A 46,526-nucleotide genomic window follows, 5' to 3' on the forward strand; every position below is an offset into this window, starting at 1 on the left:
ATATCTCAGTGGTATCATTCGACGGATCATGTATTGCAGTTACACCGAGTGAAAGGTTGGAGTACAGTTCCCAGTTTTGCTGAGGAATGATTTCATTCTCACCTTGAGCACCATGGGCATGAGCATCGAATAAGCCCGGCATCAGCGTCTTGCCTGTTATGTCGATAACTTTTGCATCGCTAGGGATATCGATTACAGAAGATGAGCCAACGCTAACAATATGATTATCTTTTACGATAACCGTGCCATTATTGATGACATGATCATTCTCCATAGTAATGATTTTTCCGCCAACAAAAGCAATTGTTCCACGTGGAACATCGGCTTTTTTAGTAAAGCCTAGATCAGTAATCGTTGGCTCTGCTTTCTCGTCTTCAGCTTGTTCAGTGTATTGAGTATCTACTTTCACTTGATATAGTTCTGGGCCAAGCGTCCAGTAGAGCTGGTTGTTATCATTGCTCCAGCTGATGCTTTCACCAGCACGAACACTCAGCTGGGTAACCGGTAAGTTACTCGCCTTTGGACCTATCTGAACTGTTTCACCATGCTTGGCAAAAGGAGTCACAAAGACTTTAAAGCGCTCAGCAAAGGCTAGTTGCTTGCCATCAGGTGATACTCTAAATTCTGTTGCATGCTTACTGGTGTAGTGCACGCGTTTTTCAAAACCATTCAAACCTATAGAAGATAGCTGCGGTGTTTCGCCACTTTCCATAAAGTAAACGCGACTATTGTCAGCGCCAAACTGTGGTTGGTAGCCTGAGGCGGTGATTTTGGTATTGTTATCACCGTCAGTGTCTACTTGGTATAAGCCAGTCTCTTGCGACCAAGTACGTGGAGTAATGTAGCCACCTTTAGCCTTGCGATAGACAATGGTTTCGCCATCTGGAGAAAAGGTGGGTTCGACATATTTACCAGGTTCGTTAGTCAGCACCTTTACTCGTTTATTACGCACCGTTGCAAGACTCACTGTGCCTTGTTGTTGATCATCCCAAGTGGTGAACACTATCTTTTTACCGTCGCGAGACCATTGAGGAAACAGCTCTCTAAGTTCACTATCAAGCTTAGTTAGGCGAGACATTTTTCCATCTGGTAGACTCTTAACCCAGATTTTACCCAGTGCTTCAAATGCTACTTTTTTGCCGTCTGGCGAGACCTGCGCCATGCGTAGCATTTTTACATCAAATACATCTTTATCGAGATCTTGTTGGAAGCGAACTGCAGGCTGTACCGCACGTTCTGTTTTAACACTGAAAGGGATCTGTGCAACTGATTTAGATTTAACGTCCAGCTTGTTAATCTTACCATTGGCCCAGAATACAATTTCATCGTTATCAGCTGTCCAGCTCATGGTCGGGTAAACACCGTGAATCGCCCACGTTTCCTGCATATCGCGGTCAAGCTCACCGTACAGTTTCTCGGTTTTACCCGATTTTAGATCTAATAGGTAAAGTGAAGATTGGAAACCATCTCGTTTTATATAAGCCAGTTTCTTTCCATCAGGGCTTGGTGTTGGTCTAATTGCACCGCCAGTACCTTGAATAAGCACTTCGATATCACCAGTCTGGGTATCGTAACGCTTGATCTTGTAAATACCTTTTACTGAATCTTTTGAGTAGTGGAAGGTTTTACCTGGTGTAGCATCTTGGCTGAAGTAGATGTAACGGCCATCTGGCGAGTAGGCTGGTTCACCTAAGTCTTTTTGTTCATTTGGTCGTTCGGTTAGCTTAACTCCTTCACCGCCAGCAACGTGATACATCCAAACTTCACCAGCACCTAAACTGCGGCTGCCAGTATAATGCTTGCGAGCCACAAGGTATTGTCCGTCTGGGCTCCATGCTGGGCTGTTAAGTAAGCGAAAAGTTTCAGTGGTTACTGGTCGTGGGTTGCTGCCATCAGCTTCCATTATCCAAATGTTATCGCCGCCATCTTCATCTGAGGTAAAAGCAATGTATTTTCCATCTGGACTATAGACCGGCTGCATCTGCCAAGCGATGCCTTTAGCAAGCGGCTTTGCTTCGCCGCCATCTGTTGAGATCTGATAGATATCTCCAAGTAAATCGAACACTATATGTTTGCCGTTAGGGCTAACACTGACATTCATCCATGTGCCTTCTGTGACGTCAATTTTAACTTGTTGCAGTGGTGCGTTTGCGGGTGCATTCACCTGCCAAGACTTCTTGTCTTCTTCGGCTAAGGTGGGAATGCTGAAACTTAGCGCCATAGCCGCATATAGAGGGGTGAGCTTATTTTTTAACATGCTATTCCTATGTTTTTGTTGTAGTTGTTCAGGAGTGACAGTATTGCTGTAGTACAGGTGTCAATTTCGGTAACAGTTATCGCATAAATCTGTTAACAGTAAAACATAAATTCTGTTTCAATTAGTTAAAGGCGAACGTAGAGAGTTTAATGGAATAGGGCGTTGGTGAGATGGTGGTGTTAATTGACTTACTGTTGTATTTATCTATTGGGGAGTATGAGGCCGCACCTGTGATGCGGCCTTAGTTTTATTCGGCTGATGCTCTTAGGTAAACGAGGTCATTTATCGCAATGCTAGCATCATTTAAGACGCGGCAGGTGACTCCGCCTCGCCAGTCTGGCAACAGCGCTTTTTCTAGACCAGGGTAAGCCATTTCCATTTTCTTACAAGGATCTGTTTCACCGGTTATCTCGAGAATAAGTTCGCCGATGACAATCTGTGTACCTTGGTCTTGGGCTGAAAAGCTTATGCCATCAACTAACAGGTTTGCTCTACGGGTAAACCAAGGTAGGTTTTTGTCTACCTCGTTACAAGCCTGTTGCCATTGCTGTATCGACATAACGGTTACTTGACGTTTACCTGGACGGCCAAAAATATCATTTTCGACTCCGGTTTTCTGAGTGACACTAGCGGCCTCTGTAGTGATCATCGCGCCGCGTTTTTCAGTTTTATATGCAATACCAATAAGTTTTGTCATCGGATAAATCCCTATGTCCGGTTGAAGAGTTTTAAAGGCCTTTCTTTATCAAATACTGATAAGGAGTCGCTTCTGTTTGGCTGGCGATCAGCGTGTGATCCATGAATTCACAAAAGCTTGGAATATCACGTGTGGTTGCTGGATCATCGGCAATAATCAATAGAGTCTCGCCATCGTTCATACGTCTTACTGACTTGCGCACCATCATTACTGGCTCCGGACATCTAAGCCCTAATGCATCAAGTTGGTGTTGTGCGCTACTAAATTGCTCGTTCATATTACCTCGGAAGAACGATTAAACAGAAGAGGCTAATATTACTCCAGAGACCTGCTTTATCCAAGCTGATTACTGAGTTTTGTGAGATTGACTCTGTTTACTATAAGCTGGATGTTCCACGTGGAACATTATGAAGTTAAGCTATAAGTGGGGCGTAAGTTGCCTTTAGAAGTTGCTTTAAATCTGTCGGCGATAATGCGATGTCTAAACCTCTGCGCCCGCCGCTAACATAGATGGTTTCTAGCTTGCTGCTAGAGTCATCAATATAGGTTGGCAGTAGTCGTTTTTGTGCAATTGGACTGACGCCACCTAACACATAACCAGAGCTTCGCTGAACTTCAGTCGCTTGTGCCATTACAGCCTTCTTAGCTTTAGCTGCCTTAGCTATTGATTTCATGCTCAGCTTATCTGCTACAGGAATAATGGCTACAGCCAACTGCTTAGCATCGAGTTTTACCACTAAGGTTTTAAAGACTTGTTCTACCGGTACTCCAATTTTTTCCGCCGCTTCTAAGCCATATGCTTGGCAGGCGGGGTCGTGTTGGTACTCATGCAGTTGGTGAGGTATTTGTTGTTTAATCAGTAAGTCTATTGCTGGAGTCATAATTTAACCTTGTCCAATTCAAATCGATTTTTCCATAACTAAGACATTTATACCGTGATAGGTAACTTGTTCTACAGCTTGCCAACCGAGCTTTTTATACAGGCCGCCGCTGATATCTTCGGTTTGAAGGTTGATACTCTCTACTCCGAGTAGTCTTGCCTTGTCGATAATAGCTTCAATCAATCTTTCAGCAACGCCTTGTCCTCTAGAGGAAGCTTCGACATATACACCTCCTAGCCAATGTTCTCTGTCTGGGTAGATGTCCATTTCATGAAAACGTAGCTGGGCAGCACCAATTAGCTTCTGTTTTTCCTGTGCGATAATGATCAGTGGCAACTTGTCGCTGTTAAGATAATCAGTGAGCTTTTGTTCAAGCTCCACTGTACTACGACCTTCGCCAATATAGCCCCATTCATCGCTATACCACTGTGCTATTTGCGCTATAGCTTCTGGTATTTCAGAGAGTAAAAGTAGTTGCATTTGCTCGTGTTCTCCAAAGAGTTGTTGAGTACAATAATTTAACAGTTGCTAATGTTTCCCTTAATAGAATGCTGTTAATTATAGTGGTTTTTTATCTTGCCAATTAATCAATATACATAGTTGATGACGGGATAAAAGCCACAATATGAAAGTATTAGCTGTTTTTTTTAAATTTAGACTTTTTACTTAACTTAATCTAAGTTGTTGTGATACATTGGATTTATTGTTAAGAGGGGGATTCCTCTTATGTGTAGATTCAAGGATGATTAAATCGACATGGATAATGTTGAGAAACCTACCAAGGTTAGTTTCTGGAGTAAGCTGCAAAGTGTAGCGCTGACAGTTGTTGCGATAATGTTGTCGTTAGGGCAATGGAATGACACTAAAGATGCTGTTAGTAGTGCCTATGAATCATTTGTCGCGAATTGGACAAATGACATAGAGTACAAGCATCTTTCTACTCTGCACGTCGGGCAAACTCAAGCTTACATTACCAGTATTTTTGGTAACCCACATGTGTCCAAAATATCTAAATCTGACTCCGAAATTGTCTACTTTTACTATGGAAATAAAAAATACCAACTCACTTTAGCCATAAAAGATAAGCGTTTATCAGGCTACGCAGTTGTCGGTTTAAATCCCGATTTTCAAGTATCGGTACCTTATACAACGCAAACATTACTATCGACTCCGCTAGAACACTATTTTTCTCAAACAGATCGTTACTTCTCTGATGCAAACAATATCGAGTATTACGCTGAGTCCCACGATTTAGGTAAAAAAGCGATGTTCTACAACCTCATTCTCGGGGCTGTAAATTATGGCAATTTTAGCACTAGTGATCGTAGCTCTGTAAAGCAGTTAAATGCTGACTTAGATCGTGGCATTGAAGATGTAAGCACTGTATTAGCCACAAGTAGAAAGCTTACTCCAAACTATTTTGCTGTTACTGAGCTTGCGCCCAAAGTTATGGTTGAAGGGCTATTAACTCACTTTGAATATAAGACACTTTTAAAAATAGATTAACATCAAGGATGAAGAATGAATCTAAAACTAAGCGCTATATTTTTAGGGCTAACCTTAGTTGCTGCCTGCCAATCAACAAGCAAGGCACCTAATTGGTATTTGAATCCTGTAACGACAAATAGTGGATCACTCGTTGCTGTTGGTGAGGCTGCATCACTTGATAAAGCTAAACAAAAGGCAATGAGTGCCCTTAACCAGCAGCTTTGGACCGAAGTAAAATCGAAAGGTCTAAGTCGTAATATTGCAAACGACATTAATGGTCAGGAGCATTACCAGCAGCTAAATGACTTTAGCGTGAATACCAAGACATCAGCAGTTGTCCTCAATGGCGTTGTTTTCTCAAAGGCTCAACAAGTGGGCAGCACGTTTTATGTTGAGGCAGTGGTTGATAAGGCAAAAATTAGCAGCCAACTGCTTGCTGACATTGAAAGCTATAATCAACAAGCGCAGTTTGAACTCGATAGCTTGCCACAGATGGATCCTCTCGTGTGGTGGTTGAAAAATGTCGATGTGAGTTCGCTTGAGCGCAGCATGGCAAGCCGCTTATCTATGTTGGCAGCCTTATCAGCTGTAGAAAATACCCCTCAAAACCTCATTCCGCAGTTAAAAACAAAAGTGGCACAAGTACATTCGGGTATCAAGGTAGCGATTGCGGCTAAGCCAAATGATCAACGGATGAAAAAATCTGTTACGGCTCATTTTACTGAATTTAATATCCAGGTTGTAGACGGCTCATCAAGCAACTTTAGTCATCAACTTATTCTAGATACCGATTGGCGCAAGAACTACATTTCAGATATGTATATTTCAACCGTCCAAGTTAACTTAATACTTAAAAATCAGAGTGGTAGCACTTTGGCTAGTAATGAAATTATAGCCAATGCTAATTCTGTAACCAGTTATGAGCGTGCCAATGAAGGTGCCTCTCGCCGTTTTTCTGCCGAGTTAAAAGAGCAGGACTTTTGGAAAGCTTTAGGGCTTTAGTAAAATTTATATAATTGAATAGGGATATCAATATGTTTAAAAAAGCTTTTGTTGCATTAGCCGTGTTAACCGCAGTAACTGGTTGTAAGTCAACTGGCCCTAATGTTTGTTCTGCATCAACTCGAGTAGAGCTACCCGTAAGTGATCATGTGGTTAAAGGTACTGCGAGTACCAAGGTCATTATCTTTGAGCCAGATCTAAAAGTTGATACGACGACAGCAAAAAATATTACTGCATCTTTTCATCAATCTCTCACTAAGCAGATAGATAAGACGGGATCAAAAATCGTTGATCGGAGTTTAGCTAAGAAATTGAAATCGGAACTACAAATAGCTGAAGCGAGCGGTAAATATAGCTCTGAGGGTGTTCCGGTAGCGGATTTTGCTATCTTTACTGATATTGGCGTTGCTAACTTTTCTCGGGAATTTAAAGCTGCTCATGAAGCCTATGATCCAATTAAGGATAAACGCGTTAGAGTTGCAGCCTCGTGCAATTTCAAAGCAACAATTGAGGCGAGTACCAGAGCCGTCTCATTGCCTGATATGTTGACGTTAGATCAAATCCAATTCGAGGGAGACAGTGATTTCTCATTTGATACAAGTAATTCACGCTGTCCAATTTCTAAAGATCAAATGAGCAGTATGATCGCCGAAGCAGCTAAATATGCGGTTACTCGTAATGATGATTTGAAGAATTTATTGGCGCCAAGAGCAGGAGTTGTAGAGATGCGCCAATGTGATGCGGGTACTATGGTGCGTATCGATATGGGTAGTCGCCATGGGGTAGAGCCTGAGTGGGAAGTTGATTTTATCACTCATGAGAAAGTCACTAACTATGCTGGTGAAATCGAAATTGAAACCAGCGGCTATGGCGAAGGAGAGGTCATTAACAATGCTGAGCATGGTATTAAACCGAACCATTCTTGGGTTATTATCGATAACGATATGGCTGGAAAAGTAAAGCGTGGCGACACTGTTAAAGTGAAGTTCGAAGATGCATGTAACGATATGTCTATTTTCGCTAGTTTATGCCATAAAACATCAGAGACAATGTCAAAAACATTCAGTTTTTAAAGGATTAAAATGAAAAAAGTATTAATTTCAGCAGCCGTTTTGGCAATGCTAGGCGGTTGTTCAAGTAACGATACTGTACAGAACGTGCAGCAGGTCGACTGCTTTTACCCAGATGCTCCAACTGTTAGCGCGCCTCGTTGGGTGTGTGATGTTATGCCTGAAGGTATAGAAATGGGAGCGGTTGGATACGCCAAGAAGAGTGTGGCTGGATTGAGCATTATGCGAGATGTTGCTACCAATGATGCCCGAGCTAGATTGGCGCAGCAGTTTGAATCAAACGTTAATACCCTGTTCAAGCAAGCAACTAAAGCTAATGTAATCTCGACCACTGAAAGTGTGTCTGAAGAGGTTAATGAGTATTTTGAATCAGTCACTAAAAACGTAACGAGCCGTACTTTGTCTAATAGTCGAGTGATCGTTACTCAACGTAGCCCTGGTGGTGGACTATATACGTTAGTGGGCATGGATAAAGTCACCTACGACGAAAACCTAGCAAAAGTGGTTGCCGCAGCGGGTAAGAAAGATCCTGAATTGTGGAATAAGTTTAACAACAAGAAAGCCGCTGAAGAGCTAGATGCGGTGCTTTCTACGTTACAAAAACTTTAATCTGACCGAGTTATAAGAAGGAGGCACATTGCTTCCTTCTTGCTTTATGTAGGTCTTAATACGTTTCAGGCTGTGATGAAAGGATTCAAGAATGAAAACTCGTTTAACAGGTTTAATGACTTGCTTAATGCTGAGTGTGCCGTCGGTTTTTGCTGCCGATCGCTTTGCAGAGATTGATGCTGAAATAGATAAAGCTGGTTTCACTCAAGAACAAAAGGATAAGGAATATCAGGATTTTGTTTTTGCTTATATGGCTGAATATGAGAACTGGCGAGTTGAATACCTTAGGGAGTTCGATCAGTACAGAGCGGAAATCATCAAGAAGTGGGGCGTTGGTGATGTATCTGAGCGGCATAAGAGTGTTGAGTACTCCGCGGATCAAACTGTAAAGTCGATCATCGATTATGATAACAATGAAGTCTCCGTTTCTATTTTAGTTGATAGTAATACTAGCGATGAAGAGGCGAAAGCTGAGCTTAAGAAACAAGTGCAAGTATTAGCTGCAACTCCAGACTCCAATGTATCTAAAGTCATTATAGCGCTTGAACCAAAAGCTGTTGCTGCTGTTGAAGTTATTCCTGTCGCATTCTCTGCTGAAAATGAGAAGCAGGCTAAACAAGTCATCATAGAGCAAACAAAAGCACAATTAGTCGAGATAGATAAAGAGTCGGATAAGGTACAGTTAACTAAAGCTGATAGTTTATCTATAGACATGATTGAGCAAGTCACTATTCAGAAAAAGAAAAAGTTACTTGCTGTAGCCAAAGAGCGATTAATTGCCATTGCTGACGATTACGATAAACAGCGTGCAGAAAAGACCGCGACATTAACGGCAAAGAAGATTGTCGAATACAAAGTTAAACTCCCTAAGAATGGCCTTAGCTCAAGAGCTAATGCTGTTGTCGATTTTGCTCAAGAAGAGGGGCAAAGGTGGCAAATTTCATCAGCACTAATTATGGCGGTTATTCATTCTGAATCGAGCTTTGATCCTAAAGCAACCTCGCCAATCCCTGCATACGGTTTGATGCAAATTGTGCCAACCACAGCGGGCTATGATGTTAATCAAATCGTTAGAAAGATCAGTGAGCCAATGTCTTCTGGTGATTTGTACGTTCCTGATGTGAATGTAGAAACTGGCGCCGCTTACCTTAATATTTTGAATAAGCGCTACCTTAAATCAATTGAAAATGACGAGAGTCGTTTGTACTGCATGATTGCTGCGTACAACACTGGTGCGGGTAACGTTGCTAAAGCGTTTAATGCTGATGGTGCGAGAAATATTAGAAAGGCAGCTAAAGTGATTAATAAGATGGCGCCAGATGAAGTTTATCAGCACCTACTACATCATCTTCCTTACGATGAAACCAAGCATTACCTTAAGAAGGTCAGTAGCCGTATCGAACTTTATCAAAACAAGATTTGATTTTAGAGTAATAAAAAAGCCAGCAGATGCTGGCTTTTTTTATAAGCGATTAACTAGGGGCTGTTGATCTTTCACGGTTGTTTTTGCCGCAGTTTATTGGCTATTTTGACAAGGCGGAGGCTATGCCGTTTAGTTATTCTCCACAAATAGTCTACAACACAGTAAAAATAGCCAAGAAACGCGGCCCTTTGGGTTCGATTCAATGCTTCTATTACGGTGTTATGAGCTTTTCACTTAGCCAGCTAAGCTTTATCGCTCAAGCCTTGTACTAGAAGCATTATTCCTTACGGTAAAGAATCGAACAAAAACTAAGCTCGAAAGATCAACAGCCCCTAATCGTTAAGGGCGCTCAAAGATCGTTGCGATACCTTGGCCTAAACCAATACACATGGTCGCTAGACCATATTTAGCATCTTTTGCTTCCATCAGGTTAATCAAGGTAGTCGAGATACGAGTACCTGAACAGCCTAGTGGATGACCCAGTGCAATCGCACCGCCATTGAGGTTAATCTTTTCGTCAACCACATCCATTAAGCCTAAGTCTTTAACACAAGGTAGAGACTGAGCGGCAAACGCTTCGTTTAGCTCAATAACATCTAAATCATCAACAGTGAGGCCTGCGCGTTTAAGTGCTTTTTGAGTTGCTGGTACTGGACCATAACCCATGATCGCCGCGTCGCAACCGGCAATCGCCATTGAGCGAATACGTGCACGAATTGGTAGACCAAGCGCTTTAGCTTTCTCCTCTTCCATCACTAACATGGCTGAAGCACCATCAGACAGCGCTGAAGATGTACCGGCTGTCACAGTACCATTGGCTGGGTCAAATGCAGGGCGTAGACCTGATAGCGACTCCATTGAGGTTTCTGGGCGGATAACTTCATCATGTTCGACTTTGATCAGTGCACCATCTGCGTCATGACCTTCAATTGCAACGATTTCGTTCGCAAAGCGACCTTCAACCGTCGCAGCTTGAGCGCGTTGATGAGAACGCACAGCAAAGGCGTCTTGCTGCTCACGGGTAATACCGTGCATCTTACCGAGCATCTCAGCGGTAAGGCCCATCATGCCTGATGCTTTAGCAACATTATTAGCAAGACCTGGGTGGAAATCGACACCATGGTTCATCGGCACGTGTCCCATATGCTCAACACCACCGACGATGAATGTATCGCCTTGGCCTGTCATGATGGCACGTGCTGCTTGATGCAGTGCATCCATAGAAGAACCACATAAGCGGTTAACGGTTACTGCACCAACTTGCTTAGGAATACCTGCTAGCAATGCGGCATTTCGGGCAATATTGAAGCCTTGTTCTAGAGTTTGTTGTACACAACCCCACATCACATCTTCAATCGTGTTTGGGTCAAGCTTTGGGTTGCGCTCAAGTAGCGATTTCATCAATTCTGCAGAAAGAGTTTCTGCACGTACATTTCTAAATACACCAGCCTTAGAACGGCCCATTGGAGTACGAATACAATCTACGATAACGGCGTTTTTCATTGTTCTAATCCTTGCTGCTTAAGCCTGCTGGTAATAGCTGCCATTGTTGGCGGCGAGTTCACGCATAGCGTCGGTGACTTGGTATAGTCCACCTAAGTGAGCATATTTGTCGGCTAATGCAACAAAGTTAGCCACACCCATGGTATCTAGGTAGCGGAATACACCGCCTCTAAATGGTGGGAAACCAAGGCCATAAACTAAGCCCATATCCGCTTCAGCAGGCGAAGCGATAATTCCTTCCTCAAGACAGCGCACTGTCTCGATGATCATTGGGATCATAGTGCGAGCGATGATCTCATCTGACTCAAATGCTTTTTTCTCACCAAACTCAGCCTGTAGAAGCTCATAGCTTGTTGGGTCGAGATCTTTCTTTGGCTTGCCGCGACGGTCGACAGAGTATTGGTAAAAGCCTTTATTGTTCTTCTGGCCGAAGCGCTGTGCTTCGAACATCACATCAATGGCATCTTTACCTGTTTTGCCCATACGCTCAGGGAAACCTTCGGCCATAACGGCTTGAGCATGGTGACCAGTATCAAGACCGACAACGTCCAGTAGATAAGCTGGGCCCATTGGCCAGCCAAACTGTTTTTCCATCACTTTATCGATAGCAGCAAAGTCTGCACCATCAGCAAGCAAGCCACTAAAGCCTGCAAAGTAAGGGAATAGAACACGGTTAACGAAGAAGCCTGGGCAGTCATTTACTACGATAGGTGTTTTACCCATCTTGCTGGCATAAGCCACAACAGAAGCTACTGTTTCATCTGAACTATTCTCGCCGCGGATTACTTCTACTAATGGCATTTTGTGCACCGGGTTGAAGAAGTGCATACCACAGAAGCGTTCTGGCTTTTTAAGGCTCTTAGCGAGTAGGTTGATTGAAATTGTTGAAGTGTTCGAGGTGATGATTGCATCTTCACTAACATGCTCTTCGACTTCTGCTAGCACCATAGATTTAACTTTTGGGTGCTCTACGACAGCTTCAACCACGACATCAGCAGCTTTAACTGGGGCGTAATCGAGTGCTGGGGTAATGTTGTTGAGTACTGCTGCCATTTTCGCTGGGTTAGAGCGGCCGCGCTTAACTTGTGCCGCTAGCAGTTTAGATGCTTCGCCCAAACCTAAGTCGAGTGCTGGCTGAGCAATATCTTTCATTACAATCGGAGTGCCTTTACTCGCGCTTTGGTAAGCGATGCCGCCACCCATAATCCCTGCACCTAATACTGCTGCAGAATTTACTTTCTTAGCCAGTTTGCCAGCTTTTTTAGCTTTACCTTTAACTAATTGGTCGTTAAGGAAAATGCCAATCAGTGCTTGAGCAACTTCGGTTTTAGCCAGCTTTAAGAATGCTTGATGTTCAACTTTTAACGCGCCTGCGCGGTCAAGCTGCGCAGCTTGCTCAATAACACTAATCACAGCCATTGGCGCTGGGTAATGCTTACCGGCAACTTTAAATACCATGCCTTTTGCTGTTGCAAATGACATCATCGCTTCTAGCTTAGGAAGTGTTAGTGGTGCCAGCTTTTTAGCGCGGCGGGTCTGCCAATCTAGCTTCTCTGCGATAGCATCTTTAAGCATTTTTAGCGCTGCACTTTGCAACTGCTCTGGTGCTACAACAGCATCGATAGCGCCAACCTTTAATGCAGCTTCTGGACGCTGGTCCTTACCTGAAGTAATCCACTCAAGTGCGTTATCTGTGCCCACTACGCGTGGCAGGCGAACTGTGCCACCAAAGCCTGGGATAATACCTAGCTTGGTTTCAGGTAAACCGATGCGAGCTGTTGTATCAGCGACTCGAAGATCTGTTGCTAAAATAGTTTCACACCCTGCACCAAGGGCAAAGCCGTTGATTGCTGAGATAGTTGGGAAGGGCAGATCTTCCAATTTGTTGAAAACGACGTTTGCCTCTTCCAACCAAGACATAAGTACTGAATCTTCTTCAGCAAATAGGCCTAAAAATTCGGTGATATCAGCACCAACGATAAATGCTGGCTTAGCAGAGGTCAGCATTAAACCTTTAATGCTGCTGTTTTGCTTGATGCTGTCGAGTGCAGCATTTAAAGAGTCGATGGTTTCTCTATCGAACTTGTTGACCGAACCTTGTGCGTTAAAACACAAATGAGCGATGTTGTCCTCAAGTAACTCAACCTCAATTGTAGGGCTTTGGTAGATCATTGCTTGCTTCCTTATAGCGTAAGTTAAATATTCACTCTTTTTTAGAATCAATATAACTCTCTTTGTTTCCGGCAGCTTCGGCCATCATTTGACCAGTTGTTGCTCAGTGTGCGACTAATCACATAAAATTACAACACCCAATTTAAACGCCTGTTCGATTTTTGGTTGCTGTTTTTTTAAAGTTCATATTTAACAGTGGCCTACGCTTTGGTTGGTCATAACGGTTTGCTGTTTGCTGATACCGAATTATAGTGCATATTTCTTCTTCTACTGTTTGAAGAGCGGAATAGAACGGATTAACGACTGACAATGAAGTTTTCTAACTTGCAAAGCATGCTTGTTAAGGTAGCTTGATGGATGTGAGTCTTTTTAACTCACATCTATCAAGCTAATATTGCAACGTTATTCGCTGAAGTATGAGGGGATTTTGAAAGCACGAGTTTGGATTCGACATGGAGTGTTAATCACCTACGGTGCAGCACTTGATACCGCATTACATCGTCATCATGCTATACAATTAGTGTGGGCGAGAGGGGCATCCTCTTGTCAGTGGGTGGGTGGCAGTATAACGGGCAACCTGATCATCGACTCTCAAGTTGAGCATAAGCTGCAACTTGATGAAGGGTGGATATTGTTAATTGAGCCTCAATGTGAACTTGGGCTCAGATTACAGCAGATGATTGCAGGCAAAGAGGTTGTTCAATTTAATCATTTACTCGCCCCATATATCAACGAGCACCCTAAAAGTAACCCAAATACACAACTCACCCCTTTGTTTAGCGCACTAAACCTTTCTTTAAGTGTTGATCCTCAATCAACGTCAACACTTGATAGTCGAATTCAGACTCTATTGGCTAAACTCGATAGGTGCTTACAAGGCGGCTGTCAGAAACCAGCCCGCTTGCGTGCTAGTGATATTGCCAATGAATTAGCTATGTCAGAGAGTCGCTTTAGGCACTTGTTTCGCAATGAAATGGGCATTGCTTGGCGTCCTTATCTTAGGTGGCGCCGTTTATCCTGTGCTATCACCGCAATGATGTCAGGTTATAGCGCAACGGAGTCCGCACATTTAACAGGGTTTGCTGATAGCGCTCATTTAAGCCGGACTTTTAGAGCGATGTTCGGCATATCCATCCAACAAGCTAGAACTCTCTTTTCGTCAAAAGAACTTTAGAATCTCTATTGTTGATCATTAGTTTTGGTCATCAATACCTCTAAAAGTTAGCCAGTTTGTTCAAGTTTCAAATTCTCTACAGCCATATACTTAGTAACAATAGTTTTACAATTGTTTGTGTCGTTATTTCAGGTTTTATTGACCTAAAACGGCCTCTACAACTGTAGGTGTTGGGGTCATTCCTCCCTTGTTTGGCCGCAACACCCTTTTTATTGAGCTTCGATTAAATTCTTACATATAAAACGCGTAAAGCTTAGCAAACTCTTGATATGAATTTGCTAGGTTTTTCGCATTAAGTCTCTACTAAATAAGGCGATTACAACTAAATGGAATTATATAAAACACTCGAGCAGGCAGGGCTTGATCCGGTAAAGGTCGCGCTATCTTCAGTTGGGCAGCTGTATGCAATGAGTGAAGATAATTTGCTGTCGTTCAAGCATTCATTAGTCGTTGAATCATTTAAATTTCATTATCAGCATAATGAGTTTTTCCGCCATGCTTGCGACTCTAGAGGCGTCTTGCCATCGCAGATTTTAACTGGCGATGACTTAATTAAAATTCCTTTAATACCTATTCATCTTTTTAAAGCCAATGATAGTTATAAGCTTTTATCAAAAGGTTTAAACGCTATTGAACTAGAGATGCGCAGCACAGGAACGTCAGGCATTCCGAGTGTTTCTCGACGCTGTAGCGATACGGTGGACAATGCGATTTTAGGTATCTACGCCATGTATCGTGAGTTTTTAAAACTGTCGAAAGGGGCGGGTTTATATTTATGCCCATCGACAGAAGAGATCCCTGAAATGGGCATGATTAAAGCGCTTAACTTGCTCGCAGGTTTGTTAGATACCCATAAGTTTATGGTTAAAAACGAAACCTTCACTCCTGAAGATGCTCTTGAACAGTTAAAGAGTTGGGGCGGTACATTTGATCGACATATCATTGGACCTCCATTCCTGATCAATCGCTTCATTCGCTACTTAAAGGCGACTAACACCCGACTTAAATTAGATAAAAATACCTTTGTTATTACTTTAGGTGGTTGGAAACGTTTTAGTGGTGAGATGCTTTCAAGAGCTGAATTTAATCAAGAGTGTATTGAGTATCTCGGTGTGAGAGAGGAGCAGATCCGCGACGTCTATGCGCTTGTTGAGTCCAATGTGGTTGCTATTGATGATGAGAATGGCGTGAAACATGTATCGCCTTTTGTTCACTTTTCTGTGCGTGATCCTAAAAATCTAGATAAGGAAGTTGAGCTGGGTAAAATTGGTCAGCTAGCCATTTTGGATCCGCTAGCGAGATCAACTCCAGGGTTTATTTTAACGGAAGATCTTATTCGATTGTTACCTAAAAAAGATGACGCTGACCGCAGTGGACAGCGGATGCAATATGTAATGCGATTACCAGAATCTAAAGAATTTGGATGTTGTGCGGTCAATCTTGATAAACGTTTAGACGACCTTGAATTAGAGCAACAAACAGCTTGCCCGATAGTGTCTTAACTGCCTGTATAAACCTAGAGAGATTGAGTTATGTATAACGATATTATCATTGATAATTTTAGTAACCCTAAGTTTGTTGGTGATTTAGAGTCGGCAGATTACAAGTTTGAAATTGGCAACCCAGTATGCGGTGACCGTATACACATGCAGGTTAGTTTTGATGGGGATTACATCCGCGAGAGCCGCTTTAGGGCGTGGGGATGCGCGACGTCTGTAGCGACAGCAAATATTTTTTGTAGTTCTATTATAGGCAAATCTGTCAATGAGATTTCGGCGCGGAAAAACTCTGAGATTTCAGATATGTTAGGTGAATTAGAGCCCTCGCAGCAGCATTGCATCAATATTCTTAGTGAGTTACATCGAGAGCTAAGTCTTGCTGTGTCGCTGGAAGAGGGTTAGTCAGTGAACTTACAGCACCTTAAGGGCTATTTCGATTATAACGCCACTACCCCTATTTCTGAGGGCGTGGCGTTATCAATGCAGCCTGCAATTAATCTATTTGCTAACCCTTCTAGCCCTAACCGCTACTCGGTAAATAGTCGTGCGACTATCTCTCAAGCTAGAGATAATATTGCTGACTTATTAAGTACCGATGCGAAAAAGATCTTTTTTACTTCTGGAGGTTCAGAGGCAAATAACTGGGCGCTTAAAGGGGTGCTGTTTAAGCACCTAAGCAACCCTGGGCATATTATTACCTCTTCAATGGAGCATCCTTCGGTGCTTGATACTGTGCGCTATTGCGTTGAGGAGCTTGGCTTTCGTGCTACTTATCTGCAGCCTGATGCAGCTGGGCATATTAAGATAAGCGATTTTGAGTCAGCGCTAACCTCAGATACACAACTCATTAGTGTCATGTACGCCAACAATGAAACTGGTGCCATTCAGCCAATAGAGCAGCTTTGTAGTATTGCTGCAGAGCATAAGATCCCGGTTCATGTTGATGCGGTGCAGTTTGTTGGTAAGCGCTTGATTGATGTAGAGCTGCTTGGTGTTGATTATCTGTCGCTATCAGCGCACAAGTTTTATGGCCCAAAGGGAGTCGGCTGCCTCTATATTAAAGATAAAGACGCAATAGGGCCTTTGATCCATGGTGGTGGACAAGAACTTTCGATGCGCTCTGGTACAGAGAACCTTGTTGCTATGTCGGGGATTTCGGTTGCTGCAGAAGAGGCTAATCGACAACTAGTATATTGGGATAGTCACTGCTTTAGGCTTAAAAAACAGATGATGGATCTGCTTGAAGCTGCCCCTATAGCTCTCGCCTTCAATGGCGCGACAGATTATGAGTCTGCACTATCTAATACATTAAATATATCTATCGACGGCATACGTGGAGAGGCTCTGGCTTTGAGGTTGGAGATGTTGCATGGTTTTATTATCTCTGTGGGGTCAGCATGCAGTAATAACAAAACCAAGCATTTATCCCATGTTTTGATGGCGATGGGGCTGACAGAAGAGCGAGTGTTAGGGGCGATTAGGATCAGCTTTGGCTGTTTCACTGATGCACAACAAGTGAGTAAGTTTGTTGATGCCTTGGTTATTGAAGTGCAACAGTTGCTGCATATTAGTGGCTGTGAAACGTTATGAGTCAATCTCAACTGTTGATGGATGTCATTCGCGAACATGCGCTGCGAGAGCCTGAAACGATTGCCTGCTCCTTTCAGCCAAGGGGTCCTGAAACGGCCATTCACCTGACTTACCAACAGCTCGTGGACAGGGTTGAGTCGAGAGCGAAGTTGCTTGTACGACTCGGCTATAGACAGAAATATATCGCACTACTATTTCCTACCGGGCTCGAATTTATTGTTGATTTTTTGGCTTGCTTACGCGCTGGAGTTATCGCGGTTCCTCTTAATGTAACCCGCAATGCCAAACAGTTTGAGCGGACTCTGACGATTTTAGATGATGCCAAAGTACAGGCGATCCTTACCACTGCGGATACTCAAAAAACGTTATCTAAACAGTTGAATGAGGTCAATGGTGGTCATGAATCGGATTTTATTTGGATTGATGAGCATTATCGCACGCTAGAAGATATTGATATTCCCGCTATCTCTCCAGAACTAGTGGCTTTTATTCAATATACCTCTGGCTCTACAAGCAGCCCTAAAGGGGTCGTGGTTACCCAAGCTAATGTGCTGCATAACATGCAGGTGATGCAGGCGTCTTGTCTGCACCCTAAGGGCGCTGTTGTTGGAGGTTGGCTACCGCAATTCCATGATATGGGCTTAGTTGGGCATATGCTGTTACCGCTTTACTTAGCTGGCAGGTATGTTTTTATGCCACCAATGAGTTTTATTCAGCGACCAAGTCGCTGGTTAAAACTCATATCGCAATATCGAATTTTTTGCTCAGCAGCGCCTAATTTTGGTTATGAGCACTGCGTCAACTTAATCCGTGAGTCTGAAGATCTGTCTGATCTAGATTTAAGTTGTTGGAAGATTGCTTTGAATGGTTCAGAACCCGTTAGTGCTGTCACCATGCAGCAGTTTTCAGATCGATTTTACCATCTCGGGTTTGATCAAAATGCTTTCTTTCCTAGTTATGGCATGGCAGAGACAACACTGTTTGTCTCTGGTGGTCCTCAAGGTACTGGAGTGCAATCGCTCTCGCTAGATAAGGCAGCATTTGAGTTAGGTAGAGTTGAGGTTAAGCCAGATGGTGTGAAAGTGGTGTGTTGTGGGGCGATTAATAAGGATTTTACCGTCCGCGTTGTTAATCCTCAGACATTTGAAATATGTCGCTCTAATGAGACGGGGGAAATTTGGATTGCAGGAGAGTCTGTTGCAGCAGGCTATTTAAATCAAACTGCAAAAACAGTAACCGACTTCCACGCCAAACTTTCTAATGGCGATGCGACACCTTACATGCGTACGGGCGATATGGGCTTCATTTTAGATGGTCAGCTGTATATTACTGGGCGTATCAAAGAACTGCTTATAGTGCGAGGTCGTAATCTGTACCCCTATGATATTGAGCGCACATGTCGTTCATATCGCTATGCGGCTAAAGGGAACGGTGCTGCGGTATTTACTTTTACTCGAGATTCTAAAACAAAGCTCGCCGCAGTTGTAGAGGTGAGTAGGCAGGCATTATCAGATAAGCCGTCGCATCAATTGATAGACGATCTTAAAGCTTTAGTGACGGAGGAGCATGAAATTGCTCTAGACCGTATTTTAGTTGTCCCTCCTGGAACTATCCCAAAAACTACCAGCGGAAAAGTGAAGCGAACCGCTTGTAGTGCACTTTTGTAAGCTCAGAATTTGTTAAAGGAAATAACAGTGAAATTTTGTAGACAGACCCTAACCGAAGATATAACCCAATACCTCTGCGAAGCCATCGAAGAGTTTAGCACTGAACAGCATCTAGACACTTCGTTCTCTCGTTTGGGGCTGGACTCTACTGGGCATGTGCAGTTATCGACCATTATTGAAGATCATACTCAAACTGAAATTGAGCCAACTATCGCTTTCGACTACCCAACGATTAACTCCTTATTGCAGTTTTTGGAAGGTAAATATCAGCAAGTAAAAGAGATTACTTAGTATGTCGTTTATTGATGTTGTGGTTATAGGTGCTGGCCAGAACGGATTGTATATGGCTAAAAGGTTGCAGGAACTGGGGCTTAATTACCTTGTTTTGGAGCGAAATGCTGTTGGTCAAGTGTGGGACAATCGCCTTGAAGGAATGAAATTATTTACCTCACGTCAATTCTGTCAGTTGCCTGGCTTAGCTTTTCCTGGAGATAAATGGGGCTTCCCTTCGATTATCGAAATGGCTGACTATTTACGTCGTTATGCCACAGCATTTGAGCTTAATATTCGACCAAAAACCAGTGTTGTCTCAATGGAAAAAGCGGGCGGAATTTTTCATATAAGAACCGATGATGGATTGTTGTTATCTACTAAAGCCGTGATTAATGCGACTGGAGCTAACCAATCCCCCCTTATTCCTAAGCTTGCAGATGGACTATCAAACAGTGTGTTGCAGTATTCTTCGAGCTTAAAATCATTAGCTGAAATTAAGGGCAACGCCAAAGTTTTAGTGGTAGGTGATGGTGCTACTGGGCGGCAAATTGCTGGTGGACTTGCCCGTCGTTGCAAGGTCACTTTATCTCAAGGCTGTAGGCGTACATTCCCCCCTAATAAAGTACTGGGTCGGGATATTTTTTGGTGGTTAAAGTTGCTGGGTGTTCTGTTTGCTGATCGCAGCAGTAAGGTTGCTCGCATTATACAAAAGCGTAACCCTGTGCCTTGTGGTGAATTTAATAATGCGGGTTTGCGTGCTTTAGGAGTGTCGCTGAAAGGACGCTTGGTTCGCGCTAATGATCGCCGCGTGTACTTTAATGATGGTCGATTAGATGGCGTTGATGTTGTTATCTGGGCTGTGGGTTATCGAGATAAAACTGACTGGCTAACTATCCCTGGTTGTGTTGATGGACAAGGATTTGTGCAAGAGCAAGGCTGCACTCCTGAACCTGGTCTATTTGTTATAGGTCGTAAATGGTTAAGTTGTCGCGCATCAGAGCTGATCCTTGGGGTCGAAAAGGACGTTAACTCAGTAGTGAATTTAGTTGAAGCTTTTATTAAGCAAAGGAACTCGCTATGAGTACGGATACTCTGTGGCAGAAAATGCTGACCTCGAAGTCAGCCTTAGTGGTGTTATTCATTTGTTTATCGCTGACAAGCATTTGTATTGTTGGCCTGAAGGATATGGGACTCGCCAGTGACTATAAAATATTTTTTGATGACAACGATACAGATCTGCAGACGTTAGAGCTGATGGACGCGACTTATACTGCGACCGACAATGTTTTTATTATGATTAAACCTAAGCAGGGGCAGATCTATAATATTGAAACTCTATCGTTGGTTTATCAGCTTACAGATCGTCTATGGCACACGCCTTTTTCTACCCGCGTGGATTCGCTAACTAACTATCCCTTTAGCTGGGCTGAAGGCGATAATATTGAAATTGATGAGCTGTTATATGAACAGGAACAGTTGGACTTAGCTAGGCTCAATTTTATTAAGCGAGCAGCTGAAGGTGAAATAGACCTTATTGACAGCTTAGTGACAAGTGATGGGTTATATACCGCTATTAATGTGACAACTCTGCTGCCAGGCGAAAACCACAAAGCGGAAATACTGGCTATTATGCAAGCGGTAGAGGCGGATATCCAAGAGTTCGAACTGCGCTATCCTGAGCACTCTTTCTATGTCACAGGGTTAGTGACTATGAATGGCGCTTTTTTTAAAGCGGCTAAAGCGGATTTTATCACCCTAATTCCATTGATGATCGTATTTGTTCTCGTCGCGGCAGGTGTCATTCTCGGTTCGGCGCAGGCAGCATTGAGTATTCTGGTGGTATTGGTGTTGTCGTTACTTGGGGCGTTAGGTCTTGCTGGTTGGCTGGGGATTAACCTTTCTGCTCCTTCTGTATCGGCACCAATTATTATGTTTACCGTGATAGTGGCCTCGAGCATACATATTATCAGTTATGTAAAGCGGCAGCTGATACTGGGCTATTCACAATTTGAGGCTGTGCTGAGTTCGTACCAGCATAATGCCAAGCCGATTATTGTTAGTCATTTAACCACCGTCATTGGTTTTCTAGCAATGAATGCCAGTGACTCTCCGCCGTTTAGAGATCTGGGTAATATTGTTGCTTTTGGTGTGATGTTCTCTCTTATATTGTCGTTTACCTTGTTGCCACGGCTGCTGCTATGGATCCGAATATCCACTAAGCAAACGATAGTCACTAATATTTTCGAACGTATGAATAGCTTAGCTAGTATCGTTATACGCTATCGTAATCCTATACTCTTTATCTTTTTGCCCGTCAGTGTTGTATTTGCATCATTGAGTTTTCTCAATGAAACCGATGATGATTTGATTAAATACTTCAATAAAAGTGTGCCCTTTAGAGCGCAAGCTGAGGAGATCGACCAGCATTTTTCAGGGCTGTATAACATTGGTTATTCGCTGTCTAGCAATCAAGATAATGGTATTTTTTCACCGACGTACTTAGGTTTTGTCGACAAGTTTGACGCTTGGTTATTGACTCAACAAGAGGTGGTGACAACTGATAGTCCTTTGCACCGTATTAAGCAGCTTAATCAGCTGATGCACGGTGATCAAAGCCAGTTTTATCAAATACCCAAAACTGCAAAAATAGCTGCACAACACTTTTTGCTTTATGAGATGTCTCTGCCTTTTGGCAAGGATGTGGGAAACCAAGTGAATTTTGACAAATCTTCATTCAAGCTCACCGCTCGACTAAAGAATATGACTTCAGTTGAGATGTTAGCATTCGAGGCTAGGGTGACTAAATGGTTACAGCAAAACACTGTGCAAGGGATAACGTTTGAATACTCCAGCCCTTCGCTTATTTTCTCTCATGTAGGCCAGAGCAATATCTTTAGCTTGCTACAGGGAGCATTAGTGGCCTTTTTAGTTATTTCTCTGGCATTAACCGCGGTGTTTCGCTCTTTCTACATTGGCATATTGACCTTAATTCCTAACTTGATACCTGTCGGTGCTGCTTTTGGCTTTTGGTATTGCATACAAGGGCATATCTCTATGGGGTTGGCAGGTGTATCGGCCATGGCTATCGGGATCATTGTCGACGATACCGTGCATTTTCTTTATCAGTATATTGAAGGCCTAAAGCGAGGTTTAACCCCGGAGCAGAGTGTCACCACCACTTTTGAACACACCATGAGTGCGATTGTTATTAGCTCAATTCTGTTGGTCGTGGGCTTTATGTTGTTATCTAGCTCTTCTTTCGAAAAGAATGCCCAGATGGGATTACTCACCAGTGGCACCATAGTGTTGGCGCTACTGTTTGACCTTATTGTGCTACCCGCCATAGTTTTAAAATTCATGCGCCGTTTGCCGCAATATGCAGCGCAAACACAACTGACACTCGATCAAGCTAAGTGAGTACCAAATGAAAATATGTAATACCGCGCTAATTGGCCTTATCTGTAGTTACAGCTTAAGTTTTTCAGCGAACACTGTAGCTAATACCGCTAGCGAGCGGCAAGGCTACGCCATTGCCAGTGCTGTCGAACTCCGAGATGAAGGTTTTACTGATAGCCGAGCGATGCTAACCATGGAGTTACAAAGTAAGACTGGTGCTAAGACGACCAGAAAGCTAGATATCAGCGTATTGGAGAATGCCGCAGAAGGTGATAAGTCACTTATTAAGTTTACTTTCCCGGCTGATATTAATGGTACAGCTCTACTGACGCACCCCGATAAAGCCAAGTCAGACGAGCAGTGGTTGTATCTTCCTGAAGTGCGACGAGTTAAACGTATAGGTTCTAGAAATAAGGCTGGTGCATTTGTTGGCAGTGAGTTTTCCTTTGAAGATATGACTAACAAAGAGTTAGCTGATTACAGCTATAACTATCTTTATAGTCGGCCCTGCAATGAAATCCAAACGCAAGCCAATGAATTTGCCGATAAGCAGTGTGATGTGATTGAGCGTTTTCCGGTTGATAAACATTCTGGTTATAGCAAGCAACAGTTATGGATTGAAAAGACTGACCAAAAAATCATTCAGATAGAGTATTTCGATAGAAAGAAATCACTGCTTAAGGTGTTTACTGCATCTGGCTTTAAGTTATATCAAGACAAGTATTGGCGACCAGATTTAGTTGAGATGAAAAATGTGCAAACTGGCAAAGTAACCAGGTTGCTTTACCAAAGCATAGTGTTTGCGTCGGGCTTATCTGAGCAAGACTTTCATCGCAGTGGGTTAGGGGATTAGCCCTTGTTAATGAGCTTGTTGCCTAGATTTATATTGGGCTTGTTGCTTGTCATTAGCTGCACGAGAGTCATGGCGCAGCCATTGGTTGATAGCTTGAATATCGATATTGCTGCGACGTCACGTTATTATTTTGAGTCGACCCAAACTCCAAAGATTAATATTGACGACTTAGCCTATGGTACTCGCGGTGAACTGCAGGTATCTCACCGTTTTGGCGTGGTTAAGTTTGATGCTAAGCTTTTTGCTAATTGGGATAGTGCCGATGACCATCGTCGTTATACTGATATCCGCCAAGCAAAGCTCTCTGGTCGATGGGGCAATTTTAGTGCTGCTGCCGGCATGGATACTTTTTTTTGGGGAGTATCTGAGTCAATAAATCTTGTGAATGTGATTAATCAGTCAGACATAAGAGAAAGTCTAGACAACAAAGTGAAGCAGGGACAGACCTTTGCCTCATTGAGCTATCGGTTAGATGCTGGGGAAGTAGGGCTTTATTTTTTGCCCGCTTTTAGCGCTCGTGAGTTTCCACTTCGCCCAGCTTATGGTTTACCTATTTCTGATGTTGAACGTTATGAAGATAATGATAAAAACGGAGGCATTGCTGCTCGCGGCCTGTTTTACGTCGATGAATTCGAGTTTGCCCTTGGTTATTTTAGCGGTACTCGACGAGATCCACTCTTGGTGCGACATCCTCAAGCGAGTGAACTGACACCTTTCTATATTCAAACTGAAAACCTACTTTTTGATGCGGTCTATCTCTCCGACTCGCTAACTTATAAGTGGGAGTTTAAAACTGGTCGTGAACTCGGTAGTGGTTTTGTCGCCAGCAATATAGGGCTTGAATACCCTGTCTATGCAGTTGAAGAGATATTGCAAGAGTGGGTGGTTATTGCTGAATATGTATTTGATGATCGTGGGGACCGAGCCGAGTCTCATGGGGATAACGACCTTTTTATAGGTACTAAATTTGAGTTTGCTGAGAACGCTGCCCAGTTAAGATTGTTATATAGCTATGATATGGACAATGCTAGCCAGTACGCTGAGGCAAGTTGCCAGTATCGATTAAATGATTTTCTGCGTATTAAAGCCAAAGTTATGGGGGTGTTGTCAGCCACAGAAGAGGCAAAACGTTTATATGCTCTAAAAAATGAGGAGTTTGTTAAGTTTAGTATTCATTACGCTTTTTAATTTGAGCTTTCTGCAGGGATTTCTTTACAGAAATGCAGGCTCTTCCCGCCGTGACAAATCTAGAGTTTTACCTACCTTATGATAGACTGAGTCAACGTTGATATTTAGCTATAAAATAATAAGGTAAACGACCATGGAACAGCTAGCGCATCTTTATCACGACCACATTAGCGAGCTAAACCGTCGCGTCGCTGATATCACTTCTCGTGAAAATCTGTCCGGTCTAGTTATCCACTCAGGCCAACCCCATAGGCAGTTTTTAGATGATATGGACTATCCATTCAAGGTTAACCCTCACTTTAAGGCTTGGTTACCGGTGATCGATAACCCTAACTCTTGGTTAGTTGTTAATGGTCGTGATAAACCGACGCTTATTTTTTACCGTCCAGTTGATTTTTGGCATAAAGTGGCTGATGAACCCACAGAATTTTGGGCCGAATATGTCGATATCAAATACCTAACAAAAGCTGATAAAGTTGCGGAGTTTTTACCCGCAAATATTGATGATTGGGCCTATATTGGTGAGCATTTAGATGTTGCAGATGTATTAGGTTTTAACCGACGCAATCCTGATTCGGTATTGAGTTACCTTAATTATCACCGAGCGGATAAAACCGCTTATGAACTAGCTTGTATGCGCAAGTCGAATAGTATCGCGGTGACCGGTCATCAAGCAGCGAAAACGGCTTTCTATAATGGCGCCAGTGAATTCGAGATCCTTCAAGTCTATCTAAGTGCTATCTCTCAGAGTGAAAACCAAGTGCCATATAGCAGTATTGTGGCGTTAAATGAAAATGCCGCGATATTGCACTACACCGCGCTAGAGCAGACATCACCGCCACAGAGGCTTTCATTTTTGATTGATGCAGGCGCTAACTTTCATGGTTACGCTTCCGACATCACCCGCAGCTACGCATTCGAAAAAAACATTTTTGATGATCTTATCACTGCCATGGATAGCATGCAGTTACAGATAATTGCGATGATGAAACCTGGCGTTAGTTACGTTGACCTGCATGTCGCGACACATCATAAATTGGCGCAAATATTGATTGATTTTGATATCGCAACCGGTGATGCAGCAGGATTGGTAGAACAGGGGATCACCAGTGCTTTCTTCCCTCATGGCCTTGGGCATATGTTAGGGCTACAGGTGCACGACATGGGTGGCTTCCTTGCTGATGAAAAGGGGACTCATATCGCCTCGCCAGATGCACACCCATTTTTACGCTGCACTCGAACACTCGCTGAGAATCAAGTATTGACCATTGAGCCAGGTGTTTACATTATCGATTCATTGTTGGCCGAGCTAAAGCAAGACAATCGTCAACAGCAAGTCAATTGGAGTACCGTTGATATCTTGCGTCCATTTGGCGGTATTCGTATTGAAGACAATGTCATTGTGCACAGCGATAGAACTGAAAATATGACTCGGAACTTTGGCCTTAATCGCTAAAGATATGTCTCTTAAAAATGAGTAACAGAATGAGCCATTCGTTTTGAGCGAGAGCTACCTGATCCCCGCCGGTGACTTATTAGTCGAGGAAGAGATCAAACACAGCCGATTTATCTCTAGCATATTCCACTGTCAGAGTGAGCTCGAGTTTAAGTGTGTACTTACTAACCTAAAGCTTGAATACCCCGGGGCCAGCCATTATTGCTATGCATTTGTTGCTGGGGCACCATCCGATAGTATCAATATTGGCTCAAGTGATGATGGCGAACCCTCGGGGAGTGCTGGTCGACCAATGCTGGCAGCTCTGCTGGGCAGCAATATAGGTGAGGTCGGCGCTGTGGTTATCCGTTATTTCGGTGGCACTAAGTTAGGTGTTGGTGGGTTGGTACGCGCTTATAGCTCTGGCCTTAAAAAGGGATTGCCGCAGCTAGAGACTAAGCTTAAGCAGATCCGCTATCCAGGAAAGCTAGTGTGTGGTTATCATCAACTTAAAGATGTTGAGCATCTTTTTTCACGCTGTGATGTGGTTATTGCTGATAAAGTATTTACCGATAATATCAGTATTGAATTTGCCATTCCTAAACGCTTTAAAGATGAGCTAAACCTAGAGTTGGCAACCATGAGCCAAGGGCAGTTAAAAGCGCTGTTTGACTGAAGAGACTCAACTCTCGCTGAGCGAGCAAATCTTTATACTTATTGTATAAGTAAAACGATTGTGAACATTCTTACGAAGTGTGCGAAAATGCATTTGAGCAAAAATGCGCTAGCAATGGAATCTAATGCAATATAGAACAATAATAAGAATTACAGGCCTATTAATGGGGCTGTTCTCCTTGTCGCTACTTCCGCCAGCTTTGGTGGCCGTTATCTATAAAGATGGCGGCGGTATGGCATTTATACAGGCATTTGTTTTATGCCTAATTCTTGGCTTTACGCTTTGGTATCCGAATCGTCGCCACCGAAAAGACCTGCGCACTCGAGAGGGCTTCTTGCTGGTGGTACTATTTTGGGTCGTGCTTGGTTCAATTGGTGCGGTGCCATTTATTTTCTCTGGTCAACCCTCCCTCAGCCTTACCGATAGTTTCTTCGAGTCCTTTTCAGCGCTAACTACCACAGGTGCGACGGTTATCGTTGGCTTGGATACCCTGCCAAAAGCAATCTTGTTTTATCGACACCTATTGCAGTGGCTTGGTGGTATGGGGATTATTGTGTTAGCTGTGGCAATTTTACCTGTGTTGGGTGTCGGGGGGATGCAGTTGTATCGCGCTGAAACGCCGGGGCCGGTAAAAGACAGCAAAATGACACCGAGAATTGCCGAGACAGCTAAAGCGCTTTGGTATATCTATTTGGCATTGACAGTGGCTTGTGCAGTCGCATATTGGGCGGCCGGAATGGATGTGTTTGATGCCATTTGTCACTCGTTTTCAACCATTGCTATTGGTGGGTTTTCAACTCACGACGCCAGTATCGGCTACTTCGATAGCCCAGCCATCAATATGATTTGTGTGGTGTTCTTATTAATTGCCGCACTTAATTTTAGTCTGCATTTCGCCGCATTCTCACGGCGTGGCATTAACCTCAAAGTCTATTTTAAAGATGCTGAGTTTAAAGCTCTTATCGCTATTCAGCTTGGTTTAACAGCTATATGTTTTGCCACGCTTTACCATAGTGGTATTTATGATTCGCCTGAAGAAACCTTTGATTACGCATTGTTTCAAGCGGTTTCTGTCTCCACAACCGCAGGTTTTGGTACTGAGAGCTTCCATGCATGGCCGTTGTTTTTACCTATTTTGTTAATCTTTTCTAGCTTCATTGGCGGTAGTGGTGGTTCTACTGCGGGTGGTATTAAGGTGATGCGAGTTATTTTACTGCTGCTGCAAGGCTCCCGTGAACTTAAGCGATTAGTGCATCCTCGTGGTATGTTTTCGATTCGAATAAGCGGTAAAGCGCTGCCTGATCGAGTGATTGATGCGGTGTGGGGCTTCTTCTCTGCCTATGCCTTAGTCTTTGTATTGTGCATGTTGATCTTAATGGCGATGGGCATGGATGCGATTACTGCATTTAGCGCTACGGCCGCATGTTTGAATAACCTTGGCCCCGGTTTAGGTGAAGTTGCCAGTAACTATGCCAGTATTGGTGACGGTGAAAAGTGGGTACTGTTATTTGCCATGCTATTTGGTCGCTTAGAAGTGTTTACGCTGCTGGTATTATTTACACCCACATTCTGGAAGAATTAAAATTGCTGTGGCTAAGCTAGTTTTAATCATATAGCTTTACCCTAATGGTCGAGAACCATAATTTTAATCTACTAAGAGCAGGAACTGAATGAGCAATACACTGGTTATCTATTCAACCGTCGATGGTCAAACCAAAGCAATTTGTGAGCAGATTAGCAAGATCAATCGACAGCTAGGTGCTACTGTCACTTTAGCCTCACTCGAGGAAGCTGAAGCCTTAGGTTTAGCTCAGTTTGATAAGATATTGGTGGCAGCAAGTATTCGATATGGTAAGCATAGACCTGAATTGTACCAGTTTATCAATCGTCATCACGCAGTATTAGATGCAAAGAAAAATGCTTTCTTTAGCGTTAATGTTGTCGCGAGAAAGCCCGAGAAAAATACTCCAGAAACTAATCCGTATATGAAAAAGTTTTTAGCACTTTCATTGTGGCAGCCTCAACAGCTTGGTGTGTTTGCTGGCAAGATTGATTACCCCAAATACCGTTTGTTCGATAAAGTGATGATCCGCTTTATCATGTGGATGACGAAAGGGCCAACGGATACTAGCGGTACCTTTGAATTTACCAACTGGGATAAAGTTGATGAGTTTGCTCGCAGTTTCGCCGAGCGGTAATCATGGATTTGCTATGAGCATAAAAAAGCCTGCTATTTAGCAGGCTTTTTTATTATGAATGCTTTACACAATCGCTAACTACTAAGCGCAGTATTTCTTATGTAGGATTGAGATAACTTCGGTCACTTGTTCATTCTTCAGGGTGTAGAACACAACCTGTGAGCTCTTACGAGTCGCAACTAAGTCTTCCGAACGTAACACCGCTAAATGCTGTGATAATGCAGACTGGCTCAATGGCACCGTTTCATTTAACTCCGTTACGCTTAACTCTTTATCAAGTAATAAGCATAAGATCATTAATCTGTATGGGTTTGCAATTGCTTTAAGCCATTTTGCAGCACTCTCTGCATTAGTTACCATTGCACTGACATCGATTTCTTTTTGCATACGGTTACTCACTTCATAGCCTTTAATTAGTTAATTCTAATTGAGTTGGTGTGATAAAACAATATACCCCTGCACTACAGGGATCTCAATTTTTGATGTTGATAATATGAGCTATGCCTAATTTGTGATCTATTATCCTGTTAAATCCGCCATTTGCTGCAACAATGAATGCAATGTGGAATCTTGTGAGTTGGAATAATGAATAAATCAGTTTTAGTTTTGTATTACTCACGTGGTGGTCATACTGCCAGAATTAGTCGAGCGATAGCCGACCGTATTGTTAGTGAAGGGCATCAGTGCGATATGATGCATATTAACGAAGCTAAGGCTGAAGGCTTGGATTGGTCGAAGTATGATGCTGTCGCGTTGGGTGCATGCGTGCTTTATGGTTCATACCATAAGTCTGTTTTTGAGTTTGTTACCGAGCATCAAGCAGAGTTTGCCGCTAAGCCATCGAGCTTTTTCAGTGTTAACGTAGTGGCGCGTAACCCAGAAAAACGTGTACCTGAAAATAATAAGTATCTACAGAAGTTTATTGAGCTATCACCTTGGAAGCCACAAGACGTTAAAGTGATAGCCGGTAAAGTTGATTACCCATCATGGCGTTGGTACGACCGCTGGATGATTCAGTTCATTATGAAGATGACTAATGGCCCAACGGATCCGACTTCGATTATCGATTACACCGATTGGCAAGATGTCGATGTTTACGCTGACCACTTGGTTACTTTGTCAAAATAGCGCGAAGTAGACAGATAAAACCATAGCTAAAGGCTATGGTTTTTTTATGTCTATTAATCCACATTTAGATGATCAAAATTTAATTAGTGACTTCAAAACTATCCACTCTATAATCCGCCGCCAGCATGCCATTTAGGCCTATTTGCTGGGTATTAAATTGATTGTTTAGAGGTCATTTATGAGTAGTGAAATAAAGTTGCGAGCGTTAGAGCGCACCGATCTAAGGTTTATCCATCAGCTAAATAACAACCGTACCATTATGGGCTACTGGTTCGAAGAGCCTTATGAATCGTTTGATGAACTAGAAGCGCTTTACAGTAAACATATTCACGATAAAACTGAGCGTCGTTTTATCGCAGAAGATGCTGATAAGCAAACTGTTGGTTTGGTTGAGCTAGTTGAGATAAACAGCATTCACCGTAGTGCGGAGTTCCAAATTATTATCGCTCCAGAGTACCAAGGTAAAGGCTACGCTCGAACATTAATCAATAAAGCGCTTAACTATGCGTTTACGATTTTGAATCTGCATAAGGTGTATCTGCATGTGGCGATAGAGAATGAGCGGGCGATTCACCTCTATCAGAAGTGCGGCTTTATTGAGGAAGGGCACTTAGTAAAAGAGATATTTATTAACGGCGAATATCGAGACGTGAAACGGATGTATATTTTACAGGGCTGTGTTTAATAACCGTCTATTTAGGGCACAGCAATTTATTAGCCATTTTGGCAAGACAGAGGCTATGTAGTGTAGTGATTCTCCACAAAGAGCCTTTAACGCAGAAAAAACGGCCAAGAAATGCTGTCCTTTGGGTTCGTTTCATTGCTTCTATTCTTTTATGACTAGAATGCGTTACGAGCTTTTCGCTTAGCCGGCTAAGCGTCATCGCTCAAGTCTTGCACTAGAAGCATTATTCCTTACGGTAAAGAATTGAACAAAAACTAAGCTCGAAAGATCAACAGACCCTAGTAACTGTTTCAGTATTAGTACTTCCAAAAACTTGGGTGGAATAGCACTGCAACGGTTAAAATCTCTAACCTGCCTAACAGCATGCCAACCGATAACGCCCATTTAGCAACATCGGGTAAAGGAGCGAAATTACCTGCAGGGCCAATGGTATCTCCCAGTCCTGGTCCAACATTGGTCACAGCAGTAATCGCACCTGTAAAGCTAGTGATAGGATCTAAACCTGTAAGTACCAGGATGATAGATAAGCCAACAATGACCAGCATAAATAACAGTATAAAGGTGACCAGTGAGCGGACGATATCATCCTTGATGATGCGGTTGTTATAGCGCTCTTTAAACACACCATTAGGATGAAATTGCTGTTTAAGTTGTTCTCTCATTATTACGCCAGCAATTTGAAAACGGAAAATTTTAATCCCACCAGAAGTTGAGCCTGAGCAGCTACCGACGAACATTAAAAACAGGAATATGATATTGGCAACAGCGCCCCAAGCGGAATAATCTGTGAGGCCGTAACCTGTGGTGGTAATAACAGACACAACATTAAAGCTAGCAAGGCGCAGGGCATCGATAGGTTCTATTTCTCTGCTGCTCCATAACCACAGTGCCAGTAATGTTGAAACCAGAACGACAAACTTTAAGAAGCCTTTGACCTGGGCATCATTCCACACCTTCAATGATTTTTGTTGCACCATATAGACAAACATTAACAGTGGTAGGCCACCTGCGAGCATAAAAGTGGTACCGACCCAATGCGCCTCTTTTGAAAAGGCTGCCATCGAACTGTCTGAAGTTGAATAGCCACCAGTTGAAAGGGTGGTCATAGCATGGTTAATCGCTTGAAACCAATTCATTCCGCTGCTGTGATAAGCCAAAAAGCAAAGAAAAGTCAGCAGGATATAAACGATGAATAGACTTTTTGCCATATGCTGGGTTCGAGGGGTGGCTTTATCGCCCCAGTCTGAAGACTCGGTCCTAAATAGCCGCATACCACCGACGTTTAAAAATGGCAGTACCGCTACTGCCATTACAATAAAGCCTATGCCACCGAGCCACTGAAGCAGTGAACGCCAGATCAGAATGCTGTGATCCATGGTGTCCAGGCCTGAGAGTACCGTTGAGCCAGTGGTGGTGATCCCTGACATGGTTTCAAAGAAGGCATCGGTATAGTTAATACCGTGATAAAGCGTAAAAGGTAGCGCGGCAAATAAACTAACAATGAACCAGGTGAGGCTGGTTAGCAGAAACATATCGCGGATGTTGAGATGAAGCGTCTGAGATTGTCCTTGATGCATGCAAAAACTGGCCGCGGTGCCCGCAACCAAAGAGGAGATCATAAATGCACCCACCGTTTCTTCGCCGTAATAAAGCGCGAAAGCACCAGGGATCAACATAAACGCGGTGAGCGTTGATAGAAAAATCCCTAGTATAAACAGCAGAGGCCGAAAGTTCAGCATGGTGTTAAGTTAGGCTCCAGAACACATTTAAAAAAAGAAGGCGCTCGGTTGGAATAATTTTTCGACTTCACCGATAAACTTCTTGTTAACTAAGAATAGGATGACATGGTCACCTTGTTCAATGACCGTTTTATCGTGTGCCATTAATACTTCGTCATCTCTGACAATAGCACCAATTGTGGTACCTGGAGGCAGTTTGATATCACCAATCTGCTTACCGACAACTTTTGAGGTATTTTTATCGCCGTGAGCAATCGCTTCAATAGCTTCTGCTGCGCCACGTCTTAATGAGTAAACATTACAGATATCGCCTTGACGAATATGAGTCAAAAGCGCCGAAATAGTGGCTTGTTGTGGTGAGATAGCAATATCAATATTCGCTTCTTGTACGATATCAACATAAGCCTCTCGCTGAATAAGCACCATGACTTTTTTGGCGCCCATACGTTTTGCGAGCAATGCAGCCATGATATTGGCTTCATCATCGTTGGTGACAGCAATAAAGACATCTGTTTGATCGATGTGCTCTTCTAGTAATAGTTCTTGATCTGAAGCATCACCACAAAAGACGGTTGTGTTTTCTAGCTTTTCTGACAACTCTTCGGCGCGCTCTTGCTTATGCTCAATCAGCTTAACTGAATGATTACGCTGCAGTTGTTTGGCTAGACCAAGGCCAATATTACCGCCGCCGGCAATCATAATATTGCGGTAGGAGTTATCCAGTTTCTGCATCTCACTCATCACTGCGCGAACGTGGCGACTGTCGGCAACAAAGAACACTTCATCATCGGCTTCAATAATGGTGGTACCGCGAGGCATAATCGGTCGGCCTTGTCTAAAGATAGCCGCTACTCGGGTATCAATATTAGGCATATGTTCTCGTAGCGCCGCTAAGGCATTACCCACCAGTGGCCCGCCGTAATAAGCACGTACAGCAACGAGACTCAGTTTACCTTCGGCGAACTCTAGTACTTGCAGTGCGCCTGGGTATTCAACTAGGCGACCTATATACGCGGTCACTAGCTGCTCCGGTGCGATGAGTTCATCAATGATGAATCCACCACGAGGACGATTCTCTGAGTGTTTAGTTTCGCTATCAATAAACAGCTTATCGCGCAGGTTTAAGTACTGCTCTGAGCGGATCCGGGCAATCTTGGTTGGTGTACCAAATAGCGAATAGGCTATTTGGCAGGCAGCCATATTACATTCATCACTGTTGGTAACCGCAATCAGCATGTCAGCGTCTTCAGCGCCAGCTTCCTTTAATACATCTGGGTGAGCACCGTGGCCACAAATAACCCGTAAATCGTACTTATCTTGTAAGGTACGTAAACGAGTTTTGTCGTTATCGACGATAGTAATATCGTTATTTTCACCCACTAAGTTTTCGGCTAATGTGCCACCAACTTGTCCTGCACCCAAAATGATTATTTTCATTGCCGTACTAATCCTTCACTAGGCGAGCGTAATAAAAGCCGTCCATATTTTCTTGCCCTGGAACAATTTGCCAACCTATATCCTGCGGGTTGGTTTGCTCTTCGATAGGCACTAAGGTTGCATCTGCGGTTCTTGCTAAAAAGGCGCTAACCTGATCTTTATTTTCTTGTGGCAAGATGGAACACGTTGCATATAAGAGTGTGCCACCTGGCTTTAGCCACTTCCAGCAATGATCAAATATTTTTGACTGTAATGTTGCTAACTCTTCAATATCGTTATTTTTTCTGAGCCACTTGATATCTGGGTGACGGCGAATAACACCTGTTGCAGAACAAGGTGCATCGAGCAAGATACGATCAAACTTATCACCTTGCCACCAAGAATCAATGTTAGCTGCATCACCATGGATGAGCTCTGCTTGTAGTGATAATCTGTCTAGGTTTTGTTGCACTCGTTCAAGTCGTTTAGCATCAAAATCCACCGCAACCAGCTTAATGTCTGGTGCCAGTTCTAACAGATGACAAGTTTTACCACCTGGTGCCGCACAAGCATCAAGTACCAGCTCCTCACCTTGTGGTGCTAGCAGTGTGGCTGCCCATTGAGCTGCGCCATCTTGTACTGAAGCGGAACCCGTTTCAAAACCCGGTAGCTGCATAACATCTCGAGGGCTAGAGAGTAAAATAGCATCATTGCTACTACCTGCTGTAGCTTCTACCTCTATATCTGTTAATGCGCTTAGGTAGGCATCGCGAGTTTGTGACTGCTGGTTATTACGCAACCACATTGGAGGTCGCTGATGGCTCTGTTCAATAATCTGCTGCCAGTTGTCTGGATACGCCTCTTTTAGGCGTTTAATGATCCATGCTGGCGTGTTGTAGGCAAGTGTATCGTTGTCGGTTGATAAGGGTTTTTCTTGGCGTTGAACGGTGCGCAAGACACCATTTACGACCTTGACTAAGCCTTCAAATTTTAATTGGCGACAAGCCTCTGCAGTTTCTGAAATTGCTGCATGGCTTGGGATCCGCGTGAAGTAGATCTGATAACAACCAATCAAAAGCAACTGGTGTACGATGCGCTGCTTACCCTTAAGTGGTTTGCTCATGCAGTCGCTGACTTGCTTATCAAGTTGAGGCAGATGACGCATAACACCATAACAAAGCTCTGCCAACAGTGCTTTATCTTTACCACTCTCGAGATGTCTTTGCTGATCGGGTAGGGCGACAGATAATGATATGCCTTTTTCAAGGACCTGAAATACCACTTTCGCAGCTAGTGCTCTTAAGTTCATTGCCATTAGCCTTGGTCATCCATTGCATTGTTGAGTTGAGTGCCTGGTGTGAACCAATCTGCACGAGAGTTGAGAATATCAGCGACACTAAGAGGTTTCTTGCCCGGTAATTGCATGCTGGTGATTGTTAACACACCATCTCCAGTCGCAACATCGATACCATTTTTATCGGCAGAGATCACCGTTCCTGCTGCTGCAGTTGAAGTACTATCACTAACATGGCTTTGCCAAACTTTTATGGTATTACCAGCATGTTGATAGTGGCTTACTGGCCATGGATTAAAAGCTCTGATTTCACGCCAAAGGGCTTGGGCTGATTTAGACCAATCAATTTGCGCTTCCTCTTTTGATAACTTCTCTGCGTAGTTGGCAAGGCTCTCATCTTGCTTTTCTGCTGGTAAAGTATCAGCCGCGATACCCGCTAACGCTTCAACGAGTGCGCTTGGACCTTGCTCGGCAAGCTTTTCATAAAGAGTGGCAGAGGTATCAGTATCTTCAATTTTTAACTGAGTCTTTAATAGCATGTCACCGGTATCTAGACCAATATCCATCTGCATGATGGTAACGCCAGTCTCGGTATCGCCAGCCCATAAGGCGCGTTGAATGGGTGCAGCACCTCGCCAACGAGGTAAAATAGAACCATGCACGTTGATACAACCTAAGCGTGGGGTATCAAGCACTACTTTCGGTAAGATTAAACCGTAAGCCACTACAACCATAATATCGGCATTAAGCGCGGCTAATTCTTGCTGGGCGGTTTCATCGCGTAATGACTTAGGTTGTAACACTGGAATATCATTTTCGAGTGCCAATGCCTTTACCGGGCTAGATTGTAGCTTTTTGCCACGACCTGCAGGTCGGTCTGGTTGGGTATAAACTGCAATCACATTGTGCTGTGATTCGATAAGCGCTTGAAGGTGGCGAGCGGCAAAGTCAGGCGTACCGGCAAAAATGACATTAAGTGGTTTCAAAAATTTATCCTTGTTTTGCTTCTAAACGAGCGGCTTTTTCTAGCTTTTGCTTAATACGTTGGCGTTTTAGTGGCGATAGATAATCCACAAACAATTTACCCGCTAAATGGTCGAGTTCATGTTGCAAGCAAATGGCAAATAGTCCTTCGGCTTCTAAGGTAAACTCATTACCGTCTCGATCAAGCGCTTTAATGGTGACAAACTCGGCACGATCTACTTTTGCATAGATACCAGGTACCGATAAACAGCCCTCTTCATTACAGAAATCACCGCTTTTGGCAATTATCTCTAAATTAATGAACACTTTTGGGCGATCGATCTCATCTTGAAGATCCATTACGATAAGTTGATGATGAAAATCTACTTGGGTAGCCGCTAGACCAATCCCCTTCTCTTCATACATGGTTTCGAACATATCGTCGATTTGTGTCTGTAGAGTAGCGTTAAACTCTGTGATTGGCTTTGCCACTGTACGTAATCTTTCATCTGGAAAACATAAAACTTTTAATAAACTCATACCTAAACTCTTAACAAGTCTGTCAAATCTAAACCAGTTAGTTATACTGGCTCAGGCTAATGGCTCAATTTTAGTCCTTAGCGGCATTCAATAACAGCAAAAGCTCTACTTATAATCTAATAAAGAGCAAATAGCATGGATACCCTGATGAAACGGTTACTATTACTTGCTTCACTTATGCTTGGTTGCACCTTCGTTTTCGCTGATACATTGACATTGAAGTCTGGACACCCTGAGTCCTATGTTGTCAAAAAAGGCGATACTCTTTGGGATATATCAGCTTTTTTTCTAAAAGATCCTTGGCGTTGGCCTAAATTGTGGGGTGCAAACCCGCAAGTGGCGAATCCACACCTTATCTATCCTGGTGATAGATTGACGCTAGTGTTTATTGATGGAGTGCCGCGCCTAGTGGTCAAGCCTCATTTAAGCAAGAGTCCTGCTGGGCGTGTTTCACCCAAAAATGGTGCAATCCCTGCAATAGACCTGTCACTGATCCAACCTTATTTGCTGCACAATCGAGTTGTTGAGGCAAATTGGTTTGAGCAGCAACCGATGGTTATGGGCGGTGAAAGCGAGTCCCGACACCACGTGGTATCAGATATTGTTTATGTCCAGGGCGAACTTACTGTTGGCGATAAATTTGGTATTTATGCCAGCGGCCGAGAGTTTGCCAATGCTGATGGCGAAGCACTTGGACGTGAGGCTATATTGACTGCAAGTGGCCGAGTTGTTGAGTCTGGCCCTGTATCTAAAGTCGAGCTGTTAAGTAGTTTGCGGGAAACTAAAGCCGGTTATCGCTTGCTGCCAATTGAAGATGACTCATTAATGTCAGCCTACTTTATGCCTAGAGCAGCACAACTGACCGCTCCAACTACAGTATTGGCTTCTGGAGTTGATATTAGGGCTATGGGTAAACTTGATGTTGTTTACATTGACCGTGGCGATACTGATGGCGTTGAAGCCGGGCAGGTGTTCTCAATATTTAAAGAGGGCGATGTGGTGGTGATAGATGGAGACGGCGTGCCAGTGCAGCCTAATGATCGTAATCGCTACGAAAAAATGCTCGCTAATGTTTCAGCTGACAATGCGGTACAAATGCCAGATCTGTATCGTGGCAAGTTAATGGTTTTTAAAGTTTTTGAAAAAGTCAGTATGGGAATTATCTTGGTTAATGAGCGCCCTGTAAGGGTCGCTGATAAACTGACCATTCCTGATTCGCTGATAGTGAGCGAGTAGTCTAGAGTTAAATCTGTGCAGTGATAGTACTGCACAGATAACTTGAGGATAGACTATTAATGAAAAGCTGGTCGACTGGCTAGTTGTTTCTGCTGTATCCGGGCTAGGACCCGCTCGGATTAAACAATTGATAAATTACATGGATGTGGAAGAGTTAAGACAAAGGTTAACGCATGAGCCAGATGCATTGCCTTTGCCTGAATCTTTGCTTCGCTCCAACCTTACCCCAAATTACGCTTTAGTTGACTCGGCACTCGAGTGGCAACAGCTGAGTGAACATCATCACCTATTGTGTTGCGATGACCCGCTTTACCCACCATTACTTAAACAAATTAGTGACCCTCCTAGTGTGTTGTTTGTTAAAGGTAACATTAGTGCTCTGCTTCGGCCGAGTATCGCTATTGTTGGCAGCCGAAATGCCAGTCCCGGAGGCTTAAAAATGGCGCAGGTCTTGTCATCGCAACTTGTTGAGCAACACTTATCGATCACCAGTGGCATGGCGCTGGGTATTGACGGTGCCGCTCATCAAGCCGCTATTGATATTAAAGGGGTTAGCGTTGCTGTCTTAGGTACCGGGGTAGACGTTATTTACCCCAAAAGACATCGTAGTATTTATCTTAATATTCAGAATGATGGCTGTGTTTTGAGTGAGTTTTGGCCACAAGTAAAGCCATTTTCTGGCAATTTTCCGAAACGAAACCGCATAATTAGCGGTCTAACTCTAGGTACCCTTGTTGTTGAAGCAGGCTTAAAAAGTGGTTCATTAATAAGTGCGAGATTGGCTAATGAACAGGGGCGCGAAGTGTTTGCATTACCGGGTAGTGTACTCGGTGGCCAAAGTCAAGGTTGCCATCAACTATTGCGCGATGGCGCTAAGTTAGTGGAGTCTGCCGCTGACATTTTTGAAGAAGTTGCGGTTTTATCTGGCCTTCACCTTGAAGAAGTCAAAGCCAGTCACCATATAGGGGGGAAGATAGTCTCTGATTTGCCATTTGCTTCGCTGTTAGCTAGTGTAGGTTATGAAACCACAACGATCGATAACGTGGTTGAGCATAGTGGAAAAACCATAGAGCTAGTATTGGAGCAGTTACTTGAACTTGAGTTACAAGGTTGGGTTACTGCTGTACCCGGTGGTTATGTAAGACTTAAGAGGAGCTAGCCATGTTTGATATCCTCATGTATCTATTCGAAAACTATGTGCATAGTGAAGTTGAGTTTCTTGTCGATGAAGACGAACTCACAAAAGAACTAACGCGTGCTGGGTTTCACCAGGCAGAGATCATTAAAGCACTAACTTGGTTAGAAGGTTTAGCTGAGTTGCAAGAGGCGGGAACACCGTACCTTTGCAATCATGATCAGCAGTCTTTCCGTATTTATACTAAAGATGAGATTAATAAAATAGATGTAGAAAGTCGCGGCTTTCTGCTGTTTCTTGAACAGATTAAAGTGCTTAGCGTTGAAACCCGTGAAATGGTTATTGATCGAGTGATGGAGCTTGATGAAACGACGCTGAATTTGGATGACCTGAAATGGGTTATCTTGATGGTGCTATTTAATGCTCCTGGCCATGAGTCGGCTTATGAGCAGATGGAAGATCTGATCTTTGAGCAGCCGGATGGTCGGTTGCATTCATAATCTTGTTCTACTTGTTTCATAAAAAAGGAGGCTTTCGCCTCCTTTTTTAGTGCTGTAACTCATGCATATTTAAAAATGCAGATGAGTGCTATCTTGAGTGAGGTGCTGCGGTTGCAAGTAGTCACGATAAGCATAACGATTCTGCTTATGCAGACGTGGCTTAGATTGCTCCTCGCTGTCATCAAATAGCACCACTTGAGAGGTTAACCACTCAGAAAACTGTTGCTGATGTTGTGTTAAGTCGGCTAATAGCAACTCATACCCTTCGAAGTAATCTGTTTTTAAGAACTGACTCAATTTCACGTAATCGCTATGGTAGTGCTCAGCAAGGAAACGCACTGCCATATAGCTCCACTTGTAAGTCATATCAACGCCATCTTTATATTCAGTCGCGAATATTTCTTCTAACGTTGGCGCCTTGTCAATGTCGCGTTTGATGATCTTAAGTGCGGTAGGGTTGGTATCACCTTGAGCAATGTATTCTGCTAAACCTTCTGACCACCACACCATTTTGCTAGGGAAGTGTCCGAAACCGCCATACTTTACAAAATGGCCGTCGAGGTAGTGCACGTATTCATGATTCAGGTTCCAAATCGCGAACTCCGGCTCTATCCACCATTGGCGATAAGCAAAGAACGTTGCTTGGTTACCCGGTTTTGAGGGGGTACCTTCGATATACATGCCGCCGTTGTCGGTTTGAATATCAAATACTAGCTGGCCATAGTAGTTGTACTGGCTCCAGTTTTTGAAAGCCACGACTCTTAGTGCTTCATTGTTGTCGTTGGCTGTTGCCTGCTGCTGTGTCTCAAGTACATTATGAAAGTGAGATTCTTGCGAGGTGAGCTTAGTGCAGCTTTCTACTAACTCTTGCTCGTTGAGATCTTGCGCCAATATAAATAGCGACTCTGAGCAGTGGTGTTCAATGGGTAAGCCTTCGGTTAGCTCCGGTATGCGGCAAATGTCGCTATTTTCTTGGCAGCGTTCTTGAGCTGAAAAAGTATTGACGTGATAGCCTCGACTGTAGGCATCTTTGGCAATATCCCCGCGCTCCGCCACATCTTGTCTAGCAATGTCAGCCACAGCTTTATCGACAGCAAGCTCGAGTGGAGTCGCTTCGCCATCTTCTGAACCTGGTAATGCGAGTCTATATAATGCTAATGCCCAGTAGGCATTCGTTCTCGGCCAGTCTTGCTCAGCACGAATACTGCTTTTGTTGGCTGCAAAAGCTAATAATGGCTGATTAAGGTTTGCAGACAACAGTACGGTATTGAGCTCACCTTCAACTTTTTTACGGCTCACATTAAACAGAAAACCATAAGCTTTTAGTGTCTCTAGCAGTGCGTAGTCGTTTGTTTGTTGGCTGGTGGACGCAGCAAGTAGTGCTAGTTGGCTATTGAGTTGTGATAGTAGCGGTGCAAGTTGCGCTGCGCGCTCGTTGTTAGCAAAGTAGCGATAAACGGTTACTGCATATTGTTCTTGTAAGCGCGCTGTTCCATTTAACACTCCAGAGTCAGCAAGGCTTTCGAGTGCAACAGACAAGCTGGCATAGTCTGATAATTCCAGGTCGTCAATGGGGCCGTAATAACTGAATGCGCGAAAATAGTAGAGTAGTTCATCAAGCGTGTTGGTATCTGTTGTGCTGGCTAACGCGACGCTTGCTTGCTGGAAATGAGATATCGTCATAAGCGGGTTAGTTTCGTCAAATAGCGCACTTTCAGAGCTTGAGCTTATCTGCTGGATTATTTCAGGAGTTGGTACCGTGTTACTTTTGCTAGAACAACCAGATATTGAGCCAGAAAGTGCAACTATAATAGTTAATGCAATTTTCGTTTTTGAATTCATTAATCACGCCTTATATTTTTTTTGGATACAATATATCACCGTTTTTTATCAAAACCTATTAGATGTATACAACAGTCAGGCTAATACTTGGTAGAATAGCGGCATACTGATGAACTGAGACAATCATGGCCAAAATCGATCAGCAACTGTTTACAACACACGAGCATGCACTAGAGAAAGAGTATGAACTCTGCCCTAAGTGTGGCTGCGAATTGTCTGTGAGGCACAGTAAACATGGTGGATTTATTGGCTGCAATAACTATCCAAGCTGTGATTATACTCGACCGTTGGTGCAGCATGAGTCGATAGAAACTCAAGTGATTGAAGGTTCATCTTGTCCTGAATGCGCCAGTGAACTTGCGGTAAAGTCGGGGCGTTTCGGTATTTTTATCGGTTGTACTAACTATCCAGAGTGTAGCCATATCGAAAAACATGATCAGGCAGATGCGGAAGATGAGATAAGCTGCCCCAAATGTAAAAAGGGCCATGTTGAGCATCGAACTAGCCGTTTTGGTAAGTCTTTTTATGCTTGCAGTGCTTACCCTAAGTGTAAGTTTTTGGTGAACTACCCACCCGTTGCCGAGACATGCCCTGATTGTGGCTTTGGGATACTCGTCGAGCGTAAAGGAGCCGCTGGCATGCGCTTAGAGTGTCCTGAAAAATCGTGTAAGTATAAGCGACCAATCTAACTAACCAGTCTAAATGACCATATTATCTTCCACTAATGTCGCTTTTAAGTAATCATAGCGATGTTGCAGTGTGCACTGAGTTGAGGTTAAGAGAGACCAATGTTAGAAGTATTGCCAGCTGAAGTGGCTGAAGTTGTTATGGGCGGAGGCGTGATAGCTTACCCTACCGAGGCTGTTTACGGCTTGGGCTGCGATCCTGATAATGATGCTGCGATTAACCATTTGCTGCAGGTAAAGCAGCGTCCTTGGCAAAAGGGGCTGATACTAGTGGCTGGAGAATACCAACAGTTACTTCCTTATATAGATGAGTCGCAGTTAACTGCAGAGCAGCTTGCATTTGCTCACAGCAAATGGCCTGGGCCGTTTACCTTTATCATGCCAATCAAGCCCGGTTTATCTAAACTATTAAGCGGGACTTTTGATTCCATTGCGGTGAGAGTGACAGCCCATGAAGGCGTGAGAGCTTTATGCGCCGCAATTAATAAACCTATTGTTTCTACCAGTGCCAATTTATCAGGCCAGCAACCAGCGCCATCTCCATCGGCTGTAAAGCAGCAGTTTGAAGGGATTATCTCTGGATTAGTGCTAGGGGAGCTAGGTCATCAGCACGCCCCTTCAACTATTATCGATGCCAAGAGTGGCAACATTCTCAGACAAGGTTAATCAAGGAAAAGTATGAGCACACCAGATTCAGCAGTCGTAAAAGCTTTCTTACTCGATCTTCAAACTCGAATTTGTAATGGACTACAAGCGCTAGATGGCGAAGCCGAGTTTGTCGAGGATTCTTGGAAGCGAGAAGAGGGCGGTGGCGGACAAAGTCGAGTATTGACCAATGGTGCCGTATTCGAGCAAGCCGGCGTTAACTTTTCCCACGTTACTGGTGCTTCTATGCCAGCATCAGCAACAGCGCATCGTCCTGAACTCGCAGGACGTAGCTTTGAAGCGATGGGCGTTTCACTGGTCATCCATCCTAAGAATCCCCATATACCGACCACTCATGCCAATGTGCGTTTCTTTATTGCACAGAAAGAGGGCGCAGATCCTGTATGGTGGTTTGGTGGCGGCTTTGATTTAACACCTTATTACCCTTATCTCGAAGATGTTGTTAGTTGGCATCAAAGTGCTAAAACATTATGTGAACCATTTGGTGATGAAGCCTATCCTAAATACAAAAAATGGTGTGACGAATACTTCTGGTTACCACATCGTAATGAAACCCGTGGTGTTGGCGGATTGTTCTTCGACGATTTAAATAAACAGGGATTCGATAAGAGCTTCGACTTTATGCAAGCGGTTGGTAATGGTTTCTTAACCGCTTATGCGCCCATTGTTGAGCGTCGTAAAGATACCGAGTACGGTGAGCATGAACGTCAGTTCCAACTTTATCGTCGTGGTCGCTATGTCGAGTTTAACTTAGTTTATGATCGTGGCACCTTGTTTGGGCTGCAAACTGGTGGCCGCACAGAGTCTATTTTAATGTCTATGCCACCACTCGTTCGTTGGGAGTATGCTTATACTCCAGAGGCGGGTAGTCCTGAAGCGGCTCTCTACAGTGATTATCTTAAGCCGCAAGAGTGGTTGAGCTTATAAATCATAAAGCGTAATCAATAACGGTTATTGATTACGCATATGATCTGCCAGAGTGGCTACCGCACTATAAATAGCTTGCTGATGCTGTGGATCTTTTACTTCTAATTGAATGGCCGCTTTCATGCAGGTTAACCATTGATCCCGCATCGCTTCATTAACTTTAAAAGGCATATGTCTTGCTCGAAGGGCGGGGTGACCGTGTTTTTGTTGATATAGCTGTGGCCCGCCTAACCAGCCGCTAAGAAACTCAAACAGTTTTTGCTCCGACTCGCTTATTGGAGCACGGTGAATATCGAGTAGGGGTTTGGTTTCAGGTATGGTTTGCATCTGCACATAGAACTGTTTGGCAATCGCACGAATGGTTTGCTCGCCGCCAATTCGATCGTAAGCATTAGATTGTTGATGATCGCGTTCATCCTTAAGCTCTTTTTTGCCTATAAGGCGTTTTAACCAATCCATCATATATCTGCACCAAATTCATAATGCCGCCATTGTAGCAACAAGTAGCTGAAAATAACTGCGCTGGAATAGATTGCTCGTGGCTAGAACCGCGGTAAACTGATTGCTTATTTCCTGTAGCGAGTAGTAGAGAATTGAAAATGACGGATAGATACGCAGTATTTGGCAACCCCATCGGCCATAGTAAGTCACCAAGCATTCATGCTGTCTTTGCTGCAGAAACAAATCAAGCTTTGCGCTATGAAGCCATACTGGCACCAATTGACGCCTTTGAAGCTAGTTTTAGTGAGTTTGCGGCCAATAATGGCTTAGGTGCGAATGTCACCGTACCTTTTAAGGAGCAGGCTTTTGCGCTGTGCGATGAATTAAGCGAGCAGGCACAATTAGCGGGAGCAGTAAACACGTTATCAGTGTTAGATGATGGCAGAATTCGTGGTGATAATACCGATGGCTTAGGTTTAGTGGCAGATCTGCAAAGGCATTTTGGCAGCCTTAAAGGTAAGCGTGTTCTGTTAGTTGGTGCCGGTGGTGCTGCAAGAGGCAGTGTTTTACCACTATTACAAGCAAATATTGCAGAGCTGACGATTGTGAATCGCACACAGTCAAAAGCAGAGACTTTGGTCGATATATTTACCCAATACGGTCAAGTTTGTGCTCAACCGATTACTCATACAGGTCAAAACTACGATGTCATTATCAATTCAACATCGTCGAGTTTAAGTGGTGAGGTGCCAAACCTTAGTGTAGAGGTCATTCATGCTGATACCGTTTGCTACGATATGATGTATGGCAAAGAGCAAACAGCATTTAATCTTTGGGCGGCAGAGCAAGGAGCTAAACGAACAATAGACGGCTTAGGAATGCTAGTCGGGCAGGCCGCAGAAAGCTTTTTAATTTGGCGCGGGGTTAAGCCAAGTGTTGAAACAGTTTTAAGCCAGCTTAGAGCTGAGCTTTAATCGAGATATTCATTGGGATATACATGAATCAAAGTATTTTATTTCCTGATCTACAAGATTGGGAGCAATCATCGCAAATGGTCGTTTTTCCTGCTCAACAGCAGGGCATGAATATAGAGTGTCGAATTGGTATCGCGAAGTTAGCCGCATTATCAGGGACAATCTTAAACGCTACAGATCAAGACATAGCAATTAAAGCGCTGGCAGTGTTTGAAACTTATCGATTTGATATAGAAGAAGAGGTGGAACAGCTCATCGAACAAGAGCTGCTCGATGAGTTAGGGCGAATAATCGTCACCTAATAAACGTTTAATTGCCTTCTGCTAAATACTCATTTTTTAGCCTGACATAGTTATCTGCTGATTGTGGCAAGAAAGCGAGTTCAGCTTCAGTAAGCGGTCGAGCCTGTTTGGCTGGACTGCCTACATATAAGAAGCCACTCTTAAGAGTCTTATTTGGCGGCACTAATGAGCCAGCACCAAGAATGACATCGTCTTCCAGTATAGCGCCATCCAAAATAATCGCCCCCATACCGACTAATATGCGGTTACCCACTTTGCAGCCATGCAACATCGCCTTGTGGCCTATAGTCACATCATCACCAATGATTAATGGTTGCCCTTCAGGTAATGAAGCCGACTTACGGGTGACGTGTAACACACTGCCGTCTTGAATATTGGTTCTCTTACCAATATAGATATGGTTAACATCACCACGGGCAGCCACTAGTGGCCAGACGCTTGAGTCATCATCCAATGTGATATCCCCCACTAAAACACATGCCTCATCGACATAAACATTATTCTTAAGCTGTGGCACTATCCCTTTATACGAGCGTAGTGACTTATTATTTCGCGAGTTAGTCATCCCAAAGTCCTTAAAGTGGAGATTTTTGGCATTATAAAGCCTAAAAAGTAGCTAGTCAGGGTGTTTTATCAGCAACCAGTAATAAAACTTCACTTTTATTGCGCTTTTTCTCATTTAGCCCCTTGTGCTCTGTCAGGATTTGCCTATAATGCGCATCCACTGACACGGCACAGCAGGCCAACTAACTAAACGAAAGCTTAGATAGTACGGGACTTGCAGCGGTGTTAGAGAGTTAAAAACCTTCGGGGATTTGATTCAGGTGACAAACGCTTTAAGGGCTTCGGGTAATGCTTCTTTTCACGAGAGTGATTAAGAAATCATCGCTTGAAAAACTTCTTAAAATAAGCGCTTGACGCCGCCACTGGAGAGTGTAGAATACGCCTCCTCAAGCCAACGACCTAGCGTCTTCGGCGAAGTATGAAAGATGACTTCACGC

General features: G+C 43.5%; 45 protein-coding genes (1 of these 45 only partly in view). 29 read left to right on the top strand and 16 right to left on the bottom strand.

Annotated features, from left to right (window positions below):
* The 5 genes from K5R16_RS11795 to K5R16_RS11815 form a co-directional block, all read right to left on the bottom strand.
* On the bottom strand, positions 1-2,257 hold the 5' portion of the coding sequence (locus tag K5R16_RS11795; RefSeq protein ID WP_220737765.1) for an amidohydrolase family protein. The gene continues 938 nt to the left of window position 1, outside the view; 2,257 of the gene's 3,195 nt are visible here — the first part of the coding sequence; its start codon is at positions 2,255-2,257; its stop codon lies off the left edge, out of view.
* A 247-nt stretch (positions 2,258-2,504) separates the two neighbouring features.
* Complete coding sequence (locus K5R16_RS11800) at positions 2,505-2,954, bottom strand: MOSC domain-containing protein (protein WP_220737766.1); 450 nt, start codon at positions 2,952-2,954, stop codon at positions 2,505-2,507.
* Between the two features lie 31 nt (positions 2,955-2,985).
* A complete protein-coding gene (tusA, locus tag K5R16_RS11805) occupies positions 2,986-3,231 on the bottom strand; it encodes a sulfurtransferase TusA (protein WP_220737767.1) in 246 nt (81 codons plus the stop codon).
* Positions 3,232-3,367: 136 nt separating this feature from the next.
* Positions 3,368-3,835 carry a Cys-tRNA(Pro) deacylase gene (ybaK, locus tag K5R16_RS11810; RefSeq protein WP_220737768.1) on the bottom strand — a complete coding sequence of 156 codons (468 nt, stop codon included), beginning with the start codon at positions 3,833-3,835 and terminating at the stop codon, positions 3,368-3,370.
* An 18-nt stretch (positions 3,836-3,853) separates the two neighbouring features.
* On the bottom strand, positions 3,854-4,315 hold the full coding sequence (locus tag K5R16_RS11815; RefSeq protein WP_220737769.1) for a GNAT family N-acetyltransferase: 462 nt from the start codon (positions 4,313-4,315) through the stop codon (positions 3,854-3,856).
* Between the two features lie 276 nt (positions 4,316-4,591).
* On the opposite strand from K5R16_RS11815, the gene K5R16_RS11820 reads away from it, so the two are divergent.
* The 5 genes from K5R16_RS11820 to K5R16_RS11840 all read left to right on the top strand — a co-directional run bounded on the left by K5R16_RS11820 (position 4,592) and on the right by K5R16_RS11840 (position 9,427).
* Positions 4,592-5,341, top strand: coding sequence for an ETEC_3214 domain-containing protein (locus K5R16_RS11820; RefSeq protein WP_220737770.1), 750 nt, complete (start codon positions 4,592-4,594; stop codon positions 5,339-5,341).
* A gap of 15 nt (positions 5,342-5,356) precedes the next feature.
* Positions 5,357-6,325 (top strand): LPP20 family lipoprotein, encoded by a 969-nt coding sequence (locus K5R16_RS11825; protein WP_220737771.1) that lies wholly within the window; start codon positions 5,357-5,359, stop codon positions 6,323-6,325.
* A gap of 32 nt (positions 6,326-6,357) precedes the next feature.
* On the top strand, positions 6,358-7,398 hold the full coding sequence (locus K5R16_RS11830; RefSeq protein WP_220737772.1) for a hypothetical protein: 1,041 nt from the start codon (positions 6,358-6,360) through the stop codon (positions 7,396-7,398).
* A 9-nt stretch (positions 7,399-7,407) separates the two neighbouring features.
* Positions 7,408-8,004: an LPP20 family lipoprotein gene (locus K5R16_RS11835; RefSeq protein ID WP_220737773.1), complete on the top strand. Its 597-nt coding sequence runs from the start codon at positions 7,408-7,410 to the stop codon at positions 8,002-8,004.
* Between the two features lie 91 nt (positions 8,005-8,095).
* Positions 8,096-9,427, top strand: coding sequence for a transglycosylase SLT domain-containing protein (locus tag K5R16_RS11840; protein WP_220737774.1), 1,332 nt, complete (start codon positions 8,096-8,098; stop codon positions 9,425-9,427).
* A gap of 339 nt (positions 9,428-9,766) precedes the next feature.
* On the opposite strand, the gene fadA is transcribed toward K5R16_RS11840, so the two are convergent.
* Positions 9,767-10,930 carry an acetyl-CoA C-acyltransferase FadA gene (gene fadA / locus K5R16_RS11845; RefSeq protein ID WP_220737775.1) on the bottom strand — a complete coding sequence of 388 codons (1,164 nt, stop codon included), beginning with the start codon at positions 10,928-10,930 and terminating at the stop codon, positions 9,767-9,769.
* 18 nt (positions 10,931-10,948) lie between these two features.
* Positions 10,949-13,102: a fatty acid oxidation complex subunit alpha FadB gene (fadB, locus tag K5R16_RS11850; RefSeq protein WP_220737776.1), complete on the bottom strand. Its 2,154-nt coding sequence runs from the start codon at positions 13,100-13,102 to the stop codon at positions 10,949-10,951.
* Between the two features lie 427 nt (positions 13,103-13,529).
* On the opposite strand from fadB, the gene K5R16_RS11855 reads away from it, so the two are divergent.
* From K5R16_RS11855 to hemG (K5R16_RS11920), 14 genes are all read left to right on the top strand, one after another.
* Positions 13,530-14,276, top strand: coding sequence for an AraC family transcriptional regulator (locus tag K5R16_RS11855; protein WP_220737777.1), 747 nt, complete (start codon positions 13,530-13,532; stop codon positions 14,274-14,276).
* 326 nt (positions 14,277-14,602) lie between these two features.
* Positions 14,603-15,778 (top strand): hypothetical protein, encoded by a 1,176-nt coding sequence (locus K5R16_RS11860; RefSeq protein ID WP_220737778.1) that lies wholly within the window; start codon positions 14,603-14,605, stop codon positions 15,776-15,778.
* 30 nt (positions 15,779-15,808) lie between these two features.
* Complete coding sequence (locus K5R16_RS11865; RefSeq protein WP_220737779.1) at positions 15,809-16,177, top strand: iron-sulfur cluster assembly scaffold protein; 369 nt, start codon at positions 15,809-15,811, stop codon at positions 16,175-16,177.
* Positions 16,178-16,180: 3 nt separating this feature from the next.
* Positions 16,181-17,365 (top strand): cysteine desulfurase family protein, encoded by a 1,185-nt coding sequence (locus K5R16_RS11870; RefSeq protein WP_220737780.1) that lies wholly within the window; start codon positions 16,181-16,183, stop codon positions 17,363-17,365.
* Positions 17,362-19,032, top strand: a complete 1,671-nt coding sequence (locus tag K5R16_RS11875) for a fatty acyl-AMP ligase (RefSeq protein WP_220737781.1) — start codon at positions 17,362-17,364, stop codon at positions 19,030-19,032. Before K5R16_RS11870 ends, K5R16_RS11875 begins: the two co-directional genes overlap by 4 nt.
* A gap of 27 nt (positions 19,033-19,059) precedes the next feature.
* Positions 19,060-19,323 carry an acyl carrier protein gene (locus K5R16_RS11880; RefSeq protein ID WP_220737782.1) on the top strand — a complete coding sequence of 88 codons (264 nt, stop codon included), beginning with the start codon at positions 19,060-19,062 and terminating at the stop codon, positions 19,321-19,323.
* Between the two features lies 1 nt (position 19,324).
* Positions 19,325-20,386: an NAD(P)/FAD-dependent oxidoreductase gene (locus K5R16_RS11885; protein WP_220737783.1), complete on the top strand. Its 1,062-nt coding sequence runs from the start codon at positions 19,325-19,327 to the stop codon at positions 20,384-20,386.
* Positions 20,383-22,722, top strand: coding sequence for an RND family transporter (locus K5R16_RS11890; RefSeq protein ID WP_220737784.1), 2,340 nt, complete (start codon positions 20,383-20,385; stop codon positions 22,720-22,722). Before K5R16_RS11885 ends, K5R16_RS11890 begins: the two co-directional genes overlap by 4 nt.
* Before the next feature lie 7 nt (positions 22,723-22,729).
* Positions 22,730-23,554 (top strand): outer membrane lipoprotein-sorting protein, encoded by an 825-nt coding sequence (locus K5R16_RS11895; RefSeq protein ID WP_220737785.1) that lies wholly within the window; start codon positions 22,730-22,732, stop codon positions 23,552-23,554.
* A 69-nt stretch (positions 23,555-23,623) separates the two neighbouring features.
* Positions 23,624-24,742, top strand: coding sequence for a hypothetical protein (locus K5R16_RS11900; RefSeq protein ID WP_220737786.1), 1,119 nt, complete (start codon positions 23,624-23,626; stop codon positions 24,740-24,742).
* A gap of 133 nt (positions 24,743-24,875) precedes the next feature.
* The gene (gene pepQ / locus K5R16_RS11905) at positions 24,876-26,198 is read left to right on the top strand and encodes a Xaa-Pro dipeptidase (protein ID WP_220737787.1); all 1,323 of its coding nucleotides are present in this window, start codon (positions 24,876-24,878) and stop codon (positions 26,196-26,198) included.
* Positions 26,199-26,241: 43 nt separating this feature from the next.
* Entirely contained in the window at positions 26,242-26,853 is a 612-nt protein-coding gene (locus K5R16_RS11910; protein ID WP_220737788.1) for a YigZ family protein, read from the top strand.
* Positions 26,854-26,977: 124 nt separating this feature from the next.
* Positions 26,978-28,435 carry a TrkH family potassium uptake protein gene (locus K5R16_RS11915; protein WP_220737789.1) on the top strand — a complete coding sequence of 486 codons (1,458 nt, stop codon included), beginning with the start codon at positions 26,978-26,980 and terminating at the stop codon, positions 28,433-28,435.
* An 88-nt stretch (positions 28,436-28,523) separates the two neighbouring features.
* On the top strand, positions 28,524-29,051 hold the full coding sequence (gene hemG, locus K5R16_RS11920; protein WP_220737790.1) for a menaquinone-dependent protoporphyrinogen IX dehydrogenase: 528 nt from the start codon (positions 28,524-28,526) through the stop codon (positions 29,049-29,051).
* 81 nt (positions 29,052-29,132) lie between these two features.
* Here the strand turns inward: hemG (K5R16_RS11920) and K5R16_RS11925 are convergent, their stop codons facing one another.
* The gene (locus K5R16_RS11925; RefSeq protein ID WP_020910282.1) at positions 29,133-29,438 is read right to left on the bottom strand and encodes a metalloregulator ArsR/SmtB family transcription factor; all 306 of its coding nucleotides are present in this window, start codon (positions 29,436-29,438) and stop codon (positions 29,133-29,135) included.
* Between the two features lie 198 nt (positions 29,439-29,636).
* Here K5R16_RS11925 and hemG (K5R16_RS11930) point away from each other — a divergent pair, with 198 nt between their 5' ends.
* Together hemG (K5R16_RS11930) and speG are read left to right on the top strand one after the other, a co-directional pair.
* Positions 29,637-30,179 (top strand): menaquinone-dependent protoporphyrinogen IX dehydrogenase, encoded by a 543-nt coding sequence (gene hemG, locus K5R16_RS11930; protein ID WP_220737791.1) that lies wholly within the window; start codon positions 29,637-29,639, stop codon positions 30,177-30,179.
* 178 nt (positions 30,180-30,357) lie between these two features.
* Positions 30,358-30,864 (top strand): spermidine N1-acetyltransferase, encoded by a 507-nt coding sequence (gene speG, locus K5R16_RS11935; protein WP_220737792.1) that lies wholly within the window; start codon positions 30,358-30,360, stop codon positions 30,862-30,864.
* Positions 30,865-31,160: 296 nt separating this feature from the next.
* Here the strand turns inward: speG and K5R16_RS11940 are convergent, their stop codons facing one another.
* From K5R16_RS11940 to def, 5 genes are read right to left on the bottom strand one after another with little or no spacing between them, the layout of a single operon-like run.
* Positions 31,161-32,603, bottom strand: a complete 1,443-nt coding sequence (locus tag K5R16_RS11940; protein ID WP_220737793.1) for a TrkH family potassium uptake protein — start codon at positions 32,601-32,603, stop codon at positions 31,161-31,163.
* A 27-nt stretch (positions 32,604-32,630) separates the two neighbouring features.
* Entirely contained in the window at positions 32,631-34,040 is a 1,410-nt protein-coding gene (gene trkA / locus K5R16_RS11945; protein WP_220737794.1) for a Trk system potassium transporter TrkA, read from the bottom strand.
* A gap of 7 nt (positions 34,041-34,047) precedes the next feature.
* Positions 34,048-35,328, bottom strand: coding sequence for a 16S rRNA (cytosine(967)-C(5))-methyltransferase RsmB (gene rsmB, locus K5R16_RS11950; protein ID WP_220737795.1), 1,281 nt, complete (start codon positions 35,326-35,328; stop codon positions 34,048-34,050).
* Between the two features lie 5 nt (positions 35,329-35,333).
* The gene (gene fmt / locus K5R16_RS11955; protein WP_220737796.1) at positions 35,334-36,299 is read right to left on the bottom strand and encodes a methionyl-tRNA formyltransferase; all 966 of its coding nucleotides are present in this window, start codon (positions 36,297-36,299) and stop codon (positions 35,334-35,336) included.
* Between the two features lie 4 nt (positions 36,300-36,303).
* A complete protein-coding gene (gene def, locus K5R16_RS11960) occupies positions 36,304-36,816 on the bottom strand; it encodes a peptide deformylase (protein ID WP_220737797.1) in 513 nt (170 codons plus the stop codon).
* Positions 36,817-36,951: 135 nt separating this feature from the next.
* Between def and K5R16_RS11965 the strand changes: the two genes are divergently transcribed.
* The 3 genes from K5R16_RS11965 (at position 36,952) to K5R16_RS11975 (ending at position 39,687) form a co-directional block, all read left to right on the top strand.
* Positions 36,952-38,052, top strand: a complete 1,101-nt coding sequence (locus K5R16_RS11965; protein WP_220737798.1) for a LysM peptidoglycan-binding domain-containing protein — start codon at positions 36,952-36,954, stop codon at positions 38,050-38,052.
* A 139-nt stretch (positions 38,053-38,191) separates the two neighbouring features.
* Positions 38,192-39,211, top strand: a complete 1,020-nt coding sequence (gene dprA, locus K5R16_RS11970) for a DNA-processing protein DprA (RefSeq protein ID WP_220737808.1) — start codon at positions 38,192-38,194, stop codon at positions 39,209-39,211.
* Positions 39,212-39,213: 2 nt separating this feature from the next.
* Positions 39,214-39,687, top strand: coding sequence for a DUF494 family protein (locus tag K5R16_RS11975; RefSeq protein WP_220737799.1), 474 nt, complete (start codon positions 39,214-39,216; stop codon positions 39,685-39,687).
* Between the two features lie 69 nt (positions 39,688-39,756).
* Here the strand turns inward: K5R16_RS11975 and K5R16_RS11980 are convergent, their stop codons facing one another.
* Positions 39,757-41,529, bottom strand: a complete 1,773-nt coding sequence (locus K5R16_RS11980; RefSeq protein ID WP_220737800.1) for a collagenase — start codon at positions 41,527-41,529, stop codon at positions 39,757-39,759.
* A 125-nt stretch (positions 41,530-41,654) separates the two neighbouring features.
* On the opposite strand from K5R16_RS11980, the gene K5R16_RS11985 reads away from it, so the two are divergent.
* From K5R16_RS11985 to hemF, 3 genes are all read left to right on the top strand, one after another.
* Positions 41,655-42,218 (top strand): type I DNA topoisomerase, encoded by a 564-nt coding sequence (locus tag K5R16_RS11985; RefSeq protein WP_220737801.1) that lies wholly within the window; start codon positions 41,655-41,657, stop codon positions 42,216-42,218.
* A gap of 99 nt (positions 42,219-42,317) precedes the next feature.
* The gene (locus tag K5R16_RS11990) at positions 42,318-42,881 is read left to right on the top strand and encodes an L-threonylcarbamoyladenylate synthase (protein ID WP_220737802.1); all 564 of its coding nucleotides are present in this window, start codon (positions 42,318-42,320) and stop codon (positions 42,879-42,881) included.
* Positions 42,882-42,893: 12 nt separating this feature from the next.
* Positions 42,894-43,808 (top strand): oxygen-dependent coproporphyrinogen oxidase, encoded by a 915-nt coding sequence (gene hemF / locus K5R16_RS11995; protein WP_220737803.1) that lies wholly within the window; start codon positions 42,894-42,896, stop codon positions 43,806-43,808.
* Between the two features lie 24 nt (positions 43,809-43,832).
* Here hemF and K5R16_RS12000 read toward each other — a convergent pair whose 3' ends face one another.
* A complete protein-coding gene (locus tag K5R16_RS12000; protein WP_220737809.1) occupies positions 43,833-44,267 on the bottom strand; it encodes a group II truncated hemoglobin in 435 nt (144 codons plus the stop codon).
* A gap of 140 nt (positions 44,268-44,407) precedes the next feature.
* Here K5R16_RS12000 and aroE point away from each other — a divergent pair, with 140 nt between their 5' ends.
* Both aroE and K5R16_RS12010 read left to right on the top strand, forming a co-directional pair.
* Positions 44,408-45,223, top strand: a complete 816-nt coding sequence (aroE, locus tag K5R16_RS12005; protein ID WP_220737804.1) for a shikimate dehydrogenase — start codon at positions 44,408-44,410, stop codon at positions 45,221-45,223.
* 23 nt (positions 45,224-45,246) lie between these two features.
* Positions 45,247-45,525 (top strand): DUF1488 domain-containing protein, encoded by a 279-nt coding sequence (locus K5R16_RS12010; protein ID WP_220737805.1) that lies wholly within the window; start codon positions 45,247-45,249, stop codon positions 45,523-45,525.
* A gap of 7 nt (positions 45,526-45,532) precedes the next feature.
* Here K5R16_RS12010 and K5R16_RS12015 read toward each other — a convergent pair whose 3' ends face one another.
* Positions 45,533-46,090, bottom strand: a complete 558-nt coding sequence (locus tag K5R16_RS12015) for a gamma carbonic anhydrase family protein (protein WP_220737806.1) — start codon at positions 46,088-46,090, stop codon at positions 45,533-45,535.
* Between the last annotated feature and the right edge of the window lie 436 nt (positions 46,091-46,526).

It is taken from the genome of Shewanella sp. c952, from assembly GCF_019654975.1.
Classification (GTDB): Bacteria; Pseudomonadota; Gammaproteobacteria; order Enterobacterales; family Shewanellaceae; genus Shewanella.

Coding starts and splice junctions, on each gene's coding strand:
- K5R16_RS11800 (WP_220737766.1), bottom strand. CDS start 2,954: ATGACAAAACTTATTGGTATTGCATATAAAACTGAAAAACGCGGCGCG.
- tusA (WP_220737767.1), bottom strand. CDS start 3,231: ATGAACGAGCAATTTAGTAGCGCACAACACCAACTTGATGCATTAGGG.
- ybaK (WP_220737768.1), bottom strand. CDS start 3,835: ATGACTCCAGCAATAGACTTACTGATTAAACAACAAATACCTCACCAA.
- K5R16_RS11815 (WP_220737769.1), bottom strand. CDS start 4,315: ATGCAACTACTTTTACTCTCTGAAATACCAGAAGCTATAGCGCAAATA.
- K5R16_RS11820 (WP_220737770.1), top strand. CDS start 4,592: ATGGATAATGTTGAGAAACCTACCAAGGTTAGTTTCTGGAGTAAGCTG.
- K5R16_RS11825 (WP_220737771.1), top strand. CDS start 5,357: ATGAATCTAAAACTAAGCGCTATATTTTTAGGGCTAACCTTAGTTGCT.
- K5R16_RS11830 (WP_220737772.1), top strand. CDS start 6,358: ATGTTTAAAAAAGCTTTTGTTGCATTAGCCGTGTTAACCGCAGTAACT.
- K5R16_RS11835 (WP_220737773.1), top strand. CDS start 7,408: ATGAAAAAAGTATTAATTTCAGCAGCCGTTTTGGCAATGCTAGGCGGT.
- K5R16_RS11840 (WP_220737774.1), top strand. CDS start 8,096: ATGAAAACTCGTTTAACAGGTTTAATGACTTGCTTAATGCTGAGTGTG.
- fadA (WP_220737775.1), bottom strand. CDS start 10,930: ATGAAAAACGCCGTTATCGTAGATTGTATTCGTACTCCAATGGGCCGT.
- fadB (WP_220737776.1), bottom strand. CDS start 13,102: ATGATCTACCAAAGCCCTACAATTGAGGTTGAGTTACTTGAGGACAAC.
- K5R16_RS11860 (WP_220737778.1), top strand. CDS start 14,603: ATGGAATTATATAAAACACTCGAGCAGGCAGGGCTTGATCCGGTAAAG.
- K5R16_RS11865 (WP_220737779.1), top strand. CDS start 15,809: ATGTATAACGATATTATCATTGATAATTTTAGTAACCCTAAGTTTGTT.
- K5R16_RS11875 (WP_220737781.1), top strand. CDS start 17,362: ATGAGTCAATCTCAACTGTTGATGGATGTCATTCGCGAACATGCGCTG.
- K5R16_RS11885 (WP_220737783.1), top strand. CDS start 19,325: ATGTCGTTTATTGATGTTGTGGTTATAGGTGCTGGCCAGAACGGATTG.
- K5R16_RS11890 (WP_220737784.1), top strand. CDS start 20,383: ATGAGTACGGATACTCTGTGGCAGAAAATGCTGACCTCGAAGTCAGCC.
- K5R16_RS11895 (WP_220737785.1), top strand. CDS start 22,730: ATGAAAATATGTAATACCGCGCTAATTGGCCTTATCTGTAGTTACAGC.
- K5R16_RS11900 (WP_220737786.1), top strand. CDS start 23,624: ATGGCGCAGCCATTGGTTGATAGCTTGAATATCGATATTGCTGCGACG.
- pepQ (WP_220737787.1), top strand. CDS start 24,876: ATGGAACAGCTAGCGCATCTTTATCACGACCACATTAGCGAGCTAAAC.
- K5R16_RS11915 (WP_220737789.1), top strand. CDS start 26,978: ATGCAATATAGAACAATAATAAGAATTACAGGCCTATTAATGGGGCTG.
- hemG (WP_220737790.1), top strand. CDS start 28,524: ATGAGCAATACACTGGTTATCTATTCAACCGTCGATGGTCAAACCAAA.
- K5R16_RS11925 (WP_020910282.1), bottom strand. CDS start 29,438: ATGCAAAAAGAAATCGATGTCAGTGCAATGGTAACTAATGCAGAGAGT.
- hemG (WP_220737791.1), top strand. CDS start 29,637: ATGAATAAATCAGTTTTAGTTTTGTATTACTCACGTGGTGGTCATACT.
- speG (WP_220737792.1), top strand. CDS start 30,358: ATGAGTAGTGAAATAAAGTTGCGAGCGTTAGAGCGCACCGATCTAAGG.
- K5R16_RS11940 (WP_220737793.1), bottom strand. CDS start 32,603: ATGCTGAACTTTCGGCCTCTGCTGTTTATACTAGGGATTTTTCTATCA.
- trkA (WP_220737794.1), bottom strand. CDS start 34,040: ATGAAAATAATCATTTTGGGTGCAGGACAAGTTGGTGGCACATTAGCC.
- rsmB (WP_220737795.1), bottom strand. CDS start 35,328: ATGAACTTAAGAGCACTAGCTGCGAAAGTGGTATTTCAGGTCCTTGAA.
- def (WP_220737797.1), bottom strand. CDS start 36,816: ATGAGTTTATTAAAAGTTTTATGTTTTCCAGATGAAAGATTACGTACA.
- K5R16_RS11965 (WP_220737798.1), top strand. CDS start 36,952: ATGGATACCCTGATGAAACGGTTACTATTACTTGCTTCACTTATGCTT.
- dprA (WP_220737808.1), top strand. CDS start 38,192: ATGGATGTGGAAGAGTTAAGACAAAGGTTAACGCATGAGCCAGATGCA.
- K5R16_RS11975 (WP_220737799.1), top strand. CDS start 39,214: ATGTTTGATATCCTCATGTATCTATTCGAAAACTATGTGCATAGTGAA.
- K5R16_RS11980 (WP_220737800.1), bottom strand. CDS start 41,529: ATGAATTCAAAAACGAAAATTGCATTAACTATTATAGTTGCACTTTCT.
- K5R16_RS11985 (WP_220737801.1), top strand. CDS start 41,655: ATGGCCAAAATCGATCAGCAACTGTTTACAACACACGAGCATGCACTA.
- K5R16_RS11990 (WP_220737802.1), top strand. CDS start 42,318: ATGTTAGAAGTATTGCCAGCTGAAGTGGCTGAAGTTGTTATGGGCGGA.
- hemF (WP_220737803.1), top strand. CDS start 42,894: ATGAGCACACCAGATTCAGCAGTCGTAAAAGCTTTCTTACTCGATCTT.
- K5R16_RS12000 (WP_220737809.1), bottom strand. CDS start 44,267: ATGGATTGGTTAAAACGCCTTATAGGCAAAAAAGAGCTTAAGGATGAA.
- aroE (WP_220737804.1), top strand. CDS start 44,408: ATGACGGATAGATACGCAGTATTTGGCAACCCCATCGGCCATAGTAAG.
- K5R16_RS12010 (WP_220737805.1), top strand. CDS start 45,247: ATGAATCAAAGTATTTTATTTCCTGATCTACAAGATTGGGAGCAATCA.
- K5R16_RS12015 (WP_220737806.1), bottom strand. CDS start 46,090: ATGACTAACTCGCGAAATAATAAGTCACTACGCTCGTATAAAGGGATA.